Origin of the sequence: Escherichia sp. WS1118 (genome assembly GCF_046487695.1) — a bacterium.
Taxonomy (GTDB): domain Bacteria; phylum Pseudomonadota; class Gammaproteobacteria; order Enterobacterales; family Enterobacteriaceae; genus Escherichia; species Escherichia coli.
In genome coordinates, this window is record NZ_JBJQIZ010000018.1 from 1 (window position 1) to 57474 (window position 57474).

The 57474-nt window shown below is 50.2% G+C and carries 56 protein-coding genes and 2 pseudogenes (1 of these 58 only partly in view); 21 read left to right on the top strand and 37 right to left on the bottom strand.

Translation table 11 applies throughout. The features are described from left to right. The 3 genes from ACJHYO_RS21480 to gadW all read left to right on the top strand — a co-directional run. Positions 1–107: hypothetical protein (locus ACJHYO_RS21480; RefSeq protein WP_000385218.1), on the top strand; the 107-nt coding region annotated here is incomplete at its 5' end. 367 nt (positions 108–474) lie between these two features. Next, on the top strand, positions 475–1299 hold the full coding sequence (gene gadX, locus ACJHYO_RS21485; protein ID WP_001357957.1) for an acid resistance transcriptional activator GadX: 825 nt from the start codon (positions 475–477) through the stop codon (positions 1297–1299). 368 nt (positions 1300–1667) lie between these two features. Continuing rightward, positions 1668–2396: an acid resistance transcriptional activator GadW gene (gadW, locus tag ACJHYO_RS21490; protein ID WP_000951553.1), complete on the top strand. Its 729-nt coding sequence runs from the start codon at positions 1668–1670 to the stop codon at positions 2394–2396. A gap of 362 nt (positions 2397–2758) precedes the next feature. Here the strand turns inward: gadW and mdtF are convergent, their stop codons facing one another. Both mdtF and mdtE read right to left on the bottom strand, forming a co-directional pair. Further along, on the bottom strand, positions 2759–5872 hold the full coding sequence (gene mdtF / locus ACJHYO_RS21495) for a multidrug efflux pump RND permease MdtF (RefSeq protein ID WP_000024904.1): 3114 nt from the start codon (positions 5870–5872) through the stop codon (positions 2759–2761). 24 nt (positions 5873–5896) lie between these two features. Then, complete coding sequence (gene mdtE, locus ACJHYO_RS21500; RefSeq protein ID WP_001304950.1) at positions 5897–7006, bottom strand: multidrug transporter subunit MdtE; 1110 nt, start codon at positions 7004–7006, stop codon at positions 5897–5899. 107 nt (positions 7007–7113) lie between these two features. On the opposite strand from mdtE, the gene ACJHYO_RS21505 reads away from it, so the two are divergent. Further along, positions 7114–7443: a hypothetical protein gene (locus tag ACJHYO_RS21505; RefSeq protein ID WP_001205317.1), complete on the top strand. Its 330-nt coding sequence runs from the start codon at positions 7114–7116 to the stop codon at positions 7441–7443. On the opposite strand, the gene gadE is transcribed toward ACJHYO_RS21505, so the two are convergent. Together gadE and hdeD are read right to left on the bottom strand one after the other, a co-directional pair. Then, entirely contained in the window at positions 7393–7920 is a 528-nt protein-coding gene (gadE, locus tag ACJHYO_RS21510; RefSeq protein ID WP_000576690.1) for an acid resistance transcriptional activator GadE, read from the bottom strand. The genes ACJHYO_RS21505 and gadE overlap by 51 nt on opposite strands. A 798-nt stretch (positions 7921–8718) precedes the next feature. Beyond that, on the bottom strand, positions 8719–9291 hold the full coding sequence (gene hdeD / locus ACJHYO_RS21515; RefSeq protein ID WP_000965671.1) for an acid-resistance protein HdeD: 573 nt from the start codon (positions 9289–9291) through the stop codon (positions 8719–8721). A 254-nt stretch (positions 9292–9545) separates the two neighbouring features. Between hdeD and hdeA the strand changes: the two genes are divergently transcribed. The 3 genes from hdeA (at position 9546) to ACJHYO_RS21530 (ending at position 11031) form a co-directional block, all read left to right on the top strand. Continuing rightward, entirely contained in the window at positions 9546–9878 is a 333-nt protein-coding gene (hdeA, locus tag ACJHYO_RS21520) for an acid-activated periplasmic chaperone HdeA (protein WP_000756548.1), read from the top strand. A 115-nt stretch (positions 9879–9993) separates the two neighbouring features. Further along, positions 9994–10320, top strand: coding sequence for an acid-activated periplasmic chaperone HdeB (gene hdeB, locus ACJHYO_RS21525; protein ID WP_001298717.1), 327 nt, complete (start codon positions 9994–9996; stop codon positions 10318–10320). A 63-nt stretch (positions 10321–10383) separates the two neighbouring features. Then, on the top strand, positions 10384–11031 hold the full coding sequence (locus ACJHYO_RS21530) for an MgtC/SapB family protein (RefSeq protein ID WP_000123131.1): 648 nt from the start codon (positions 10384–10386) through the stop codon (positions 11029–11031). A gap of 51 nt (positions 11032–11082) precedes the next feature. On the opposite strand, the gene ACJHYO_RS21535 is transcribed toward ACJHYO_RS21530, so the two are convergent. The 6 genes from ACJHYO_RS21535 to chuT are packed head-to-tail and all read right to left on the bottom strand — an operon-like array spanning position 11083 to position 16292. Further along, entirely contained in the window at positions 11083–11853 is a 771-nt protein-coding gene (locus ACJHYO_RS21535; RefSeq protein ID WP_001332154.1) for a heme ABC transporter ATP-binding protein, read from the bottom strand. Continuing rightward, positions 11850–12842 carry a heme ABC transporter permease ShuU/ChuU gene (gene shuU, locus ACJHYO_RS21540; RefSeq protein ID WP_000910402.1) on the bottom strand — a complete coding sequence of 331 codons (993 nt, stop codon included), beginning with the start codon at positions 12840–12842 and terminating at the stop codon, positions 11850–11852. The genes ACJHYO_RS21535 and shuU overlap by 4 nt, the downstream gene beginning before the upstream one ends. A gap of 48 nt (positions 12843–12890) precedes the next feature. Continuing rightward, positions 12891–13514, bottom strand: a complete 624-nt coding sequence (gene chuY, locus ACJHYO_RS21545) for an anaerobilin reductase (protein ID WP_000189347.1) — start codon at positions 13512–13514, stop codon at positions 12891–12893. After that, the gene (hutX, locus tag ACJHYO_RS21550) at positions 13514–14008 is read right to left on the bottom strand and encodes a heme utilization cystosolic carrier protein HutX (RefSeq protein WP_000020035.1); all 495 of its coding nucleotides are present in this window, start codon (positions 14006–14008) and stop codon (positions 13514–13516) included. Before hutX ends, chuY begins: the two co-directional genes overlap by 1 nt. A 12-nt stretch (positions 14009–14020) precedes the next feature. After that, complete coding sequence (gene hutW, locus ACJHYO_RS21555; protein ID WP_001095620.1) at positions 14021–15358, bottom strand: heme anaerobic degradation radical SAM methyltransferase ChuW/HutW; 1338 nt, start codon at positions 15356–15358, stop codon at positions 14021–14023. 19 nt (positions 15359–15377) lie between these two features. Then, positions 15378–16292, bottom strand: coding sequence for a heme ABC transporter substrate-binding protein ChuT (chuT, locus tag ACJHYO_RS21560; RefSeq protein WP_001312167.1), 915 nt, complete (start codon positions 16290–16292; stop codon positions 15378–15380). A 683-nt stretch (positions 16293–16975) separates the two neighbouring features. On the opposite strand from chuT, the gene chuA reads away from it, so the two are divergent. Together chuA and chuS are read left to right on the top strand one after the other, a co-directional pair. After that, positions 16976–18958 (top strand): TonB-dependent heme/hemoglobin receptor ChuA/ShuA, encoded by a 1983-nt coding sequence (gene chuA, locus ACJHYO_RS21565; protein WP_000089583.1) that lies wholly within the window; start codon positions 16976–16978, stop codon positions 18956–18958. A 48-nt stretch (positions 18959–19006) separates the two neighbouring features. Continuing rightward, positions 19007–20035 carry a hematinate-forming heme oxygenase ChuS gene (chuS, locus tag ACJHYO_RS21570; RefSeq protein WP_001017200.1) on the top strand — a complete coding sequence of 343 codons (1029 nt, stop codon included), beginning with the start codon at positions 19007–19009 and terminating at the stop codon, positions 20033–20035. A 56-nt stretch (positions 20036–20091) separates the two neighbouring features. Here the strand turns inward: chuS and ACJHYO_RS21575 are convergent, their stop codons facing one another. From ACJHYO_RS21575 to arsC, 4 genes and pseudogenes are all read right to left on the bottom strand, one after another. Further along, a complete protein-coding gene (locus ACJHYO_RS21575; RefSeq protein WP_000478618.1) occupies positions 20092–20622 on the bottom strand; it encodes a helix-turn-helix transcriptional regulator in 531 nt (176 codons plus the stop codon). Positions 20623–20774: 152 nt separating this feature from the next. Further along, positions 20775–21341 carry an outer membrane lipoprotein Slp gene (gene slp, locus ACJHYO_RS21580; RefSeq protein ID WP_001533679.1) on the bottom strand — a complete coding sequence of 189 codons (567 nt, stop codon included), beginning with the start codon at positions 21339–21341 and terminating at the stop codon, positions 20775–20777. A gap of 189 nt (positions 21342–21530) precedes the next feature. Further along, positions 21531–21908, bottom strand: a pseudogene (locus ACJHYO_RS21585) (hypothetical protein); the annotation flags it as partial. 616 nt (positions 21909–22524) lie between these two features. After that, complete coding sequence (gene arsC / locus ACJHYO_RS21590; protein ID WP_000065791.1) at positions 22525–22950, bottom strand: glutaredoxin-dependent arsenate reductase; 426 nt, start codon at positions 22948–22950, stop codon at positions 22525–22527. Between the two features lie 334 nt (positions 22951–23284). Here arsC and dinQ point away from each other — a divergent pair, with 334 nt between their 5' ends. After that, positions 23285–23368 carry a damage-inducible type I toxin DinQ gene (dinQ, locus tag ACJHYO_RS21595; protein ID WP_001295215.1) on the top strand — a complete coding sequence of 28 codons (84 nt, stop codon included), beginning with the start codon at positions 23285–23287 and terminating at the stop codon, positions 23366–23368. A 53-nt stretch (positions 23369–23421) separates the two neighbouring features. On the opposite strand, the gene gorA is transcribed toward dinQ, so the two are convergent. Both gorA and rlmJ read right to left on the bottom strand, forming a co-directional pair. Further along, positions 23422–24774 (bottom strand): glutathione-disulfide reductase, encoded by a 1353-nt coding sequence (gene gorA / locus ACJHYO_RS21600; RefSeq protein ID WP_000160795.1) that lies wholly within the window; start codon positions 24772–24774, stop codon positions 23422–23424. A gap of 71 nt (positions 24775–24845) precedes the next feature. After that, a complete protein-coding gene (rlmJ, locus tag ACJHYO_RS21605; protein WP_000954225.1) occupies positions 24846–25688 on the bottom strand; it encodes a 23S rRNA (adenine(2030)-N(6))-methyltransferase in 843 nt (280 codons plus the stop codon). A 202-nt stretch (positions 25689–25890) separates the two neighbouring features. On the opposite strand from rlmJ, the gene prlC reads away from it, so the two are divergent. Then, entirely contained in the window at positions 25891–27933 is a 2043-nt protein-coding gene (gene prlC / locus ACJHYO_RS21610) for an oligopeptidase A (RefSeq protein ID WP_001312164.1), read from the top strand. A 7-nt stretch (positions 27934–27940) separates the two neighbouring features. Next, on the top strand, positions 27941–28693 hold the full coding sequence (rsmJ, locus tag ACJHYO_RS21615; RefSeq protein ID WP_000686607.1) for a 16S rRNA (guanine(1516)-N(2))-methyltransferase RsmJ: 753 nt from the start codon (positions 27941–27943) through the stop codon (positions 28691–28693). A 48-nt stretch (positions 28694–28741) separates the two neighbouring features. On the opposite strand, the gene dtpB is transcribed toward rsmJ, so the two are convergent. Continuing rightward, positions 28742–30211, bottom strand: coding sequence for a dipeptide/tripeptide permease DtpB (gene dtpB, locus ACJHYO_RS21620; protein ID WP_001098639.1), 1470 nt, complete (start codon positions 30209–30211; stop codon positions 28742–28744). A gap of 175 nt (positions 30212–30386) precedes the next feature. Here dtpB and ACJHYO_RS21625 point away from each other — a divergent pair. After that, positions 30387–30451: pseudogene (locus ACJHYO_RS21625) on the top strand (hypothetical protein); the annotation flags it as partial. A 76-nt stretch (positions 30452–30527) separates the two neighbouring features. Here ACJHYO_RS21625 and uspA read toward each other — a convergent pair. Then, a complete protein-coding gene (uspA, locus tag ACJHYO_RS21630; RefSeq protein WP_000323571.1) occupies positions 30528–30962 on the bottom strand; it encodes a universal stress protein UspA in 435 nt (144 codons plus the stop codon). A 390-nt stretch (positions 30963–31352) separates the two neighbouring features. Between uspA and uspB the strand changes: the two genes are divergently transcribed. Next, complete coding sequence (gene uspB / locus ACJHYO_RS21635; protein ID WP_000626187.1) at positions 31353–31688, top strand: universal stress protein UspB; 336 nt, start codon at positions 31353–31355, stop codon at positions 31686–31688. Positions 31689–31758: 70 nt separating this feature from the next. Here the strand turns inward: uspB and pitA are convergent, their stop codons facing one another. Next, positions 31759–33258, bottom strand: coding sequence for an inorganic phosphate transporter PitA (gene pitA, locus ACJHYO_RS21640; protein ID WP_085455589.1), 1500 nt, complete (start codon positions 33256–33258; stop codon positions 31759–31761). 231 nt (positions 33259–33489) lie between these two features. Between pitA and ACJHYO_RS21645 the strand changes: the two genes are divergently transcribed. Continuing rightward, positions 33490–34683 carry an NAD(P)/FAD-dependent oxidoreductase gene (locus ACJHYO_RS21645; protein ID WP_000439157.1) on the top strand — a complete coding sequence of 398 codons (1194 nt, stop codon included), beginning with the start codon at positions 33490–33492 and terminating at the stop codon, positions 34681–34683. A gap of 86 nt (positions 34684–34769) precedes the next feature. Here the strand turns inward: ACJHYO_RS21645 and ACJHYO_RS21650 are convergent, their stop codons facing one another. Continuing rightward, positions 34770–35822, bottom strand: coding sequence for a DUF2776 family protein (locus ACJHYO_RS21650; protein WP_001318089.1), 1053 nt, complete (start codon positions 35820–35822; stop codon positions 34770–34772). Between the two features lie 556 nt (positions 35823–36378). Between ACJHYO_RS21650 and yhiY the strand changes: the two genes are divergently transcribed. The 4 genes from yhiY to ACJHYO_RS21670 all read left to right on the top strand — a co-directional run bounded on the left by yhiY (position 36379) and on the right by ACJHYO_RS21670 (position 41478). Beyond that, complete coding sequence (yhiY, locus tag ACJHYO_RS21655; protein WP_001304942.1) at positions 36379–36492, top strand: protein YhiY; 114 nt, start codon at positions 36379–36381, stop codon at positions 36490–36492. Between the two features lie 62 nt (positions 36493–36554). Next, positions 36555–37622 (top strand): HlyD family secretion protein, encoded by a 1068-nt coding sequence (locus tag ACJHYO_RS21660; RefSeq protein WP_038339113.1) that lies wholly within the window; start codon positions 36555–36557, stop codon positions 37620–37622. Then, on the top strand, positions 37619–40354 hold the full coding sequence (gene rbbA, locus ACJHYO_RS21665) for a ribosome-associated ATPase/putative transporter RbbA (RefSeq protein ID WP_000149127.1): 2736 nt from the start codon (positions 37619–37621) through the stop codon (positions 40352–40354). Before ACJHYO_RS21660 ends, rbbA begins: the two co-directional genes overlap by 4 nt. Further along, complete coding sequence (locus ACJHYO_RS21670) at positions 40354–41478, top strand: ABC transporter permease (protein WP_001314210.1); 1125 nt, start codon at positions 40354–40356, stop codon at positions 41476–41478. The genes rbbA and ACJHYO_RS21670 overlap by 1 nt, the downstream gene beginning before the upstream one ends. A 109-nt stretch (positions 41479–41587) precedes the next feature. Here the strand turns inward: ACJHYO_RS21670 and ACJHYO_RS21675 are convergent, their stop codons facing one another. The 15 genes from ACJHYO_RS21675 to ACJHYO_RS21745 all read right to left on the bottom strand — a co-directional run bounded on the left by ACJHYO_RS21675 (position 41588) and on the right by ACJHYO_RS21745 (position 54511). After that, the gene (locus tag ACJHYO_RS21675; protein ID WP_001131791.1) at positions 41588–42439 is read right to left on the bottom strand and encodes a class II aldolase; all 852 of its coding nucleotides are present in this window, start codon (positions 42437–42439) and stop codon (positions 41588–41590) included. Between the two features lie 31 nt (positions 42440–42470). Continuing rightward, on the bottom strand, positions 42471–42740 hold the full coding sequence (locus ACJHYO_RS21680; protein WP_000949581.1) for an HPr family phosphocarrier protein: 270 nt from the start codon (positions 42738–42740) through the stop codon (positions 42471–42473). Beyond that, positions 42730–44238 (bottom strand): FGGY-family carbohydrate kinase, encoded by a 1509-nt coding sequence (locus ACJHYO_RS21685; RefSeq protein ID WP_024705089.1) that lies wholly within the window; start codon positions 44236–44238, stop codon positions 42730–42732. Before ACJHYO_RS21685 ends, ACJHYO_RS21680 begins: the two co-directional genes overlap by 11 nt. Then, a complete protein-coding gene (locus tag ACJHYO_RS21690) occupies positions 44231–45589 on the bottom strand; it encodes a PTS galactitol transporter subunit IIC (protein ID WP_001306345.1) in 1359 nt (452 codons plus the stop codon). Before ACJHYO_RS21690 ends, ACJHYO_RS21685 begins: the two co-directional genes overlap by 8 nt. Before the next feature lie 76 nt (positions 45590–45665). After that, on the bottom strand, positions 45666–45947 hold the full coding sequence (locus ACJHYO_RS21695; RefSeq protein WP_000084021.1) for a PTS sugar transporter subunit IIB: 282 nt from the start codon (positions 45945–45947) through the stop codon (positions 45666–45668). Beyond that, the gene (locus tag ACJHYO_RS21700) at positions 45944–46417 is read right to left on the bottom strand and encodes a PTS sugar transporter subunit IIA (protein WP_001161647.1); all 474 of its coding nucleotides are present in this window, start codon (positions 46415–46417) and stop codon (positions 45944–45946) included. Before ACJHYO_RS21700 ends, ACJHYO_RS21695 begins: the two co-directional genes overlap by 4 nt. Positions 46418–46441: 24 nt before the next feature. Then, the gene (locus tag ACJHYO_RS21705; protein ID WP_001296489.1) at positions 46442–47188 is read right to left on the bottom strand and encodes a GntR family transcriptional regulator; all 747 of its coding nucleotides are present in this window, start codon (positions 47186–47188) and stop codon (positions 46442–46444) included. A gap of 198 nt (positions 47189–47386) precedes the next feature. Further along, positions 47387–47788, bottom strand: a complete 402-nt coding sequence (nikR, locus tag ACJHYO_RS21710; protein WP_001190062.1) for a nickel-responsive transcriptional regulator NikR — start codon at positions 47786–47788, stop codon at positions 47387–47389. A gap of 5 nt (positions 47789–47793) precedes the next feature. After that, on the bottom strand, positions 47794–48600 hold the full coding sequence (nikE, locus tag ACJHYO_RS21715) for a nickel import ATP-binding protein NikE (protein WP_000173679.1): 807 nt from the start codon (positions 48598–48600) through the stop codon (positions 47794–47796). After that, a complete protein-coding gene (nikD, locus tag ACJHYO_RS21720) occupies positions 48597–49361 on the bottom strand; it encodes a nickel import ATP-binding protein NikD (RefSeq protein WP_001136232.1) in 765 nt (254 codons plus the stop codon). Before nikD ends, nikE begins: the two co-directional genes overlap by 4 nt. After that, positions 49361–50194, bottom strand: a complete 834-nt coding sequence (gene nikC, locus ACJHYO_RS21725) for a nickel ABC transporter permease subunit NikC (RefSeq protein WP_001008954.1) — start codon at positions 50192–50194, stop codon at positions 49361–49363. Before nikC ends, nikD begins: the two co-directional genes overlap by 1 nt. Next, a complete protein-coding gene (gene nikB, locus ACJHYO_RS21730) occupies positions 50191–51135 on the bottom strand; it encodes a nickel ABC transporter permease subunit NikB (RefSeq protein WP_000947070.1) in 945 nt (314 codons plus the stop codon). Before nikB ends, nikC begins: the two co-directional genes overlap by 4 nt. Then, a complete protein-coding gene (gene nikA, locus ACJHYO_RS21735; protein ID WP_000493122.1) occupies positions 51135–52709 on the bottom strand; it encodes a nickel ABC transporter substrate-binding protein in 1575 nt (524 codons plus the stop codon). The genes nikB and nikA overlap by 1 nt, the downstream gene beginning before the upstream one ends. A 110-nt stretch (positions 52710–52819) precedes the next feature. After that, positions 52820–53407 carry a 4'-phosphopantetheinyl transferase AcpT gene (gene acpT, locus ACJHYO_RS21740; protein ID WP_000285789.1) on the bottom strand — a complete coding sequence of 196 codons (588 nt, stop codon included), beginning with the start codon at positions 53405–53407 and terminating at the stop codon, positions 52820–52822. Positions 53408–53461: 54 nt separating this feature from the next. Next, positions 53462–54511: an AI-2E family transporter gene (locus ACJHYO_RS21745; RefSeq protein WP_085455588.1), complete on the bottom strand. Its 1050-nt coding sequence runs from the start codon at positions 54509–54511 to the stop codon at positions 53462–53464. A gap of 98 nt (positions 54512–54609) precedes the next feature. On the opposite strand from ACJHYO_RS21745, the gene ACJHYO_RS21750 reads away from it, so the two are divergent. Continuing rightward, positions 54610–55860, top strand: a complete 1251-nt coding sequence (locus ACJHYO_RS21750; RefSeq protein ID WP_139815380.1) for an MFS transporter — start codon at positions 54610–54612, stop codon at positions 55858–55860. A 3-nt stretch (positions 55861–55863) separates the two neighbouring features. On the opposite strand, the gene dcrB is transcribed toward ACJHYO_RS21750, so the two are convergent. Then, positions 55864–56421, bottom strand: coding sequence for a phage sensitivity protein DcrB (gene dcrB, locus ACJHYO_RS21755; RefSeq protein ID WP_001245296.1), 558 nt, complete (start codon positions 56419–56421; stop codon positions 55864–55866). Between the two features lie 72 nt (positions 56422–56493). Further along, a complete protein-coding gene (locus ACJHYO_RS21760) occupies positions 56494–57159 on the bottom strand; it encodes a 7-cyano-7-deazaguanine/7-aminomethyl-7-deazaguanine transporter (protein WP_001100463.1) in 666 nt (221 codons plus the stop codon). A gap of 220 nt (positions 57160–57379) precedes the next feature. On the opposite strand from ACJHYO_RS21760, the gene tusA reads away from it, so the two are divergent. Continuing rightward, positions 57380–57474, top strand: partial view of a sulfurtransferase TusA gene (gene tusA, locus ACJHYO_RS21765; RefSeq protein ID WP_000130621.1) — the start only. It continues 151 nt past the right edge of the window; only the first 95 of its 246 coding nucleotides appear in the window; the start codon lies at positions 57380–57382; the stop codon falls past the right edge of the window.

The window sequence follows — 57474 nt, forward strand, 5'->3', positions numbered from 1 at the left end:
ACTTTGCTGAACTGTTGCTGGAAGACTACAAAGCCTCCCTGAAATATCTCAGCGACCACCCGAAACTGCAGGGTATTGCCCAGCAGAACAGCTTTAAACACACCTGATAACATCACGTTGTAAAAACCGAATGCCCAACCTTTAAAAACAGGTGGGTATTCGGCTACTTATTAATTGCAATAATATATTACCTGTCTATTCATCGTGTTGATAAGATATATGTTATATGAATGTTATGGAGCATAGCGATACTGCTTAATATTACGATGATGAATTATTTGCTTACTATTAATTCCTCTTCGTTCTTAAGTCCCCTTTTTATATAATAAATCCAGTCATCCAGCCCGAGTATCATCGCTCATTATCATCCTGTTTTCCCGCTTCGTTTAAATTTATTTATCAATCAATTTGACTTAAGAGGGCGGCGTGCTACATTAATAAACAGTAATATGTTTATGTAATATTAAGTCAACTATGCAACCACTACATGGTAATTGTCTAATTGCGTACGCAAGACATAAATATATTCTCACCATGGTTAATGGTGAATATCGCTATTTTAATGGCGGTGATCTGGTTTTTGCGGATGCAAGCCAAATTCAAGTGGATAAGTGTGTTGAGAATTTCGTATTAGTTTCAAGAGACACGCTTTCATTATTTCTCCCGATGCTCAAGGAGGAGGCATTAAAACTTCATGCACATAAAAAAGTTCCTTCATTACTCGTTCATCACTGTACCAGAGATATTCCTGTTTTTCAGGAAGTTGCGCAACTATCGCAGAATAAGAATCTTCGCTATGCAGAAATGCTACGTAAAAGGGCATTAATCTTTGCGTTGTTATCTGTTTTTCTTGAGGATACGCAATTTATACCGTTACTTCTGAACGTGTTGCAACCGAATATGCGAACACGAGTTTGTACGGTCATCAATAATAATATCGCCCATGAGTGGACATTAGCCCGAATCGCTAGCGAATTGTTGATGAGTCCAAGCCTGTTAAAGAAAAAATTGCGCGAAGAAGGTACGTCATATTCACAGTTGCTTACTGAGTGTAGGATGCAGCGTGCTTTACAACTTATTGTTATATATGGGGTTTCAATTAAGCGAGTTGCAGTATCCTGTGGATATCACAGCGTGTCGTATTTCATTTACGTTTTTCGAAATTATTATGGGATGACGCCCACAGAGTATCAGGAGCGATCGGCGCAGGAATTACCGAACTGTGGCTCGGCGGCAAGTATGGCTGCGCAAGGGATTTTTTACGGCACTGACCGTTCTGCGGAAGGAATAAGATTATAGAGTTTTACTCAGACATAAAAAAAACCCGGCATAGGGGACCGGGAAGAGGATAGTCTGCCGTCTCCAGACTAATAAACCGTTATAACACTCCCTGTTGGCACGGGAAACTTTGTGCTCTCAGTAAGTTAAATATAACTTTTACTGGAAATAAGATCAGCCATTTTTTTATAAACATAAGCTATACGCTGTGTGAAAATATAATCGTGTTGCATTTACTTATTATCAATTAACTGTTATGCAAAACTACTTTGTGGATAAAATTTGGTCCTACCAAATATGGCAGTTTTTGCACACAGAAACAGTCTGGCGTCATTTCATTAGTATACTGACATTGAAATAATCGCAGTAATGAAATATAAGGGATAGTCATGGCTCATGTCTGCTCGGTGATCCTCGTTCGTCGTTCATTCGATATTCATCATGAACAGCAAAAAATATCGTTGCATAACGAGAGTATCCTGCTGCTGGATAAAAATTTGGCAGACGATTTTGCGTTTTGTTCACTGGATACGCGACGGCTGGATATCGAAGAGCTGACAGTTTGCCATTACTTACAAAATATTCGTCAGTTGCCACGCAATTTAGGATTGCATAGCAAAGACCGTTTGTTAATTAACCAGTCACCCCCCATACAGCTGGTGACGGCGATTTTTGATAGTTTCAATGACCCCCGGGTCAATTCGCCGATACTGAGCAAAATGCTCTATCTTTCCTGTTTATCAATGTTTTCTCATAAGAAAGAACTGATCCCCTTACTTTTCAATAGTATCAGTACTGTTTCAGGAAAAGTTGAACGCCTTATTAGCTTTGATATCGCTAAACGTTGGTATCTACGCGATATCGCAGAAAGAATGTACACCAGCGAGAGTCTCATCAAAAAAAAGTTGCAGGATGAAAATACCTGTTTCAGTAAAATATTACTCGCCTCCAGGATGTCGATGGCCAGACGATTACTCGAGTTACGTCAAATACCTCTGCATACTATTGCGGAAAAATGTGGCTATAGCAGTACGTCATACTTTATAAATACATTTAGACAATATTATGGTGTAACGCCACATCAGTTTTCGCAACATTCGCCGGGTACCTTTTCCTGACATATTTCGCATTTGAATATTGGTCAGGATCTCACGTCTGCTTCATGTGAAACTCTTTCCTGATGATTTCTGCCGGGCTACCGGCTAGTTCTCTTTCGCAGTTTGCCAGGCGGTATAGGTATTTTCAGGAGGAAAAGACTCGGCATGTTTGGGATTATTAAGCTAACAATTCATACGATTACGGGAATGTGGGTCAGTATTGTGCTTTTCAAATTGATGACGAATGGCTGGAGTGGTTTCTACTTTCAGTGCTGTGTACTAAGCCTGGTATTCCTGACGGTTAGCTGGTTGTTGAGTGGTGAATGGTTAGCAGGAAAGAGTAAGGCTGAACCCTCACGTTCAACCTTACTCTCATTTACACGTTACGCTTTTTTAAAGCGGGCAAAGAGATGTTCCACTACAACGAAAAAGACCGGAACGAAGTAAATTGCCAGCACTGTTGCGGCAAACATCCCGCCCATTACGCCGGTACCTACCGCGTTTTGCGCGCCAGAGCCGGCACCATGACTGATAACCAGCGGCAGCACGCCGAGAATAAAGGCCAGAGAAGTCATCAGGATTGGGCGTAAACGCATACGCGCTGCTTCGATGATTGCCTCTACCGGCGTTTTCCCTTCTTTCTGCATCATCTCAACGGCAAATTCGACAATCAGGATGGCGTTCTTGGCGGAAAGCCCGATGGTGGTCAGCAAACCAACCTGGAAGTAAACGTCATTACTTAAGCCGCGCAGATCGGTGGCCAGTAATGCGCCAACGACGCCTAACGGAACAACCAACATCACCGAGAACGGAATTGACCAGCTTTCATAAAGTGCGGCGAGGGCGAGGAACACCACGACCAGTGAAATGGCATATAGCGCGGGAGCCTGGTTTGAGGATAACGCTTCCTGATACGACAGTCCGGTCCATGAGTAGCCGACGCCTGCCGGAAGTTTTGCGACCAGGTCTGCCATAAATTTCATGGCGTCACCGGTACTTTTCCCGGCAGCCGCTTCACCTAAAATCTCCATTGACGGGATGCCGTTGTAGCGTTCCAGTCGCGGTGAACCATAGGTCCATTCGGTAGACGAATAGGCAGAAAGCGGTGCCATCGTGCCAGAGGCGTTGCGTACATACCATTGGTTGATGTTATCCGGCAACATACGGAACGGCGTGCCTGCCTGGACATACACTTTTTTCACCCGCCCCTGGTTGAGGAAGTCGTTCACGTAGCTGCTGCCGAAGGCGGTGGAAATTGTCTGGTTGATATCAGACAGCGCCACACCCATAGCCTCGGCTTTCGCAGCGTTGACGTTCACTTTGAACATCGGCGTATCTTCCAGGCCGTTCGGGCGTACCCCGATGACCTGATTCGGTGATTGCGCTGCCAGTGATAACAGCTCGTTTCGCGCCTGGGTCAGCTTTTCGTGCCCCAGATTGCCGTTGTCCAGCAGTTCCATATCAAAACCTGACGCGGTACCCAGTTCAGCCACCGCGGGTAAGTTGAACGGGAAGACGACGGCTTTATTGATACTGCTTAGCGCAATCATTGCCCGCTGAATAATCGCGGTAACCGAGTTTTCCTCGCCGACACGTTCAGACCACGGCTTGAGGCTGATAAACGCCAGACCGTTGTTTTGCCCCTGACCACTGAAGCCAAAGCCACCAACGGTAAACACCGACTGAACATTATTTTTCTCTTTTGTCAGATAATAATCCGTCACCTGTTGTAGCACTTTCGTGGTGTTAACCATGGTTGCACCGGAAGGTAACTGCGCGGTGGTCATAAATACCCCCTGATCCTCTTCTGGTAAGAAAGAGGTCGGCGTACGCAGGAACAGCACCGCCATCCCGGCGCAAATCAGCAGGTAGACCACCATGTAGCGACCGGTACAACGCAACAGCGAGCGGGTGCTGTCGGTATAGTGCTGAGTTGATTTTTCAAACAGCGTGTTGAAGCGTGCGAACAGGGCGTTAGGTTTGTGACCGCCCTCCGGCGCGGCTTTCAGAATGGTGGCGCACAGGGCAGGGGTCAGGCTCATTGCTACAAATACTGAAAGCAGCATGGAGGAGATCAGCGTGATGGAGAACTGGCGGTAGATCTCCCCGGTCGCACCGCTCATAAAGGCCATCGGCATAAACACTGCGGAAAGAACAACGGCAATCCCGACCAGCGCACGTTGGATCTGCCCCATCGATTTATGCGTCGCTTCCTTCGGCGGTAGCTTATCTTCCGCAATGACACGCTCGACGTTCTCCACCACCACGATGGCGTCATCCACCAGTAACCCTATCGCCAGCACCATCCCGAACATAGTTAACGTGTTGATGGTGAAACCGACCGCCGACAAGATCGCAAACGTCCCGAGAATAACCACCGGTACGGCAATCGTCGGGATGATTGTGGCGCGGAAATTCTGCAAAAACAGATACATGACCAGGAAGACGAGGATGATAGCCTCAACCAGCGTTTTGAAAACTTCCTGAATAGAAATTTTGATAAACGGTGTGGTGTCGTAAGGATAAACCGTCTTCAGGCTTGCAGGGAAATAAGCCGATAAACGGTTCAGCTCCTCTTTCACCGCTCGCGAGGTATCCAGGGCGTTTGCTCCGGTAGCCAGTTTGATGGCGATCCCAGCAGCAGGTTTGCCGTTATAGCGCGCCACGGTGGAATAATCTTCCGCCCCAAGTTCGACGCGGGCGACATCACGCAGCAGTACTTGCGAACCATCTTGCTGAACTTTCAACAGGATTTTGCCAAATTCTTCCGGCGTTTGCAGACGCGTCTGCACAATGATCGAGGCGTTCAGTTGCTGGTCTGCCGCCTGTGGCATGCCACCCAGTTGACCACCGGAAATCTGGTTGTTTTGCACCTTAATCTGGGAAATAACATCGGAAGGTACCAGGTTATATTTATTGAGTTTTTGCGGGTCCAGCCAGATACGCATGGCGTACTCGGAACCAAAGAGCTGTACGCTACCAACGCCCGCGGTACGGCTTAGCGGGTCTTTGATATTAGACGCTACATAGTCCGCGATATCGTACTGGTTGAGGCTGCCGTTATCAGAAATAAATGCCGCTACCATCAGGATATTACTGCTCGACTTATCGACGCTAATTCCCTGCTGCTGCACCGCTTCAGGTAATGAAGGCATAGCGAGTTGCAGTTTATTTTGCACCTGAACCTGTGCGATATCAGGTGATGTCCCCGTCTCGAAGGTCAGAGTGATGGAGGCATTACCTGCCGCATCGCTGGTTGAAGACATGTACATCAGGCCATCAAGCCCATTCATATTTTGCTCAATCACCTGAGTGACCGAGTCTTCTACCGTTTGCGCATCGGCACCCGGATAGGTTGCGCTGACGGTAATGGTCGGTGGCGCAATCTGCGGATACTGCGCAACCGGTAAGTTCATGATCGCCAGACCGCCTGCAAGCATCATAATAATGGCAAGTACCCAGGCAAAAACCGGGCGATCAATAAAATAGTTAGCCATGAAAGTCCCCTTAAGCCTGCAACGTTATTGTTTCGATTCGGTGCTGGCGTTTTCCTGGCTGGAGGAAATTGCACGTGCTTTGATACCCGGACGAATGCGTTGCAAACCGGAAACGATCACCCGATCGCCAGCCTGCAAGCCAGAGGTGACAACCCACTGGTCGCCGATGGCTTTGCTGGCTTCGATTTCGCGTAGCTGCACGACATCGTCTTTATCCAGAATGAGTGCCGTTGCTTTACCCTGGGCGTTGTGGGTGACGCCTTCCTGCGGCACCAGTAATACATTCTGGCGGCTACCTTCATCCACTAATGCCGTGACATACATGCCAGGCAGCAAGTCACCATTTGGGTTGGGGAAAATCGCCCGTAACGTCACGGAGCCCGTGGTTTCATCCACCGTCGGGTCGGAGAATTTCAGCGTGCCGGTCTGGCCGTAACGTTTACCATTTTCCAGATTGAGCTGTACTGGCGTACTGCCCTGAACCTGTTTGATTTGCCCACTGGCGACCTCTTCTTTCATGCGCAAGAAATCCTGCACCGACTGCGTGAGATCGACATAAATCGGGTCCAGACGTTGTACGGTAACCAGCGAATCTGCCTGATTAGCGGTAACGAGTGCGCCGACGGTCACCGACGATTTCCCGCTGACGCCCGTAATCGGCGAGGTGACATTCGCGTATTGCAGATTGATCGTCGCCTGTTCAACAGCCGCTTTGGCGACGGTGACATTGGCTTCTGCTTCATTCAACTGGGTGCGCGCGGTGTCGTAATCCTGACGGCTAACATAGTTGGTCTTCAGCAACGATGCCTGGCGGTTAAAGGTGATGCGGGCATTGCTGGCGGTAGAGAGCGCTTTCGCCAGCGAGCCTTTGGCGGAGTTCAGCTCAGCCTGTAAAGGCGCAGGATCAATCTGATACAGCGAATCGCCCTGGTTCACTTTATCGCCTTCGATAAAGTTGCGTTTAATGATAATACCGCCCACCTGGGGACGTATCTCGGCAACTTCATAAGGAACGGTTCTACCGGGCAATTCGCTCAACACATTGACCGAACCGGGGGAGAGTGTGACGACACCGACCTCAGGCGTCATGGCGGCGGCGTTTTCCGCCGATTTGTCATCGCAGGCGGTGAGCATCGCGCCGCAGAATAACAACGGTATTAACAGTTTTCTTCTTCTGTTCATTTTAGTCCCTGAAAATTCTTGAGAAATAACGGTTCTTTAAATTGCGCGCGAGGAGAGATATGAGGGATTTACAGACCAGCGGCATAGTGGGGTTGTCAGCCAGTAAGATGGGATGCAAGCACAGTGATCGACATGGTGAGGTCAACGACAAAAAAAATGTTGCCGTTCTGCCAACAGTTTCTGCCAGCATTCGGGCAACGAAGGGTTCTACTGGTGGATACACATACCAGGGGAATAAAGTCGTTTTCGTCTCTCCTTCAATAATCACCGGGGGTATTGAAATCAGCATCTGCATCCCTCGTCATGCCAGCCATCAATTTCAGTTGCTTATGTCCTTACTAAAAATAAGATGTGATACCCAGGGTGACGATGTCGCTCATACGTCTTAATTTCAGCTTGTACATAATGTTGAATTTCTGAATCTTTAATGTTTGTTGCGAAATGTTGAGCGTTGACGTGATATTGCTTTCATTTTTGTTTTTCAGAATCAGTTGCATAATTTTGAACTGATTATGTGAAAAACATAGTTGTGAATTCTTATGGGGCAAGTGTTTACCATAAGTAATCTCAAGAAGATTTTTGATACTTTCTTTACGGCTGACAAAATAAATAGGCGCTTTAGCTTTTAGTTTACTGATGTGATAAGGTGCCAAAACAATAATTCTCTCGGCATCTAATTTCTCCAGGAATTTAATCGCTTCTTCATCAAGGATATGGTTGTGATAGGTGTCAATGATCACCTTGAAGGGTTTATTGCCTACTTTTTTGATCTCTGACAGGGAATTGATTTTTATCATTTCGTGATTATCTTTCAACTGCCAAAAGCCCTGTAAAAGAAAAGAATCTTTCGTCATGAGAAAAATCATAACTTGCTCCTTAGCCGTTATCGTTTCGAACATGTCATCCTTTTCATTATTTACATCCTTGTCCGAATCGTTGTTCAATATAGTAAACGCCTATAAGAACTTTGCCCTTCGTGAACTAATACGTCTATTAACACTAATCAATACTTCAGATTTATCCATCACACACTCCATATATTGGTCCTAAGTAAGATTCCTGGTTGTTATCAGTTTGTAACTAGTAAACAAAAGGTTAACTTTTGCGGATTACTGCCCAAGAATAAGTTATCAATAACCAGTTTGTGATCTCTGAAGAATATTACTAAAGTTAAAATGTAATCCGATTTAAATATCGAGTCTCCTTGTTTCGACTTAGGCTGGCAATTGGATTGCCAGCTTTCTTTTAACGCATTGAAATTACCTGATTAAATAACTCATTCATGTCTTCAGGTTTTTATATAGCGTCTGGAGACACGGATATTTATGCAATGTAATCAACGCCAGTTGCAAAAAAATGAACCCGGATTACTTATTTAACCGCCCATAGCATCAACGCTTACGGAACTCTTTGTTCACTTTCCCACAGCACTTTTAAAACATTAAACCTGACCACGGAAAATATCAGCCATGATAATGTTTGAAATGGCTAATTTGCCATGGAACGAAAAAAATCAGATTAAATTCAGTAGGTTGAAATAATCAACAGCAGGCAATTGTTTCAATGATAGTGCGTAATTGAACTGAAACACTGTATAGCTAAGAGAGTATTAACTGGATCATAGTCACTTAATGTGACTATGATCCAGGTGGAAATAGGGATAATTATTGCTTTTTAACGAACAAACTGGCGAAGCTGAACAGACTGGCGGCGCTAAATATCAGTTCAATTCCCACCAGTGTGGAAACCAGCGTTACCGACACCATCGGCGTAGCACCAAGGAATATCCAGGCAATGACGATATCCAGCACACCAATAACGAGCTGTAGCCAACTGCCTTTCATTGAACGCTGACGATACCAACTCATCAGGCGAATAACCCCTGCCACACAGAACAAACCGGCAATAAATGCCGCAATGGCAAAAATGCCCAGCTCTGGTGCGCGGATGAAGAAATAGCCGATCAATAAATAGGCGACTGCGACGAGGAAACCGGATAATACCGGCCAGAAATTATGACTGCGGTTGCTGAATAGCCCGACAATAAGCGCAATGCCCGAGCAGATTAATAATGCACCCACTACTGTGCTTAAAATGTCGCCAGAGACGAACGGAAAACTGATACACAGCAACCCGACGATAAACAGCAGCACGGCAATAAACTGGATTGCTCTGCGATGTTTTTTAAGCATCTCCAGATCAAACTTCAAAATTGTTGCCTTATCTATATATAACATAGAACCACCCTATAAAATTAAGAAGAAAATCCCCTGCTATCAATCTATGCCAAAAACGCGTCTAAGAATGCAGTCGATTTAATAAAAATTTCCTAATTACAGTATCTGATGCATCTGTAACTCATTGTATTGAAATAAAAATATCTGATTTTGATATTTTCCATCAACATGACATATACAGAAAACCAGGTTATAACCTCAGTGTCGAAATTGATTCGTGACGGCTCTTTCACTTTATAGTTGAGGATATTACGATGAAAAAAGTATTAGGCGTTATTCTTGGTGGTCTGCTTCTTCTGCCAGTAGTGAGCAATGCAGCGGATGCACAAAAAGCAGCTGATAACAAAAAACCGGTCAACTCCTGGACCTGTGAAGATTTCCTGGCTGTGGACGAATCCTTCCAGCCAACTGCAGTCGGTTTTGCTGAAGCACTGAACAACAAAGATAAACCAGAAGATGCGGTTTTAGATGTTCAGGGTATTGCAACCGTAACCCCAGCTATCGTTCAGGCTTGTACTCAGGATAAAAAAGCCAGCTTTAAAGATAAAGTTAAAGGCGAATGGGACAAAATTAAGAAAGATATGTAATTCCGGGAATGCGTTACATCGTATTTCCTTGCATATTGAACAGGCCGGAATATCTTCTTTAAAAGCAGCTATTCCTCCTGTTTGTATATAATCTCTATATTGAATGGGTTACAAAATGAACATTTCATCTCTCCGTAAAGCGTTTATTTTTATGGGCGCTGTAGCGGCTTTGTCACTGGTGAACGCACAATCTGCGCTGGCAGCCAATGAATCCGCTAAAGATATGACCTGCCAGGAATTTATTGATCTGAATCCAAAAGCAATGACACCAGTTGCGTGGTGGATGCTGCATGAAGAAACAGTATATAAAGGTGGCGATACCGTTACTTTAAATGAAACCGATCTCACTCAAATTCCTAAAGTGATCGAATACTGCAAGAAAAACCCGCAGAAAAATTTGTATACCTTCAAAAATCAAGCATCTAATGACTTGCCGAATTAATAAGGTACAAGTAAAAAGGAGTAGCAAGTTGAGCCATCTTGCTGCTCCTTTTTGCATTTTTATATGACAGCAGAATTTATTATACGACTTATACTTGCGGTAATTGCCTGTGGCGCTATTGGCATGGAAAGGCAAATGCGCGGCAAAGGAGCAGGGTTACGCACACATGTATTAATTGGCATGGGAAGCGCCCTGTTTATGATTGTTTCGAAATATGGTTTTGCTGACGTGCTGTCTTTAGGTCACGTCGGACTGGATCCCAGCCGTATTGCTGCTCAGGTTGTGACGGGCGTCGGGTTTATCGGTGCAGGTAACATTCTCGTTCGTAACCAAAATATTGTAGGTCTGACGACGGCAGCGGATATCTGGGTGACCGCCGCCATTGGTATGGTTATTGGCAGCGGTATGTACGAACTGGGTATTTATGGTTCAGTGATGACCTTGCTGGTGCTGGAAGTCTTCCATCAATTAACCTTCCGCCTGATGAACAAAAATTACCATTTACAGCTGACATTAGTGAACGGTAATACGGTATCAATGCTCGACTGGTTTAAGCAGCAAAAAATAAAAACGGATTTAGTTTCGTTGCAGGAAAATGAAGATCATGAAGTGGTCGCCATTGATATCCAGCTTCATGCCACGACGTCGATAGAAGATCTGTTGCGATTATTAAAAGGTATGGCAGGGGTGAAAGGCGTTTCAATTAGCTAATCTGTATAGTTATTTATTCGCAGGAGTACCAGTGCGGTACTCCTGTTGGTTTTAATGATCGAGGACGATCAGTGGTGAATGGTTGGCAGGATCTTTAAGTACGGTAATATCCGCGCCGTAGAGCATTGTCAGCGCCTGCTGTGTCAATACGTCCTGCGGCTTACCATTTGCGATAACCTTTCCTTTTTGCATTAATACAACACGGTCTGCATAACGCGCGGCAAGATTTAGATCGTGCAATACGCAGCAAACATTGAACTGCCGTTCGTGAACTAACTGGCGTAATAAACGAAACAAGTGCTGCTGATGGTGAATATCCAGCGCCGAAGTTGGTTCATCAAGAAATAACCATTTCGGTGAGGGAGTAGGTTCCCAGAGTTGCACCAGCAGGCGCGCTAATTGCACGCGCTGTTGTTCACCACCGGATAATTGCCGATAGTTGCGGTTTGCTAACGCCTGACAGTCACATAACGCCATTATTTGTGCTGTTTCATTATCCTGATTACCAGTACGATGCGGATGCCGCCCCATCTGGATAACTTCTTGTACGCTGAATGGAAACGCCATGTGGCTATTTTGACGCATCACGGCCCGGTGTTTCGCCAGTTCAGTAATCGACCATTCATTTAATGGCTTATTAAACAACCGACATTCGCCGCTATCAGGTTGAAGATAGCCGGTTAGCTGGCGAAGCAGCGTAGATTTTCCCGCACCATTAGGCCCGAGGATGGCAACAATTTCCCCACCGGGAAAAGTCAGCGAGACATTATCAGTCAGACGCCGCCCCTGAAGGCTATAAACCAGATTCTGGGCGCTGATCATGTGATCCTCCGGTTGCGCAGAATTAACCACATAAAATAAGGGCCACCAAGCAGGCTGGTTAATAATCCCACGGGCATTTCTGCTGGCTGTACCAGCGTGCGGGCAAGCGTGTCTGCCATCAGCAATAAACAGGCTCCGGCGAGGGCGGAACAAGGGATTAGCCAGCGGTGATTTGCCCCGGTAGTCATGCGAATCAGATGCGGGATCACCAGGCCAATAAAGCCGATAATGCCGCTTACCGATACGGCAGCACCAACGAGCAGTGAGCTCACTAACAGTAATTGCTGGCGTTTACGCTTCACGTTCACGCCGAGGTAGTGGGCTTCTTCATCACCGAGCTGCAGTAAATTCAGCGTTCCGGCGAGACAAGTTGTTGCGATAATGGCCGGTAGGATGAATGAACTGGCAACCAATAACGTCGGCCATTGCGCCTGTCCAAGATTGCCCATCATCCACAATGTGAGTTGTCGTAGCTGCTGCTCATCGCCGATATAGCTCAGGATGCCGATCGCTGCGCCGCACAGGGCATTGATGGCGATACCGGCGAGTAATAATTGCATCATGCTGCCATCGCGATGGCGCTGCGTGATGAGAAAAATGATGGTGCAGACCACTAAACTTCCGGCAATGGCAAACACCATTTGCTCATAGAGCACCAGCACCACTGGGAAGGAGAAGGGCAGCACAATAGCAACGCCAACCATTAATGCAGAACCGCTACTGACGCCGAGTAATCCAGGGTCAGCCATTGGGTTGCGAAAAAGCCCCTGCATAATTACCCCGGCGGTTGCCAACGCTGCACCTACCAGCACCGCCAGCAAAACCCGTGGTAGACGAATATTGAGCCAGATATCGCGGTATTCCTCATCAAAAAGGGCATCAAAACTGATCTTTAACGCTCCCTGACTGGCACCAAACAGCACCAGAGCTAGCAATAATAGTGATAGCCCCATAAAGACCCTGGCGGAAGAGAGTGAATCCTTGAGCACGCAAAACTCCGTTACGACATTACGGCGCGGACATGCCGCGCCGGGGGATCACGCCGGTTTCAGGTCCGGTTCAATCAGACTGTAGACCTGCTGGTTAAGTGCTGGCGCATTTGCCAGTTCATGGATATGTGCGGCGACATCAGCACGGTTAATAAAACCATGACACTCCTGATTTTGTATCCGTTGTGCTTTGCCCGTTGCCGCACCATCAAGCAGACCGCCAGGGCGGAGAATGGCATAATCAAGCTGGCTGGTTTGCAACCAGCTTTCCGCCAGCGTTTTTTCCCGTACCGCCTGACCAAACGCAGCCTTTGCCCGCTCTGATAAAAACGGCCAGCTATCGCCGCATCCCAAAGAGGTCACCAGAATCATGCGACTGATGCCAGCCTTCTCGGCCTCATCAATCACTGTTCTGTGCGCCAGATAATCCTGAGCTCCGCCCATTGTTGAGATGATAAGCGCATCCGGGCCAGCTGCGCGGCAAGCAGCCGCGACTACGCTGGCATCACAGGCGTCGCCTGTAAAAACCTGTACGCCTTGTTGCGCCAGTTTCGTGGCGGCATCGGCATGACGAATGACAGCAACGACCGGACGTTGTTCCGCCAGCGCCAGTTCAAGCGTTCTGGCACCCACACCTTTTCCGCCTGCGCCAAAGAGTAGCCACGGTGTCATCAGGCGTGTTCCTTTAACGATACTGCCAGAGCATGGAAGGCGCTGACTTGTTCGCTCAGGAGCTGACGATGATCATCCCTACCGAGGAAGATTTTCAGCATTGCGCTGCCTTCCTTATTGAAAAAGAGAATAGAGGCGGTGTCCATGCCCATAAATTTACGTTCGATCAAGGCAATATGCGTGCAGTTTTCTGCTTTGATATGCCCGGACATGCCGTGCTTTCCGCGTAGGTTGAAATAGCCGTGGCGATGGAAACCCGAAGGCAGTTCGCCGCTAAATTCGAGTATTACATCGGTAGTATGTACTAACGTGGTGACGTTGCCCCATTCGCAGACGGTATCCCAGACAGTATCGAATTTATCACCTGACACAACAGTCGGAGAGGGCAGATTTTTCACTACCTCCAGCAGCGTGGTGTTGTATTGTTCGGCGATCGCCTCCAGCGTACCGTCTGGCTCCGTTTTCAAAAATTCCTGTAACGAGACATGGCTCATAAATCACTCCTGTTATGGTTTTTCAAGCGCAATTGCTGGCGCATTAAGTACCTGAATCAGTTCATTAAGAGACTGCAAAATGTTGCTTGCCCAGAAACGACCTTCATTGGTCAACCGCAGACACGTTGACGCATCGCGGCTTAAGCCTTTTTGGTGCCACTGGGCCAGTAACGGCGCGAGTTTTTCGGCATGTGGCGTAAGTTCGTCCAGCGGTACACGCGCCGTTTCAATGCCCGACTGCAAGGTATGACGCCACTGCGCGTTACGTTCGGCGTTACGCATGATCATCATCAGCGGTTTTTTGCCTGCCGCGACGGATTCATGCCAGGTCTGAAGATTGCGTTCGTTCATCCAGGAGTACCCATTAATCGAACCGCCGGCTCCGGAACCAAAGGCCAGACAATCGGCACCTTGTTTAATCAGCAGGTTATAGAGATTGCGTTCGCGTGTGGTACGGCCCCAGTGGCTGTTACTGATGCAGCGCCAACCGGCATCGTCCATAAAATCACATCCTTGCAGGTAAAGATCGCGACGTTCTGCCGGAGAGGGCACGGTAGTACGCCCATTTTCCACGGCTTTGCCCAGCGGTGTATTGGGCAGGACATTGAGCGCATAGAGATCGACGCCGTCGAGACCGATATCGCGGGCAATAGCCAGATCTTCTCCCCAGGTTTGCGCATCCTGACCCGGCAGACCAAACAGCAGGTCACAGACCACCGCGGCACGGTCGCGTTTGACCAGGCTTTCCATAAACGCAATAGCGGTTGGGCCATCCGAGGTGCGGGCCATTTTCTTGCGGATTTTGCTGTTAAACGACTGAATACCAATTGAGAAGCGGTTTGCTCCAGCATCAAGGCAAGCATCGATTCGCTCAGCGTCAAAATTCAGTACCCGGCCTTCAATAGTGATTTCACAATCAGGGGCCAGTGGCAGCTTTTCTCGTAATGTGGTGATGATTCTGGCCAAATCGTGTGCTGAAAGCGCGGAAGGCGTACCGCCACCGAAATAGACCGCGTGGATGGGGGCAGACTGATGCAATACGCTGTCTGCTTCCATTTCTATTTCACGAATCAGGGCGTCGGTATAATGAGCACACGCATCGTCATTAAAACGGTTCTGATAAAAACCACAAAACGTGCAGTGTGTCGCACAAAAAGGAATGTGTAGGTAAACCAGTCGCTTACGTGGTGATACCGTTTGATTGATCATCTCTTGCCAGGTCTGTGCCAGTTGCTCTTTGGCAACCGGAATGGCCCCACGAAACGGCATCATGGCGCGCCTGTCTTTAAAGGGCTGATCACCGTCTAAAGCAAAATGTGGCGTGAGATCCAGGGTGTTATTTGTGTTCATTCGTCTGATTTAAATCCATTTATTGCGGCCAAAGCTGCTGGTGTAAAGACTCAACGACATCAGCAATACGCGGACCCATTCCCAGAATCAGGTTTTGATCAACGGTGATAATGCGCTGGTTTTTCCATGCGGCAGTGTGGGTAATTCCGGCAATAGAACGTAGCCGATTAATATCGCCATCGACCATTTGTGAGGTGACGACAATCACTTCAGGGTTAGCCGCAATCAGCGATTCCGCGCTGTAGCTTTTGTACTGCTGGTGGGTAGCGACGTTTTCTGCTCCGGCAAGCGAAAGAATGGCGTCCGCGACGCTGCCTTTACCGGCAACCTGTGGCGCACTTCCGCCTGCGGAGAGAATAAACATGGCTTTAACCGGGGCTTTTTTGGCCGCCACGTTTTGCTGTACTCGCTCCAGGCGTTGGTTGATCTGTGTCACCAGCGCCTCGCCTTGTTCAGGAACCTGTAACGTTTTTGCCAGTTGGCGAATGTTGGCGTACATCTGCTCAAGGGTGGCTGGTACACGCGGCAGAGTGACGACGTTGACTTTTTGCGCCCGCAGTTGGTCGAGCACAATTTGCGGTCCTGCATCCTGCCAGGTAATTACGCTATCCGGGCGAAGTGACAAAATGCCTTCGCTGCTGAGTTGTTTCCAGTAACCAATATGCGGCAGTTTGGCGGTTTCTGGTGGATAGGATGTCGTTTCATCGACACCAACCACGCGTTTGCCAGCGCCCATCGCGTAGATTAGCTCCGTCAGCGATCCTCCTGCGACCACGATACGTTCGGCAGCCGTTACGCTAAAAGTCCAGCTAAGAGCCAGTAATGCCGTAAACAATTTTTTTCGTTTTACCATGGTCTTCGCGGCAGAGACCACGGCTGAAATACATAACGTTAGTGGGGAAAAAAGAAACGGCCTGGTGATGATCCTTGGCATAATGTGAGAACTCTTATCAAATTGAGAATGATCATGATTATCATTTGAGTTATATATGAAATACAACCGTCGATTCAATACGCACGGCGTTACAAGCGTATTTATTTTTGATTTTTATCAAGATGCTTCGTCAGCTAATGTTCTTGTTACCGATTAAATTTCAGCGCGGGAAAAAGCTGAGAACCCGGAGATATCGCGGCTTGCAGAGCAAAGAGAAGAGAAAATTATCACTGTTAACGACAACGTTTTGTGATGAGGTTGTGGGGGGATAGCCATAAACACAGGATGGTTTTCTGGATGCTGGATAGATTTCATAACCCCCTGTTTATTGTGTTAATGGCGGTTAAAAAAAGCTTGATCATAAAAAATTGATCGATAATAATTCTCATTATCACGTTTGAGTTTAACAAAATATGACATCATGGATAACAAAATCATATCTTTTGTAAGGGAAAACGCACAGCACTCTTCACTTCAGACGTGGCGTACTACTTTGCCTGACAAAGAGGGCGTGCTTTTGCTGAATTATCAGAAATATTCGGCAATTTTACGGGATATATACGCTAATAGCTTCCCGTGGTGATATCTAATCATTTGAATTGTAAATAAATTTATTTTTCGCCAGCCACCCCGGTATTAACCCAGGCAGCCAGCATTTTTTATTTTCCTCATGGAGAATCGCTATGTCACGTCCGCAATTTACCTCGTTGCGTTTGAGTTTGTTGGCTTTGGCTGTTTCTGCCACCTTGCCAACGTTTGCTTTTGCTACTGAAACCATGACCGTTACGGCAACGGGGAATGCACGTAGTTCCTTCGAAGCGCCTATGATGGTCAGCGTTATCGACACTTCCGCTCCTGAAAATCAAACTGCTACTTCAGCCACTGATTTGCTGCGTCATGTTCCTGGAATTACTCTTGATGGTACCGGACGAACCAACGGTCAGGATGTAAATATGCGTGGCTATGATCATCGCGGCGTGCTGGTTCTTGTCGATGGTGTTCGCCAGGGAACGGATACCGGACACCTGAATGGCACTTTTCTCGATCCGGCGCTGATCAAGCGTGTTGAGATTGTTCGCGGACCTTCAGCATTACTGTATGGCAGTGGCGCGCTGGGTGGAGTGATCTCCTACGATACGGTCGATGCAAAAGATTTATTGCAGGAAGGACAAAGCAGTGGTTTTCGTGTCTTTGGTACTGGCGGCACGGGGGACCATAGCCTGGGATTAGGCGCGAGCGCGTTTGGGCGAACTGAAAATCTGGATGGTATTGTGGCCTGGTCCAGTCGCGATCGGGGTGATTTACGCCAGAGCAATGGTGAAACCGCGCCGAATGACGAATCCATTAATAACATGCTGGCGAAAGGGACCTGGCAAATTGATTCAGCCCAGTCTCTGAGCGGTTTAGTGCGTTACTACAACAACGACGCGCGTGAACCAAAAAATCCGCAGACCGTTGAAGCTTCTGATAGCAGTAACCCGATGGTCGATCGTTCAACAATTCAACGCGATGCGCAGCTTTCTTATAAACTCGCCCCGCAGGGTAACGACTGGTTAAATGCAGATGCAAAAATTTACTGGTCGGAAGTCCGTATTAATGCGCAAAACACGGGGAGTTCCGGCGAGTATCGTGAACAGATAACAAAAGGAGCAAGGCTGGAGAACCGTTCCACTCTATTTGCCGACAGTTTCGCTTCTCACTTACTGACATATGGCGGTGAGTATTATCGTCAGGAACAACATCCGGGTGGCGCGACGACGGGCTTCCCGCAAGCAAAAATCGATTTTAGCTCTGGCTGGCTACAAGATGAGATCACCTTACGCGATCTGCCGATTACCCTGCTTGGCGGAACCCGCTATGACAGTTATCGCGGTAGCAGCGACGGCTACAAAGATGTTGATGCCGACAAATGGTCATCTCGTGCGGGGATGACTATCAACCCGACCAACTGGCTGATGTTATTTGGCTCATATGCTCAGGCATTCCGCGCCCCGACGATGGGCGAAATGTATAACGATTCTAAACACTTCTCGATTGGTCGCTTCTATACCAACTATTGGGTGCCAAACCCGAACTTACGTCCGGAAACTAACGAAACTCAGGAGTACGGTTTTGGGCTGCGTTTTGATGACCTGATGTTGTCCAATGATGCTCTGGAATTTAAAGCCAGCTACTTTGATACCAAAGCGAAAGATTATATCTCCACGACCGTCGATTTCGCGGCGGCGACAACTATGTCGTATAACGTCCCGAACGCCAAAATCTGGGGCTGGGATGTGATGACGAAATATACCACTGATCTGTTTAGCCTTGATGTGGCCTATAACCGTACCCGCGGCAAAGACACCGATACCGGGGAATATATCTCCAGCATTAACCCGGATACCGTTACCAGTACCCTGAATATTCCGATCGCTCACAGTGGCTTCTCTGTTGGTTGGGTCGGTACGTTTGCCGATCGCTCAACACATATCAGCAGCAGCTACAGCAAACAACCTGGCTATGGTGTGAATGATTTCTACGTCAGTTATCAAGGGCAGCAGGCGCTCAAAGGCATGACCACTACTCTGGTATTGGGCAACGCCTTCGATAAAGAGTACTGGTCGCCGCAAGGCATCCCACAGGATGGTCGTAACGGAAAAATTTTCGTGAGTTATCAATGGTAATCATCTGCCCCGATATTTCGGGGCATTTATCTGGAAGGAAGAGAGACAATGAACCACTACACACGCTGGCTTGAGTTAAAAGAACAAAATCCCGGAAAGTACGCGCGTGACATCGCAGGTTTAATGAATATCAGCGAAGCAGAACTGGCATTTGCACGCGTCACGCACGACGCGTGGCGGATGCGCGGCGATATTCGTGAAATTCTGGCGGCGCTGGAAAGCGTTGGTGAAACCAAATGTATTTGTCGTAATGAATATGCAGTCCATGAGCAAGTTGGCTCGTTCACAAACCAGCATTTGAACGGACATGCCGGATTGATCCTCAATCCGCGCGCGCTGGATTTACGTCTGTTTCTCAATCAATGGGCCAGTGTTTTCCACATCAAAGAAAACACGGCTCGTGGCGAACGCCAGAGTATTCAGTTCTTTGATCATCAGGGCGATGCATTACTAAAAGTTTATGCCACCGACAATACCGATATGGCGGCATGGAGTGAGCTTCTGGCACGGTTTATCACCGATGAGAATACGCCGCTTGAGTTAAAAGCCGTTGATGCGCCAGTTGTTCAAACGCGAGCCGATGCCAGTGTGGTCGAGCAAGAGTGGCGGGCGATGACCGACGTTCATCAGTTTTTTACGTTGCTCAAGCGCCACAACCTGACGCGCCAACAGGCGTTCAATCTGGTGGCAGACGATTTGGCCTGCAAAGTATCCAACAGTGCGTTGGCGCAAATTCTTGAATCTGCACAGCAGGATGGCAATGAAATCATGGTGTTTGTTGGCAACCGTGGCTGCGTACAGATTTTCACCGGTGTGGTAGAAAAAGTGGTGCCAATGAAAGGTTGGCTGAATATTTTCAACCCGACGTTTACCCTTCATCTATTAGAAGAGAGCATTGCTGAAGCCTGGGTTACCCGTAAACCGACCAGCGATGGTCACGTAACCAGTCTGGAATTGTTTGCCCATGATGGTACGCAGATAGCGCAACTTTATGGTCAACGTACAGAAGGTGAACAGGAGCAAGCGCAATGGCGTAAGCAAATTGCTTCGTTGATACCGGAAGGCGTTACTGCATAACGTATAATTAACGGGAGGTCTGGCTGTTGCTGGGCCTCTTTATATTGTTCAATCGTTCACACCAGATAATTAATATGCTGATGGCGTACCAGCTCATTGATCCGCTTAAGATTGAGGATCATCATGATATTGTGTTTATGGCAGTAGAACGTTTTTAGCGATATTTTCAGTTTCTCCAGAATATCTTCCGTTGTCATTTGATTCGCAATGCAGCTCAGAACCTGATGCTGCTTGCGCGAGAGGGACACATCCGCTTCAGGCACAGAGCAGTAACTGCCATTGATGAGTGCGACAAAGTCGATGATGGCGATAGTTCGCGGAACAAAGGTCACCGGTACTTTCCCCAGGCAGCGTTTAATATTAAAGGGGGAGAAAATAATTACATGGACAGGTTTTAATCGTTCAATTTGAGTGAGAAAATTAGAATGAAATACATTATTCATTAATGTATCAATAATGACGAAGGCATTCTGATGCAACATTACGTCGATCTCTTCTTCGTTCTGTATATGAACGACATTACCTTTACTCAGAATGTTTTTCATCGCGGTGAAAAACATCGTATCCCTGGTAATTATAAGAAACATAACCGACTCCTGGTACGGACATTAACTTTATAATCAGTTTGCCAAAGGTAATTAACAGGACAGGGCTTATAATAATAGTTAGCTTACTGTGTATTAATTTGATGTAATGCATGATGCAGATGCTGAGAAAGCATCTGCATCTTTCGGTGGTGTTATTTGACCAGCTCAGGTGTTACCTGACTCACCGCATTGGTGTAGTAAGGAGCCCCCCAGCCCGGTTCCGGCCAGAATGCACCATAGCCGTAATCCCACAAGTTATAGGTGGTATTAACCACTTCTCTCAAATGCCACACCTGGATGCCCTGCATATTCACTTCCAGGAAGTTATACGGGACTTTATTGATAAAGCCAGGTTGTTCACCCTGAATGGTACCGAGGATGGTAACAAAGTGATTACGATAGTTCACTGGATCAAGGAAGCCGCTTTGTCTGGCGAGCAGTCGGCCCTGATAGTTGGCTTCAATATCAGGCTTCGCATAGCTATTCAACGGTAATACAGCGATTTCTAACAACGTATCCGTTTTGCCATTGATAACGTTGATAACCTTCCCACCAAAGCGCGCTTGTTGACCAACATATAACCCCGGCTGGTTATGAACAGCAACAAAACTTTTTTGAATATCAGGTTGGTTATTGCCTTTGATATTTTGCGGAATTGAACTACATGCGGCAAGCAAAAATGAAAGGCTGAGGATGAGTGCACCTTTTGTCATGTTCATGTTACTATCCTTATCAACAAATATTAAAACCATAATAGATATTTCTTTATAGTTTTCATCTGATTCTGAGGCGATATGCCTGATAGTAACGTAAACCTGTCTGATGTTTATATCTCTTCTGTTTAGTTGAGCTCAGTTAATTTTTGGGCGTGGCATGAGTATCCATTGTTCCATAATCTATATTCAGAGGTTTTTAATCTTTTCGTGTCTAATATTATTTATCTGATTAAGTATTGATTGTGTCTTTTGCGGAAGTGGTGTCGAGCTTATCGTTTCAATGTTATTAATAAGACTTACAAGTTGAGCCTCAACTTTGAGTAGTCTGCATTTGTATATGTGGTGTTCGTATGGCACGCATTAATTTGTTGGCGTTGTTGCGCTAAATCAAATTGTTCAGAGGTGTATCCATTCTCCAGAGAATGGGGCATTAATGGGGTGTTGTTCTTCCCGGTTATCACAAGGCCACTTCGGTGTGTCTGGCGTTTTAACATTATCGGTATTTGTTGTGCAGTTATAAATATCACCGTTATATGTATTTATTACACCTGGGGTAAAGTCAATTGACATAACATTCCTTATTCATCATTTGTTTTATGCTAAGATTTTTAAATTGGATAATTAGAACAGGAATGGATTTTCTTCTACATACAGTAAATATAATGCATCATATCTTCCTGATATAATTACCTTTGACTTCCATTTTATTTCCATCTGGTAATATTTGAGTGCAAAAAAAGGCAATAATCATATCGCAAAAGAAAACGTTAACAACTATCGAAAATGCTCGTTTTAAAAAGGTATGATGTTCTCTGATAGTGTGTGAAGTGATATTTTTGTGATGTTTTAGATATGTAATAATAAAATAGGTTAACGTATGTTGAAATTATTTATTGTGTAAACCACTGATAAATCATAATCCAGTACATCTTTAAACTGCTGCACTGTATCGCTGATAACTAAGCAGCTCACTGATACACCATGCTGGACGCGATAATTGGAATCTCACGCAGGGAGTACTGTGTAAATAGCAAAATCGCCTGATACGCTACGACTGTCAGGCCTACAAATAACATACAATTCATCGAATTATCATAAATTTGTAGGTCGGATAAAACGCGCCAGCGTCGCATCCGACATAAATAAAGCGCATTTTTCTAACAACCTGTGGGGGAATATAGCCGCTTTATTTCAGGCGATTACCCGCCTCATCAACCACTTTCTCGCCATCTTCCTTGGTGAACGCGCCTTTTTGCGCATCTGGCAGAATTTCCAGCACGACTTCTGAAGGGCGGCACAGGCGAGTTCCCAGCGGCGTCACCACAATCGGGCGATTAATCAGAATCGGGTGCTGAAGCATAAAGTCGATTAACTGATCGTGAGTAAATTTATCTTCTGCAAGGCCCAGTTCCTCATACGGCTCGACGTTTTTACGTAGCAGCGCGCGTACGGTAATCCCCATATCGGCAATGAGTTTTACCAGCTCATCGCGCGTCGGTGGTGTTTCCAGATAATAGATAATGGTCGGTTCTGTACCGCTGTTGCGGATCATCTCCAGCGTATTACGTGACGTACCGCAGGCCGGGTTGTGATAAATGGTAATGTTGCTCATATCAGTATCTCATTACGATGTGAAAGAGAGGTGTAGCGCCAGCGCCACCAGAGTTACAAACCAAAGCGGACAAGTCAAAAACACATATGGTTTAACGAATATGTAAGTGTAGAGAAAGGTGTAGGTGTGAATTAAGCGTTGGGCATTCATTTGAAAGGAGGTCTGAATCAGGACGTAAAAAAACCGACTTCGCGTCGGTTTTTTTACTGTTCAGCCCTGAGTTGGTGGCTCTGGCTGGAGTGAGATAGCCCACATCTAACAATGAGACATGCGCCGTGACAGGCAATGGATGAGTAAGCGGATGCATTCTCACTCCATCGCATGGAGAAAACGGGTGATTGATAAAGCAATCATCGTTCTTGGGGCGTTAATTGCGCTGCTGGAACTGATCCGCTTTCTGCTTCAGCTTCTGAACTGATAGCGGAAACGTAGCTAAGGGCTAAGAGCACACTACTCTTAGCCCTTTAACATTTAACGCATTGTCACGAACTCTTCTGCCGCTGTCGGGTGAATGGCAACCGTGTTGTCGAAGTCTTTTTTGGTTGCACCCATCTTCAGCGCCACCGCGAAGCCCTGCAACATTTCGTCCATACCAAAACCAATGCCGTGAATACCGACAATCTTCTCTTCCGGTCCAACGCATACCAGTTTCATGCGACACGGCTGGCGGTGAGTGGTGACGGCGGTATACATCGCGGTGAAAGAGGATTTATACACTTTCACCTGATCGTCGCCGTACTGCTCGCGCGCCTGCGGCTCCGTTAAACCAACAGTACCAATCGGCGGATGGCTGAAGACCACGGTCGGAATGTTGCTGTAATCCAGATGCTCATCCGGCTTGTTATTAAACAGGCGTTCAGAGAGACGGCGACCTGCTGCAACAGCCACCGGTGTCAGTTCCACTGCACCCGTGTTATCGCCCACCGCGTAAATACCTTCAACGTTGGTGTTTTGATATTTATCGACGACGATATAGCCTTTTTCGTTGGTTTTAACGCCAGCGGCTTCCAGGTTGATGTTGTCATTGGCAGGCTCGCGACCAATCGCCCAAATCAGGCAATCCACCGTTTCACTGCGACCATCTTCCAGCTCCAGCGTCAGGCTACCATCGGCATTTTTCACTACCGCTTTCGGGATGGCGTTGGTGTGCAACTGCGGGCCTTCGGCGTTCATCACTTCAACCAGCGTTTCAGAGATCATCGGGTCGAAGCTGCGCAGCGGCGCATGTTTACGCACAAACAGATGCGTCTTCGCACCGAGGCCGTTAATCACGCCCGCCAGTTCAACGGCGATGTAACCCGCGCCAACAACCGCTACGCGCTCTGGCAAAGCCGGAAGGGCGAAGAAGCCATCAGAATCAATACCGTATTCCACGCCCGGAATATCCGGGTGGCTCGGACGACCACCGGTGGCGATCAGAATATGATCGGCCGTGATGGTTTCGCCGTTGACTTCAATGGTTTTGGCATCAACGAAGCGGGCAAAGCCTTTGATTACATCAACGTTATTTTTACCGAGCACGTTCTCATAGGAAGTATGAATACGGTCGATATAGGCGGTACGGCTGGCGATCAACGTTTCCCAGTTGAATTTATTGATAGTGGTATCAAAACCATAATCCGGGCCGTACATATGGATCGCTTCACGGATTTGCGCCGCGTGCCACATCACTTTTTTCGGCACACAGCCAACATTTACGCAGGTGCCGCCCAGCTCTTTGGCTTCAATCAGTGCGCATTTCTGGCCGTACATAGCCGCGCGGTTGATGGAGGCGATACCGCCGCTGCCGCCGCCGATGGCGATGTAATCATAGTGTTTAGTCATGACATATTGTCCTTATCGTTGATTACCGCGATTGTAGCGCGAGACGTAATAGGTGCCAGCAATGGCTGCAATTACTCTGGCACGATCCAGCTTACGGTGGCGTGCCCGGTGCCTGCCGGAACCAGTTTGCTGTGCAGCCACGGCAGCACGTTATTCATCTGCTGTTCCAGCTTCCACGGCGGGTTAATCACAATCATGCCGGAAGCGGTCATGCCACGGCGATCGCTGTCTGGCAGCACCGCCAGTTCAATTTGCAGAATTTTGCGAATGCCGGTCGCTTCCAGGTCGTGGATCATGCGCTTAATTTGCTGGCGCAGCACCACTGGATACCACAATGCGTAAGTGCCAGTGGCGAAACGTTTGTAACCTTCTGCTATCCCGCTGACCACCGCCTGATAGTCGGTTTTCATTTCATACGGCGGGTCGATAAGGATTAAACCACGGCGGGAAACCGGCGGCAGCTTGGCCTTAAGCTGCTGGAAACCGTCGGCTTTTTCGACGCGCGCACGGCTGTCTTTCTGAAATTCAGAACGCAGCAACGGGTAATCGCTCGGGTGCAGTTCGGTCAGTTGCAGGCTGTCCTGTTCACGCAGTAGCTGGCGAGCAATCAACGGCGAACCGGGGTAATAACGCAACTGCCCGCTACGGTTGAAGTGTTTTACCACATTGATGTACGCCTCCAGCTCCGCAGGCAAATCGTCCTGCTGCCAGATACGGGCGATGCCTTCGAGATATTCGCCGGTACGCTCGGCATGTTCGCTGCCTAACTGATAACGCCCGGCCCCTGCGTGGGTGTCGAGATAGAGAAACGGTTTATCTTTCTCTTTCAGCGACTCAATGATCAGGCTCTGAACGGTATGTTTAAGGACGTCGGCGTGGTTGCCAGCGTGAAAGCTGTGGCGATAACTGAGCATGGGTAAAGGTGTTCCGGTAAGTAAAAATCGGCCCGTATTCGGGGCGCACAAAAGCCTATCAGGACAGTATACCGAAAAGAGGCCGCCGCCGCGAAAGCGTAACGTTTCTCATTGAAATTCACTACACTTAACCCCATGCTACAAACATTATGTAAAGCGCCTGTTGAGCGCTTCCTTAACCTCTTTAACCAGGACTGCGCTAATGACGAATCCGTTACTGACTCCCTTTGAATTGCCTCCGTTTTCTAAAATTCTCCCGGAACATGTCGTTCCAGCCGTGACTAAGGCGCTGAACGACTGCCGCGAAAATGTGGAGCGCGTAGTAGCGCAAGGGGCACCGTACACCTGGGAAAATCTCTGCCAGCCGTTGGCGGAAGTGGACGATGTGCTGGGGCGTATCTTCTCCCCGGTCAGCCATCTGAACTCGGTGAAAAATAGCCCGGAACTGCGTGAAGCGTACGAACAAACCCTGCCGCTGCTGTCAGAATACAGCACCTGGGTAGGGCAACATGAAGGGCTGTATAAGGCATATCGCGACCTGCGTGATGGCGATCATTACGCCACGCTGAACACGGCGCAGAAAAAAGCGGTTGATAACGCACTGCGCGACTTCGAACTCTCTGGCATCGGTCTGCCGAAAGAGAAACAGCAGCGTTACGGCGAAATTGCTACCCGTCTTTCTGAACTGGGCAATCAGTACAGCAACAACGTCCTCGATGCGACGATGGGCTGGACCAAACTCGTTACCGACGAAGCGGAGCTGGCGGGGATGCCAGAAAGCGCGCTGGCTGCGGCAAAAGCCCAGGCCGAAGCGAAAGAGCTGGAAGGTTATTTGCTGACGCTGGATATCCCAAGCTACCTGCCGGTAATGACCTACTGCGACAACCAGGCCCTGCGCGAAGAGATGTATCGCGCTTATAGCACTCGTGCTTCCGATCAAGGTCCGAACGCCGGTAAGTGGGACAACAGCAAGGTGATGGAAGAGATCCTCGCGCTGCGTCACGAACTGGCGCAACTGCTGGGCTTTGAAAACTACGCCTTCAAATCACTTGCCACTAAAATGGCAGAAAACCCGCAGCAGGTGCTGGATTTCTTAACCGATCTGGCAAAACGCGCGCGCCCGCAAGGCGAAAAAGAGCTGGCGCAACTGCGCGCCTTCGCCAAAGCCGAATTTGGCGTCGATGAGTTACAACCGTGGGATATCGCTTACTACAGCGAAAAACAGAAACAGCACCTCTACAGCATCAGCGATGAACAACTGCGTCCGTACTTCCCGGAAAACAAAGCGGTTAACGGCCTGTTTGAAGTGGTGAAACGTATTTACGGCATCACTGCTAAAGAGCGTAAAGATGTTGATGTCTGGCATCCGGATGTACGTTTCTTCGAGCTGTATGACGAGAACGACGAACTGCGCGGCAGCTTCTACCTCGACCTGTATGCCCGTGAAAACAAACGCGGCGGGGCGTGGATGGATGACTGCGTAGGCCAGATGCGTAAAGCCGACGGTTCGCTGCAAAAACCGGTCGCGTATCTGACCTGCAACTTCAACCGCCCGGTAAATGGTAAACCGGCGCTGTTTACCCATGACGAAGTGATCACCCTGTTCCACGAGTTCGGTCACGGCCTGCACCATATGCTGACCCGCATTGAAACCGCTGGTGTTTCCGGGATCAGTGGGGTGCCGTGGGATGCGGTCGAACTGCCGAGCCAGTTTATGGAAAACTGGTGCTGGGAGCCGGAGGCGCTGGCGTTTATCTCCGGTCACTATGAAACCGGCGAGCCGCTGCCGAAGGAGCTGCTGGATAAAATGCTGGCAGCGAAAAATTACCAGGCGGCGCTGTTTATTCTGCGCCAGCTGGAGTTCGGCCTGTTCGATTTCCGCCTCCATGCAGAGTTCCGTCCGGATCAGGGGGCGAAAATCCTCGAAACTCTGGCAGAAATCAAGAAACTGGTTGCCGTAGTACCGTCTCCGTCATGGGGCCGTTTCCCGCATGCTTTCAGCCACATTTTTGCCGGTGGTTATGCGGCAGGTTACTACAGCTACCTGTGGGCCGATGTGCTGGCGGCAGATGCCTTCTCGCGTTTTGAGGAAGAGGGCATTTTCAACCGTGAAACTGGGCAATCGTTCCTCGACAACATTCTGAGCCGTGGCGGTTCAGAAGAGCCGATGGAGCTGTTCAAACGCTTCCGTGGTCGTGAACCACAGCTGGATGCGATGCTGGAGCATTACGGCATTAAGGGCTGAACATTCAGTGAAAATCTGCTTAATTGATGAAACAGGCGCCGGAGACGGCGCCTTATCTGTTCTGGCGGCCCGCTGGGGGCTGGAACACGATGAAGACAACCTGATGGCGCTGGTGTTAACGCCGGAGCATCTGGAACTGCGCAAGCGTGATGAGCCGAAACTTGGCGGCATCTTTGTTGATTTTGTTGGCGGAGCGATGGCGCACCGACGCAAATTCGGCGGTGGTCGCGGAGAGGCGGTGGCGAAAGCGGTGGGCATTAAAGGCGATTATTTGCCGGATGTGGTGGACGCCACCGCAGGATTAGGGCGCGATGCCTTTGTGCTGGCTTCGGTCGGCTGCCGCGTGCGGATGCTGGAGCGTAATCCGGTGGTTGCCGCGTTGCTCGACGATGGTCTGGCGCGTGGTTATGCGGATGCGGAAATCGGCGGCTGGTTACAGGAACGTTTGCAGTTGATTCACGCCTCCAGTCTGACGGCGCTGAGCGATATTACCCCGCGTCCGCAGGTAGTTTATCTTGACCCAATGTTCCCGCATAAGCAGAAAAGCGCGCTGGTGAAAAAAGAGATGCGCGTGTTTCAGTCGCTGGTGGGGCCGGATCTTGATGCCGATGGATTGTTGGAGCCTGCGCGGTTGCTGGCAACCAAACGCGTGGTGGTGAAGCGTCCGGACTATGCGCCGCCGCTGGCGAATGTCGCCACGCCAAACGCGGTAGTCACTAAAGGGCATCGCTTTGATATTTATGCCGGAACGCCGGTGTAAAAGTAAAGCAGGGTAGCGATAACGCTACCCTGCTTTCTGCAAGAATAATTAATGGCTTTCCGGCGTCGCAATCATGCGTTTCAGCCACGGCACCATCAGTAGCATCACTACGGCAACGCCCAGCGTAACCAGGCCAATCTTACCAAACACGTTGGTATAGACGGGCAACGTCTCAAGTGGATCGGTAATGTTGTCTGGTACTGCGGTAAATGTTGCCACATAGCCGCCCAGCAAGAACGCGGCAGCCTGCGTCAGGAACCACATCCCGAGAATAAAGCCCATCAAATGCTGCGGCACCAGGGCAGCAATCATCGCCAGGCCAAGGGCGCTAATAAACAGTTCACCTAAGCTCTGGAATAAGTACACCAGCACGATAAACCATGGCGATGTCAGCCCCTGGGCATCCGCAAACCACATTCCAGCCGCTGCAGCCGTCAAAAAGCCCATTGAGCACATAAACATGCCGAGAGTAAACTTCATCGGCATCGAGAGATCTTTGCCTTTGTTACCCAGATGCGTGTAAATGCCTGCCAGTATTGGGCTGGCGAGTACCACCCAGAACGGGTTAAGCGCCTGGAAGCTGACCGGGTTGATGGAAAAGCCGAGAATTTCATGATGCACGTTGTTGATGGCAAAGAAGTTCAGCGACGTTGGCATCTGGGCGTAGAGAATGTAAAACACCACCGCTTCGAGCATCAGGACAAAGGCGACAAACATTTTATTGCGCCCGGTTTTATCCAGCTTGAATGCCTGACGAAAGAAGATGATGGTGACGACGATGGAGAGAACAATCAGAACCAGATTGGCGACTTCTACGTTGTGCATCAGCCAGGCGCAGACGAAGATCATCACCACGCTGCCAAGTAATACGTACAACAGTTTACTGAAGCTCATCGGCCGGAAGTCGGGTTCAGAACCAATGTCTTTCACCATTCCACGACAGGCGATGTAAACCAGTAATGCGATAATTAACCCTGCACCGCACAGGTTGTAGGTGACTGAATAGCCGAATTTATCAGCGATCACAGGGGCCAGCGATAACGCTATCAACGAGCCGATATTGATCGACATATAGAACAGGGTGAATGCGCCATCAAGCCGCGGATCTTTCGGCGGGTAGCACTTCGAAAGCAAGCTGGCTGGGTTAGCTTTAAACAGGCCGTTACCGACAGCGATAGTCCCCAGGGCGATGAAAATCAGGTCAGGCTTAAGTAGCGACATGCCGGTCATGAAGTAGCCAATCGCCAGCACAAGTGCTCCGAGAACAATGGTGCGTTTGGTTCCCAGCAGGTGGTCGCCAACATAGCCACCAATGGAAATGAGGCCATAGACCAGCGCAGCAAAAGCACCAAAAGTGACAAAAGCCTGCTCTTGCGAGAACCCAAGCTGTTTAACGAAGAAAACCGCCAGTACGCCCTGCACGCCGTAGTAGCCGAATCGCTCCCATAACTCGACAAAAAAGATCATGAAAAATGGGCGAGGTTGCTGCAGCATCCCCATGGGTGTTGTTGTATTCATATTTATTAACCTTCCAATACCATCCTGAAAAGTATGAACGCGTAAGGGATAACGCGCGAAAAAGTTTACATCTGTCAGAGATTCTTAATATTGATGCGGTGAATAGATTAATACACTATTACAACAGAAAATAACCAGCTGATCACACTAATGATAGAAAATATAATGGTGTTAAATGTTGTATTGGCAGGGGTTTTGATTGCGTACGCAGACCGCAGGCCAGATAAGGCGTTTACGCTGCATCAGGTAACAAGGCGCGCCAAAAAGCAAAACGCCCGCATATGCGGGCGTTCAGGAACACGTCGTGGAGGGAAGATTATTCTTCTTCGTCGCGCAGCGGAACAATCAGCATATCAACGTGAACGGTGTTGATCAGCTGACGTGCGGAAGACATCAGTTTGCTCCAGAAGTCCTGGTGGTGACCACAAACCACCAGATCCATATCGTATTTCTTGATTGCATCGACCAGTACCTGGCCCAGATCGCCGCTGCCGCTCAGGGTTTCAGTGATTGGGTAGCCTGCATTGGTTGAAAGCTCGGTCAGCGCATGATGTGTCTCTTCAGAGATGCGTTTCTGCATATCACCCAGATTCACATCGATAAGCCCGGTGTATAGGTCAGAGTAGTTTACATCTACGTGGATCAGAGAAACTTTCGCATTGTAGGGGCGAGCCATAGAGACTGCTTTCTCTACCAGAACTTTGCTTTCCGGGGAGAGGTCGACCGCGATGAGAATGTGTTTATAAGCCATAGTGTTACTCCTTCCATAAAGTTGTCGATGACTGGCCAGCTAGCGTTTCTTGTGCCGTTACGTCACCCGCGTCCTGCGAACTACGTGCGCGGGGCTAACCCAGCCGTAAAGATTCAGTGTTAAGACCATCCTTACCTTATAGCGACCCGGATGATCCGTCAATCCGCCTTGCTTACTCGTTAGATAAACAAATTTTCGACATGAATATATTGATAGTGGTTAACCTTCTGGAAAAAAAACAACCTGATCTCCTACACTATCTATAGAGCCGCTCGGATGTTGGTCACCACAAAAGCGGTTTCTCCAGGACCTGGTGTTAACTGATTGGCAGCGTATCGGGAGCGGTAGCCCCGGGGTGGAACTCCGCGGGCAGGTCGCCGGGGAGGAGGTATGATAAGCACCGTCGCATTATTTTGGGCTTTATGTGTCGTTTGCATTGTTAACATGGCGCGCTATTTCTCATCACTACGCGCGTTGTTAGTGGTACTGCGTAACTGCGATCCATTGCTCTATCAATATGTTGATGGAGGGGGCTTTTTTACCTCACATGGCCAACCCAACAAACAGGTGCGTCTCGTTTGGTATATCTATGCCCAACGTTATCGCGATCATCACGATGATGAGTTTATTCGCCGCTGTGAGCGGGTGCGTCGGCAGTTTATTCTGACCAGCGCATTGTGTGGTCTGGTGGTGGTCAGCCTGATTGCATTGATGATTTGGCATTAAGCACTTCAGCAATAATGACGCATAAAAAAAGCGGGCCAGTAAACTGACCCGCTCGTTTTGGTGCGTACGATTACAGGAACTGCAAGGAGAGCCAGTACAGCCCGCCGGAAAGCAGTACCGCAGCCGGAAGGGTAAACACCCAGGCCATCAGAATACTGGTTACGGTTTTACGCTGTAAGCCGCCGCCATCTACCACCATCGTCCCCGCGACAGAAGAGGAGAGTACGTGAGTAGTGGAAACCGGCATCCCGGTATAACTTGCCAGGCCGATAGACACTGCCGCCGTCATCTGGGCAGACATCCCCTGAGCGTAGGTCATGCCTTTCTTACCGATTTTCTCACCGATAGTCGTTGCCACACGACGCCAGCCAATCATCGTACCGATACCTAACGCCAGCGCGACCGCCATGATGATCCACACCGGCGCATACTCGATGGTGCTAAGCATGTCGGACTTCAGTTTCTTCAACAGGCGCTGATCGTCAGCACTCACGCCAGGCATCTTCACCACTTTGTCGATAGTGTCAGAAACGCACAGCATAATGCGGCGCATCTGGCTACGTTGATCAAGCGACAGCTTGTCGTAGCTTTCCACATCGGTAGTCAACATGCCTTTCAGGCGGTTGAGCGCGTTAATGGTATTCGACGGATGGCAATGGAACTCCGCGGGTTGCGTTGCGCCAGCTTCCGGAGCCGGTACTAACTGATCAGCACCGGTCGCTTGTTTCAGCAGCGCAGGATGCTGCTCAAAGTAAGCTTCGACGTTGTTGATGGCATCACGGGTACGGGTGATTTCGTAGCCAGTGGCATTCATGTTCACCACGAAGCCTGTTGGTGCGACACCAATCAATACCAACATAACCAGACCAATGCCTTTCTGACCATCGTTCGCGCCGTGCGAAAACGCCACGCCGATAGCGGAAAGGATCAGCGCAATACGCGTCCAGAACGGCGGCTTTTTCTTGCCGTCTTTCTTTTCACGCTCCGCTGGGGTCAGGTGGATACGGGCGCGTTTCTTGGTGCCGCTCCAGTAGCGACGCAGCAAGAAAATCAGACCGCCAGCAAACACCAGGCCGACAATAGGGGAAACGATCAGAGAACCGAAAATACTTAATACTTTCGGGATATTGAGTGCATCCACCACTGACGTCCCGGTCATCAACGCATTGGTTAAACCAATCCCGATGATCGCGCCAATCAGCGTATGAGAGCTGGATGCAGGTAAACCAAAGTACCAGGTACCCAGGTTCCAGATAATCGCCGCCAGCAACATAGAGAACACCATGGCAAGGCCATGAGACGATCCCATATTAAGCAGCAGATCCGTCGGCAGCATATGCACAATGGCATAGGCAACACTCAGACCACCCAGCAAAACACCCAAAAAGTTGAACACCGCCGCCATAACCACGGCGAGCTGAGAACGCATCGCGCGGGTATAGATAACGGTTGCCACGGCGTTGGCTGTGTCATGGAAACCATTGATGGCTTCGTAGAACAGCACAAAAGCCAGTGCAAGCAATAATAACAGCCCGGTATGCAAATCCAGGCCAGCAAACAAATGTAGCATAGGACGTTACGCCATTTTGAGGACATGAACGCGGCGCATTATCAGTGACTTTCGCGGCGCGGGCAAAGTGAAATATAGACTTTTTTTGATTTGCCTCCTGTATGGATTCCACTCAAAAAATAATTATCTTATATAATTCAGGCAAATACTTCCTTTTAGTAATATTGATGCTGGTGCGACCACTGAGGAATCTTTACAATTCACGCCCGTTTTTTCTTAGAGGAGCGCAACGTGGAAAGGTTTGATGCCATTATTATAGGCGCTGGTGCGGCAGGTATGTTCTGTTCTGCGCTGGCAGGTCAGGCAGGACGCCGGGTTCTGCTGATCGATAATGGTAAAAAACCAGGGCGCAAAATCCTCATGTCTGGCGGTGGGCGCTGCAACTTTACCAACCTTTATGTCGAACCGGGCGCTTATCTGAGCCAGAATCCGCATTTTTGTAAGTCTGCACTCGCGCGTTTTACCCAGTGGGATTTCATTGATCTGGTCAATAAACACGGCATCGCCTGGCACGAGAAAACGTTAGGGCAGCTCTTCTGCGATGACTCCGCGCAGCAGATTGTCGACATGCTGGTGGATGAGTGCGAGAAGGGCAATGTGGCCTTCAGATTGCGTAGCGAAGTGCTGAGCGTGGCGAAGGATGATACAGGCTTCACGCTTGAACTGAACGGCATGACTGTCGGTTGCGAAAAGCTGGTCATTGCGACCGGTGGACTGTCAATGCCGGGGCTGGGCGCATCGCCGTTTGGTTATAAGATTGCCGAACAATTCGGCCTCAACGTGCTGCCGACCCGTGCGGGTCTGGTGCCATTCACTCTGCATAAACCGTTGCTTGAAGAGTTACAGGTGCTGGCGGGCGTGGCGGTGCCTTCCGTGATTACCGCTGAAAACGGTACCGTTTTCCGTGAGAACTTACTCTTCACCCACCGCGGCTTATCTGGACCGGCGGTGTTGCAGATTTCCAGCTACTGGCAACCGGGTGAATTTGTCAGCATCAATCTGCTACCGGATGTGGACCTCGAAACCTTCCTGAATGAGCAGCGTAATGCACATCCGAATCAAAGCCTGAAAAACACGCTGGCGGTTCATCTGCCGAAGCGGTTGGTTGAACGGTTACAACAACTCGGGCAAATCCCGGATCTCTCGCTAAAACAGCTCAACGTGCGTGACCAACAGACACTGATTAGCACATTGACTGACTGGCGCGTACAACCCAACGGCACTGAAGGCTATCGCACTGCCGAAGTGACGCTCGGCGGCGTGGACACCAACGAACTCTCTTCACGGACGATGGAAGCGCGCAAAGTGCCTGGGCTGTACTTCATCGGCGAAGTGATGGACGTCACCGGCTGGCTGGGGGGCTATAACTTCCAGTGGGCGTGGTCGAGTGCATGGGCTTGTGCGCAGGATTTGGTGGCAGAATAAGAAGCAAAATGTGCTCTCGATACCAGAGGGATTAACCTGAATAAAACCAGATAAGGCGTCCAACGCCTTATCTGAAGCCTTTTTTATTATTTTTTCGCTGAACCCGCTTCTAATATAGAAACGATGGAAAACAGTGTAAAACAAACTGCACCTAAGCCAACCAGAACTCGCGAAGGAATAAAGTAAGCCATATCGGTTTGCGCAATTTCAGCCAGGAACGCAGCAAGGAACAGACAAAACAGACAGGTAAATACCGGAATCATGGGTATTCTGTTGGCTAACGAACAGGTGCGTCGCCATACCAGCGCTAACAACCACACTTTGGAGAAAATACTGTAGCAGATCATCCCCAGGCAAATGAGAATAATGCCGGGGGCCAGGCGGGCGCTTGCATCTGAACTGATTAATACGTAGATACCAAAAATAATGGTAAGTGAGCCAAGCAAAATAACCCAATAGCACCACAGCCAATGTTCTTTCACTGAGAACGTATTCCGCGTTTGATGGACAATAGTGGCGACAAGGCCAATAAGACAAGCGCAAATTGCCGTTAACCCCATTAGTACGTGACCTGCAACATAATGTGGTGTGATATCTGCACTACGTAACAGTATGACTGACCAAATGAAACCAAAGAGAGTAAGCAGAACGGGAACGGCAATTAAGCAATTACCGATTGTTGAAGAATAGGCCTGCAATGGCGTACCGTCACTCTTACTGCCCGAGGCGTTTTTGGGGATCAACAGAAAATGTCCGGAAGATGCCGCTACGGTTGATACACAAGCGGCAATCATGCCAACGCCAAAAATAACATGACCGGCGACAAATTCATCTGCCATCACATTATTGCTTGCCAACAGTGACCATCCCCAAATCATAGTTGTAGCAGAACCGGCATAACCAATAACAGGAAATAACCTGTTGTAGAATTTATTCATGCCGTGAGTTAACTGAGATATAATAATAAATGCGGTAGTGAACAATGCCAGACATATCGCAGAAAGAGAAATCAGAACATGCCCTGCAACGAAATATTCACTTTGCCCAGAACCGGTTAATACAAACTCACCTAATGCGATGCATATTATACCCATCAGTAAAGGAATTAATTTAAACAACCATCCGATATATATATTCATTTTAAACCCCATATATATTTTCTGCTACACTTCGAAAAACATATGATTCGTCTTTTCAGTTAGTTAAATATGTCTATAAGATGCCATCAATTAAAAAAGTAACTTCACTATAATCGGATTTAGCGTTATGGGGATCAACTTTTAGCGGTGAGTTAATGCTATTAAATAAATATTTATCCTAAGATAAACTCTGAATTAATATCTTTATCTTATTTTGTTGTTTTAAATGAACCTTTTAGGGAATATTTTATTAAACCCACGAACCTTTATCATCTATCATCTTTTCAGAATAAATTATTTTATATTCGGTATTTATTCGCACATCAGGCGATAATAACGCTATGTGATAGTCATCAGGTTTCCCTGTTACGGAAACCTGTGCAACAGAATCTGTGAACCTGTACAGAATATTTTTGGAAAAAACACCAGCGAACGGAAGAACATCGCGATGTATCACAAGTTGATGGCAATCAAATAGACAACATGAATATAACTGTTAGTATTTAATTGATTTCACTTATGAGTATGCGTGTTTCATTTACGGCCAGGAATGCTGATGATGACAACATTACTACCCGTTTTCACTAAGCCTTCCCCATTGGCGCTCAATGCTCTGTGCGCTGGTCGTATTTGCCATTTCCTTCTTATCCCGGATGGAAGAATCCGCTGAACATCGTTCGGTGGCAGTTGTAACACGCGTCGATTGCTTACAGGGATTATGGCGGATCGATTATGGATAAGAGTAAGCGCCATCTGGCGTGGTGGGTTGTCGGGGCACTGGCGGTGGCTGCCGTCGTGGCGTGGTGGCTGTTGCGCCCGGCGGGTGTGCCGGAAGGCTTTGCTGTCAGCAATGGGCGCATTGAAGCGACGGAAGTGGATATCGCCAGCAAAATTGCCGGGCGTATCGACACCATTCTGGTGAAAGAAGGCCAGTTTGTTCGAGAAGGTGAAGTGCTGGCGAAGATGGATACTCGCGTGTTGCAGGAACAGCGACTGGAAGCCATCGCGCAAATCAAAGAAGCACAAAGTGCCGTTGCCGCCGCGCAGGCTTTGCTGGAGCAACGCCAAAGCGAAACTCGTGCCGCACAGTCGCTGGTTAATCAACGCCAGGCAGAACTGGACTCCGTAGCAAAACGTCATACGCGTTCCCGCTCACTGGCACAACGGGGGGCAATTTCTGCGCAACAGCTGGATGACGACCGCGCCGCCGCTGAGAGCGCCCGAGCTGCGCTGGAATCGGCAAAAGCTCAGGTTTCTGCTTCTAAAGCCGCTATAGAGGCGGCACGCACCAATATCATTCAGGCGCAAACTCGCGTCGAAGCGGCACAAGCCACTGAACGGCGCATTGCCGCAGATATCGATGACAGCGAACTGAAAGCCCCGCGTGACGGACGCGTGCAGTATCGGGTTGCCGAGCCAGGCGAAGTGCTGGCGGCAGGCGGTCGGGTGCTGAATATGGTCGATCTCAGCGACGTCTATATGACCTTCTTTCTGCCAACCGAACAGGCGGGCACGCTGAAACTGGGCGGTGAAGCACGTTTGATTCTTGATGCTGCACCAGATCTGCGTATTCCTGCAACCATCAGTTTTGTCGCCAGCGTCGCCCAGTTCACGCCAAAAACCGTCGAAACCAGCGATGAACGGCTGAAACTGATGTTCCGTGTCAAAGCGCGTATCCCACCGGAATTACTCCAGCAGCATCTGGAATATGTCAAAACCGGTTTGCCGGGCGTAGCGTGGGTGCGGGTGAATGAAGAACTTCCGTGGCCTGAAGACCTGGTGGTGAGGTTGCCGCAATGACGCATCTGGAACTGGTTCCCGTCCCGCCTGTCGCGCAACTGGCGGGCGTGAGCCAGCATTATGGAAAAACCGTTGCGCTGAACAATATCACTCTCGATATTCCGGCCCGCTGCATGGTTGGGCTGATTGGTCCGGATGGCGTCGGGAAGTCGAGTTTATTGTCATTGATTTCCGGTGCTCGTGTCATTGAGCAGGGCAATGTGATGGTGCTGGGCGGCGATATGCGCGATCCGAAGCATCGCCGTGACGTCTGCCCGCGCATCGCCTGGATGCCGCAGGGGCTGGGTAAAAACCTCTACCACACCTTGTCGGTGTATGAAAACGTCGATTTTTTCGCCCGCCTGTTCGGTCACGACAAAGCGGAGCGGGAAGTGCGAATTAATGAGCTGCTGACCAGCACCGGATTAGCACCGTTTCGCGATCGTCCGGCAGGGAAACTCTCCGGCGGGATGAAGCAAAAACTTGGGCTGTGCTGTGCGTTAATCCACGACCCGGAATTGTTGATTCTTGATGAGCCAACAACGGGGGTTGACCCGCTCTCCCGCGCCCAGTTCTGGGATCTGATCGACAGCATTCGCCAGCGGCAGAGCAATATGAGCGTGCTGGTTGCCACCGCCTATATGGAAGAGGCGGAACGCTTCGACTGGCTGGTAGCGATGAATGCCGGAGAAGTGCTGGCAACTGGCAGCGCCGAAGAGTTGCGGCAGCAAACGCAAAGCGCCACGCTGGAAGAAGCATTTATAAATCTGTTACCGCAAGCACAACGGCAGGCGCATCAGGCGGTAGTGATCCCACCGTATCAACCTGAAAACGCAGAGATTGCCATCGAAGCGCGCGATCTGACCATGCGTTTTGGTTCCTTCGTTGCCGTTGATCACGTCAATTTCCGCATTCCACGCGGGGAGATTTTTGGTTTTCTTGGTTCGAACGGCTGTGGTAAATCCACCACCATGAAAATGCTTACCGGATTGCTGCCCGCCAGCGAAGGTGAGGCGTGGCTGTTCGGGCAACCGGTTGATCCAAAAGATATCGATACTCGTCGCCGGGTGGGCTATATGTCGCAGGCGTTTTCGCTCTATAACGAACTCACCGTGCGGCAAAACCTGGAGTTACATGCTCGTCTGTTTCATATCCCGGAAGCGGAAATTCCCGCGCGAGTGGCTGAAATGAGCGAGCGTTTTAAGCTCAACGACGTCGAAGATGTATTGCCGGAGTCATTGCCGCTCGGCATTCGCCAGCGGCTATCGCTGGCGGTGGCGGTGATTCATCGCCCGGAGATGTTAATCCTTGATGAACCGACTTCTGGCGTCGATCCGGTGGCGAGGGATATGTTCTGGCAGTTGATGGTGGATCTCTCGCGCCAGGACAAAGTGACTATCTTCATCTCCACCCACTTTATGAACGAAGCGGAACGTTGTGACCGTATCTCACTGATGCACGCCGGAAAAGTGCTCGCCAGCGGTACACCGCCGGAACTGGTTGAGAAACGCGGAGCCGCCAGTCTGGAAGAGGCATTTATCGCTTATTTGCAGGAAGCGGCAGGGCAGAGCAACGAAGCTGAAGCGCCGCCGGTGGTACACGACACCACCCACGCGCCACGTCAGGGATTCAGCCTGCGCCGTCTGTTTAGCTACAGCCGCCGCGAAGCGCTGGAACTGCGACGCGATCCGGTACGTTCGACGCTGGCGCTGATGGGAACGGTGATCCTGATGCTGATAATGGGTTACGGCATCAGTATGGATGTGGAAAACCTGCGCTTTGCGGTGCTTGACCGCGATCAAACCGTCAGTAGCCAGGCGTGGACGCTCAATCTCTCCGGTTCCCGTTACTTTATCGAACAGCCACCGCTCACCAGTTATGACGAGCTTGATCGTCGGATGCGTGCGGGCGATATCACGGTGGCAATTGAGATCCCTCCCAATTTCGGGCGCGATATCGCGCGTGGTACGCCCGTGGAACTCGGTGTCTGGATCGACGGTGCGATGCCGAGCCGCGCCGAAACGGTAAAAGGTTACGTGCAGGCCATGCACCAGAGCTGGCTACAGGATGTGGCGAGCCGACAGTCCACACCCGCCAGCCAAAGCGGGCTGATGAATATTGAGACGCGCTATCGCTATAACCCGGACGTAAAAAGCCTGCCGGCGATTGTTCCGGCGGTGATCCCGCTTCTGCTGATGATGATCCCGTCAATGCTAAGCGCCCTTAGCGTGGTGCGGGAAAAAGAGCTAGGGTCGATTATCAACCTTTACGTGACCCCCACCACCCGTAGCGAATTTTTACTTGGCAAACAGCTGCCATACATCGCGCTGGGGATGCTGAACTTTTTCCTGCTCTGCGCCCTGTCGGTGTTTGTGTTTGGCGTACCGCATAAAGGCAGTTTCCTGACTCTCACCCTGGCGGCGCTGCTGTATATCATCATCGCCACCGGAATGGGGCTGCTGATCTCCACCTTTATGAAAAGCCAGATTGCCGCCATTTTCGGTACGGCAATTATCACGTTGATCCCGGCGACACAGTTTTCCGGGATGATCGATCCGGTAGCTTCGCTGGAAGGTCCAGGACGTTGGATCGGCGAGGTTTATCCCACCAGTCATTTTCTGACTATCGCCCGCGGAACGTTCTCGAAAGCGCTGGATCTGACTGATTTGTGGCAACTTTTTATCCCGTTGCTGATAGCCATACCGCTGGTGATGGGCTTAAGCATCCTGCTGCTGAAAAAACAGGAGGGATGATGCGCCATTTACGCAATATTTTTAATCTGGGTATCAAAGAGTTGCGCAGTCTGCTCGGTGATAAAGCGATGCTGACGCTGATTGTCTTCTCGTTTACGGTGTCGGTGTATTCGTCAGCGACCGTTACGCCAGGATCGTTGAACCTCGCGCCGATCGCCATAGCCGATATGGATCAATCGCAGTTGTCGAACCGGATCGTTAACAGCTTCTATCGCCCGTGGTTTTTGCCACCGGAGATGATCACCGCCGATGAGATGGATGCCGGACTGGACGCCGGACGTTATACCTTCGCGATAAATATTCCGCCTAATTTTCAGCGTGATGTCCTCGCCGGACGCCAGCCGGATATTCAGGTGAACGTCGATGCCACGCGCATGAGCCAGGCATTCACTGGCAACGGTTATATCCAGAATATTATCAACGGTGAAGTGAACAGCTTTGTCGCGCGCTACCGTGATAACAGCGAACCGTTGGTATCGCTGGAAACCCGGATGCGCTTTAACCCGAACCTCGATCCCGCGTGGTTTGGCGGGGTGATGGCGATCATCAACAACATTACCATGCTGGCGATTGTGTTGACCGGATCGGCACTGATCCGCGAGCGTGAACACGGCACGGTGGAACACTTACTGGTGATGCCGATAACGCCGTTTGAGATCATGATGGCAAAGGTCTGGTCGATGGGGCTGGTGGTGCTGGTGGTGTCGGGATTATCGCTGGTGCTGATGGTGAAAGGCGTGCTGGGCGTACCGATTGAAGGCTCGATCCCGCTGTTTATGCTGGGCGTGGCGCTCAGTTTGTTTGCCACCACGTCAATCGGCATTTTTATGGGGACGATAGCGCGTTCAATGCCGCAACTGGGGCTGCTGGTGATTCTGGTGCTGCTGCCGCTGCAAATGCTTTCCGGTGGTTCCACGCCGCGCGAAAGTATGCCGCAGATGGTGCAGGACATTATGCTGACCATGCCGACGACACACTTTGTTAGCCTCGCGCAGGCCATCCTCTACCGTGGTGCCGGATTCGAAATCGTCTGGCCGCAGTTCCTGACACTGATGGCAATTGGCGGCGCGTTTTTCACCATCGCACTGCTGAGATTCAGGAAGACAATTGGGACAATGGCGTAATTACAGTTGCCCGATGCGTAAGCTTATAGGGTCTACGCATTGGTGCAATTTATTGAATTTTAGTGGTTTTGTAGGCCGGATAAGGCGTCACGCCGCATCCGGCGAAGATTTACTTACCCAACCGATGCCCCTCATTCATCATCAGGATTTTGCTATACACATCTTCCTCGACGGCGTTTTTTGCTGATGCCATCACCCGTGCCAGATTCGCCTCGTTGTGATTATTCACATACGCTTTGCCGACTGCGGTGATAAACGCTTTGCGCAGATCGCTGGCGATATTCACTTTAGCGACGCGATAATTAACGAAACTGCGTAATATCTCCGGGGCGATACCGGAGCCGCCGTGAATAACCAGCGGCACCGGGCTGACTTCGGCAATGCGCTTCAGCAGGGGGATATCGATCCGCGGTATATCGTCCAGGCCATGAACGTTACCAATAGAAACTGCCAGCATGTCGCAACCGGTGCGTTCGACAAAGGTCTTCACCTTTTCCGGTTCCGTTTTGCAATCGGCTTCGCTGACGTGATCGTCTTCTTTGCCGAGAATCGCCCCCAGCTCCGCTTCAACCGGTACGCCATAGGATTTACAGAAATCGACAGCTTCCTGGGTGAAAGCGATATTCTCTTCAAAAGAGAATGCGGCACCGTCAATCATGACCGAGGTAAAGCCCGCGCGCACCGCCTGTTTAACATCCTCCTGAGTTTTCCCGTGATCAAGATGAAGACTGACCGGAACATCCATTTTATCAGCGTGACGTTTCACGATTTCATAAATGTAATCGTATCCCGACAGTTGTGCATTGGTGGGCGCAATCTGAATGAAGTTGGGTAATCCTGAACGCTCAATGGCGTTTAAAATTGAAATCGTTGTCTCCAGATTGGTGGTATTAAATGCGCCCGCTAATACCCGTTTTTCCTGAATGCGGTCGAGCAGTATCCGTCCATTAACTAATGGCATATTGAAAACCTCATCTTTTAATATCAGTTAATTATTCAGCTTCACCGAAGCGGTCGCGAAATAAGGTAGTGAGAGTTTGTATTGCCTCGTTTTCATCATCACCTTCGCAGCGTATTTCCACCGTTTTTCCGCCTTTTATTCCGGCGCGCATAATATTCATCATGCTGGTGGCATTAATATCATTACCTTCATAGTGCAGCGTCACTTTACAGCTATATTTTTTGGCGGCTTTCGCCAGACAGGCCGCCGGACGTGCATGCAGGCCAGTACTGTTTCTGACTTCCACGGTTTTACTCAACATAGTGCTCCTCCCGATGATGTAATGGCATCACGCCTTCTTGCTGTAATTTCAACTGATACCAGCTTTTCCATTTGTGCTGATAACGCTGTAATTGATGGTATCTCGCCCGATTCGGTAACAAACGTTGGGCTATGGTGACTTGCGGCGGTGGAATATCCGGTGCGGCGGTTAATAATGCTCCGACAGAAACCGCCTCGTTAAATGCAATTGCTTCAACCGGACGCTGTAAAATATCCGCCTTTAATTGCAGCCAAAGGGGATTATGGGTTGCCGGACCTATCACTTTTAACGCGCTGGTGCCGGGCACATTAAAACAGGCGAAGCAGTTGGCAAATTCCATGGTTAATCCCAGTGAGACGCTGGCAATTAACATATCGATATTTAACGTATCGCCAAGCCCATAAAATAATCCTCGGGTATGGCGATTTTTATAGGGCGAACCCGAACCGCGAAGATGCGGAATAAAAACGGGAATGTCATCGAGCGACCAGTTCCCCGCCAGGTAATCCGCATACCCACGATTGAGCGACACGGCGATCTCCTCATCGGTTAGCCGGAACGTGTTACGCAGCCACTCCAGCGCGAAACCGCCCACGGGCAGAGAAGCAAACAGGGTGAACTGGTTGGCAAGCGAGTAACAGCCGTTTGCCAGCTTGTCACGTTTGGCCTGTTCATCCAGCGTCGGTTGTGTATCCAGTTGCAGAATGCCTTCCGTGGTGCCCGTCGAGTTAAGGATATCGCCCGGCATCATCTGCAACGCCCGCGCACCCACCATATGGTCATGTCCGGCCAGCGTCACGCTGACCGATTGCGAGAACCCAAGCGTTTTGCAGAGCGACTCACTGACCCATCCGGCGTGCTCACCTGGCTGCACCAATGGCGCAAATGCTGAACAGGGAACGTGTAACAACGCCGCCGCTTTCGCTGACCATTCGCCTTTGCGCACGTCCAGACACAGTGTACGGCTGGCTAAGGTGATATCCGTTCGCTGTTCGCCAGTCAGCCGCCAGAGCAGCACTTCCGGTGCATGTAGCCAGCGCAGGCCGCGACGATTGCGCAGCGGATAATGCTCCAGCAACCAACGCATTTTGAAGGCAGAGTAATTGCTGTGCAGTGGTAACCCGCAAATGTCATAAAGTGCCGCACTGTCTGCCTCGCTAAGCGTTGCCAGATACTCTTCACCGCGACGGTCATACCATGCCAGCATTGGCGTCAGAATCTCGCCATGTTTGTCAAGAAACACCCCTGACTCGCCAAAACTGGCAATGCTGATCCGCCTGACTGGCAGCGGCGAAGCGGCGTTCAGTTGCGCTATCGCCTGGCGGACCTCCTGCCAGAGGGCGTCGATATCGAAATCGACATTGCCCTGTGGGGAGATCTGTTTTGCCGTCACGAATTTATGCGCGCCCAACGTCGTTGCGTCCAGGCAGGAAAAGCAGGTGACTTTGCAATTGGTGGTGCCAATATCGATAACGATAGCTGCGCTGTTATCAGGCATAAACCGTGCTCCGCGTCATTCGGAAAATACCATACAGTACCAGGGCGATAACCGGCACCAGACCAATGGCGATGAGATTGCCGTTGAAGATTTCCAGCAGCCAGAAGCGGAACGGGTTACCGCCATCAAGGAAACTGGAGACCTGGCCGCTGGAGCCTTCGGCAAATTTGAAATTAACGTCTTTCGCCATTCCGGTAATAAACGGCGCGATTTTAGTCGCAATCCACAGATCGGCAATAATCACCGGAATCGCCGCCAGAACGGTGCGGAAAATGTTGCCACGGCTGGCTAAAGCAATCATCGACGCCATTACCGCCAGGTTGGCAAGGTCCCCAAGCGGCAGGACTTCATTACCCGGAAGGACAAACGCGATAAAGACCGAGATTGGCGTCAGCAGCAGGGCGGTGGAGATAATCGCCGGGTTACCTACGGCAACGGCGATATCCAGGCCGATATAGAGATCGTCACGGTCAGGGTATTTGGCATTGAGATACTTTTTAATGGCTTCAGACAGCGGTAATAAACCTTCCATCAGAATGCGAACCATGCGTGGCAGGATGAACATCACACCGCCAATGCTGATGCCAAGCAGCAAGACTTTTTTGAAATCGTATCCGGCAATTACGCCGAGCAGAATGCCCAGAATAGTACCAACCATCATCGGTTCGCCGAATATGCCAAACTTTTTCTGTACGGTTTCCGGATCGATATGAATACGATTGAGGCCGGGGATATGGTCGATGATTTTGTCGACCAACAGACCGACCGGAAAGAACACCACCGAAGAGAGCGTCGGCAAAGAGATCCCTTCCAGGCCAAAGTATTTTTGTACCAGTGGCGCAGACCAGTCGGCGAGTTTAAGTACTACCACCGCAGCAATCGCCGCTGCCAGCAAACCAAAGAACAGGCTGCCGGTGCTGTAATAAACCAGCGTACCGGCAAGGGCAAAATGCCAGTAGTTCCACATATCTACGTCAACGGTGCGGGTTTTATTTAACGCCAGCATCGCCACGTTAATCAGAATAGTCAGGGGAATAACAAACGGGGCAATTGGCGAACCCCATGTAATAGCGGAAAGCGGCGGCCAGCCTAAATCCACCACCGGTAAATTAATTCCGGTGCGTTCAACCATCGCCTGGGCCGCTGGCCCGACATTGCTGGTAAGAATATCGAAAATGGCATAAATACCGACAAAACCAATGCCGACCGTTAATGACGAACGTAAGGCTTTAGCGGGTTTTACTTTAAAAAAGAGAGCAAGAATAAATAACACCAACGGCAACATTACCGTGGGACCAAATCCCAATATATATTGCACAATATTATAGAGGGTATGCGCGATATCGTTCATAATAAACCTCTTTTTCAGGCGAGAGCGCACCTCGCGTTAGCGCCTGATGGAGTGGGTTGAAATTAATTATTATTAATTACTTTTTAAGGATCGAAACAATTTGCGCCAGTACTTTCTCTTCGCCAATACCGGTAATAATCGGCAAGCCGTTAACCACCGGGACGTCGAGTTCATAAGGCACTTTAGTCGTTGAGACTACCAGTGCTACGCCGTCAGTATTTCCAGGTAAAGAGGCAACGTTGGTTTGGGAATAATTGACGTTAAGACCGTGCTCTTTACAATATTCCATGACTTTTTCTGTTACTGCCGTGGATGTGGCAATACCCGTGGCGCAGACAAATAAAATGGTTTGACTCATATTTCACCTCGTTCTTTCATTTTGTTTAAGATTGCTGTGTGTATTTCTGTTGTTTCCATCGTAAGCAGGGCGCGCATAAAGGGCGTATCCTGAATCATCTCCATAATCCAGCCCAGGGCATTTAATTGTTTATTACTTTCGCCTAAGGCGAGCAAAAAAATCACCCTGACAGGTACGGGATCAGAGTCGCCGCCCATATCGGCAAACACTACCGGTTCCGGCAGGATACCGACGGCAATTGCATTGTGCCTGACATGTTTATGGTCCGTGTGCGGAATGGCGACACACGGTGGTTCGGTAGGCAGTCCCGTTGGGTACGTCGCCTCACGTTCCAGTACATGATCGGCAAAATCAGGGACCACCAGTTCGGCGGTAACCAACGGTTGCGCTAACTGATGGATGATCTGTTCAACGCTTAACCCTGCCGGAAGTCGTTGAATAAAATTTTCCTGAAACTGTATGCCTTGCATTTTATTCCTCTTAAAAAAGTGTACTTAACTCACTTCCCGCCGTTGCAGCACGGTGCCAAGATAGTATTTATTTCCTTTTAACCAGACGTTGCCAAACTCAACGGGTAATCCTCGGGAGAAAAAGACTAACTGCTCCAGATGCAAAACGGGTGCATCTTCACTGATATCTAAAAAATGACCGCGTTCATTACCAATTAATCGCGCGGCATAGCGACTTTCCGAGTAACGAATTTTTCTTTGCGACAAACTTTCTATTGTTGGAAATAAATTGTGTTGATTAAAATCGATTTCCACGATGCCGGGGCATAGCTCAATATTGATACGGTTCTCTATCAGCATCGCTTTTTCATCACCAATTGAACGTAAACGCTCAAGGTAAAGAATATCCTGACCGGGCGTTATTCTTAATTTCTCTGCCACATAACGATTAGCCGGTTCAATCCGTGACGTAATAACTTCAGTGGTAAAATGTATTTTCTGGCTTTCCAGCGATTCCGCGAATGACAATAATCCTTCACCTAACGGATATGCCACGTTCTCTTTTTTGACAAATGTTCCCTTCCCCTGGACCTGTATCAACACGCCTTCTTTTACCAGTTGGGCGACCGCTTTTTTAACGGTTCCCCGGCTCACTTCCAGCATATCCATAATCTGGTATTCCGAAGGAATGCGATCGTCTTCCACCAGATCCCCGGTATAAATACTTTCTCTTATCCACTCCACCACTTGTTGATAGAGCGGTATTTGTGACGACTTACTCAATGATTTCATGGCGCGCACCTGAACATTTACAGTTGTCTATGGACAATCATGGACAACTTCAAGCGTATAGTAGGTGAACAGGCGAAAAAGAGGATCGAAGCGTCTCACATTTTAGGGGACCAAATCGTGATCAACAAAATGTGACGTGAGTCGATATTTGGCAGAAGTCTACTGCGCCGTCAGGAAATAACGGCGCGTTGGGAGGTGTTAATCTTCCTTCGGCAGGCACTGCAAATGCCCGTGCCGCACGCCGCGCTGGGCGATGACGTCATCGGCAAAATGCTGCACGTCGCCCATGTCACCTTTCAACACGGCGATTTCCAGACAGTCGTCGTGATTAATGTGCACATGCAGAGTAGCAACCGAGAGATCGTGGTGATGATGCTGGGTGGAGACAATACGGCTGGCTAAGTCGCGTTTTTCGTGTTCATACACATACGACAGCACCGCGAAACCTTGTGTGCCGTGTTGTTGAGTGGCTTCCTGCGCCAGAGCGCTACGCAGAATATCGCGGATCGCCTCGGAACGGTTGTTATAACCACGACGCTGGCTCAGACTGTCCAGCGTCTCCAGTAAATCGTCATCAAGCGTGATGGTGACTCGTTGCATTTGCGTTAAACCTTTTCTGTGGTGCGACGGCGCACGGGGAATGCGGGTAATACCGCGTTTTGTAGCACACGTCCGGCGTCAGAGGAAAAGGTTAATTTATCTCCCACCACCTGGGTTTCGACGATTTGTCCGTTGTCCATCACCATCACTCGCTGGCAAAAGCGTTCCACCAGGCGTAAGTCATGAGTGATGAACAGGCAGGCGGTGCCAAACTGTTGTTGCAGCTTTTTCAGCAGGCGAATGACGCCCGCTTGTAACACGAGATCAAGGTTCGAAACCGCTTCATCCAGAATCAGCAGTTTCGGTTCGACCGCCAGCGCGCGTGCCAGGCAGACACGCTGGAGCTGGCCGCCGCTTAACTGCGGTGGGCGTTTGTCGAGCACGCTGTCGTCGAGATCGACCGCCTTCAGCATTTCACTGGCGCGCGCCAGTTGTTCGGCTTTTTTCAGCGATAGCAGGTGGCGCATCGGTTCACGCAGGATCTCGCGCACGGTTTTGCGCGGATTCACGGCGCTGATGGAGTCCTGAAACACCATTTGAATATCACGGCGGAACGCTTTACGTTGCGCGCGATTGAGCTTCGCCAACGGTTCGCCGCGCCAGCTAATATTTCCCTGTGAGGGCGACTCTAACCCTACCAGCAGCCGCGCGAGGGTACTTTTTCCGCAGCCGCTGCGCCCCAGCAGGGCGACGGTTTCACCGCTTTTCAGGGCCAGGGAAACGTTATTCAGCACCGCCTGGTGTTGATGTTTGCCGCTAAATCCACCGTGCGCGTAGTGATGGGAAAGGTCGGAGACGTTAAGTAAAGTCATGATGCCAGCTCCATACCGTAGAGGGCGAGATGAGCGGAAACCAGGCTGCGCGTTACCGCATGTTTGGGGGCGTTAAACAGCGTTTCTACATCGCCCTGTTCAACAATCTTACCGTGAGACATTACCGCCACATCGTCTGCCAGACGCGCTACCACGCCCATATCATGGGTAACCAGCAGCATTCCCGGTGCTTGTTTTTGCATAATGCTTTCCAGCAGATCGAGGATGCGCGCCTGTGCTACCACGTCGAGATCGGTGGTTGGTTCATCGGCGATGATAAACGGTGATTCGCACAGCACCGCCATCGCAATCATCATGCGCTGCAACATGCCGCCGCTCATCTCGAACGGGTAGAGCTTCAGCACGCGCGCGGCGTTTTCCAGCCCCACCGCTTCTATGGCAGCGGTAAGCGTAGCGTCATCGGCGGGTTTCCCCAGCGCCAGGCAGGTTTCACGCGCGTGGGTGTGCATGGTGTGCAGCGGATTAAAGGCACTGCGCGGGTTCTGCATGATGGTGGCAATTTTGATGCCGCGCAGGGCGCAGGGAGAAACCGGTTTTCCATCGGCCAAAATTTCCCCCGCCGTCTGGCGAACGCCAGCAGGCAGAATGCCCAGCGTCGCGGCGCAGGTCAGCGACTTCCCGCTGCCACTACCGCCGACTAACGCCAGCACACGCCCACGTTGCAGGGTTAACGATACGCCGTGCACCAGCGGCTGCGCGGCCTGTAGCGCGATATTACGGAGTTCAATCTGTTGTGGCATTAGTGTGCGTGCTCCGTCACCAGATGAGGGTCCAGATGATCGCGCAGTGCGTCACCCACCAGGTTAAAGGCCATCACGCTGATAAACAGCGCCAGCCCCGGCCAGAACATTTGCAGCGGCTGGGTCCAGATATACTGACGCGCGTCGTTAATCATCACGCCCCATTCGGCGGTCGGCGCGGTCACGCCGAGACCGAGGAAGGACATCCCCGCGACGTGTAGCATCATATGACCGATATCCAGCGTCGCCAGCACCAGCAGCGAGGGGATCACCGCACCTGCCAGATGATCAATAAACACCCGCACATGGCCCGCGCCAGAAAGCCGTGATGCCAGCACAAACTCGCGCTGGCGCAGTGAAATCACCAGACTGCGCACCATGCGCGCGTACCATGCCCAGTGCGAAAGGGCGATAGCGATAATTACGTTGGTCAACCCGGTGCCAAGCACGCCGACCATAAAGAACGACAGAATCGAGGTTGGGAAGGTCATAAACATATCCGCGACGCGCATGGTGGCCTGATCAACGCGCCCGCCAATCAGCCCGGCGCTGCCGCCAATAATCAGCCCTAATGTCAGCACCAACAGCAGGCAGGCCATTACCGAGCCGAGCGACACGCGGGTCGCTGCCATCAGCCGCGAGAAAATATCGCGCCCTAAATGATCGGTGCCCAGCCAGTGCTGCGCATCCGGCGAGAGCAGGCGCGACGGCAAATCAATAGCCTGAGGGTCATACGGCAGCCACCACTGGCTGGTGAGCGCAATCAGCGCCAGCAGGGCGATAATGATCAGCGCCAGGCGAACCGACCAGCGGGAGGAGAGGAAAAAGTTCACGCGTGCGCTCCTTCATGACGACGAATACGCGGGTCCAGCGCGGCGTTGAGCAAATCGACAATCAAATTACAGACCACAAAAACCACCACCATCATCAGCGTAAAGCATTGGATCACCGGATAGTCACGGTTAAAAATCGCCGACACCGCATAGCGCCCGACGCCCGGCCAGGCAAAGATGTTTTCGATAATCATCGTCCCGCCAATCAGTTCGCCAATGTGCATCCCCACGGCAGTGATCATCGGCAGCGAGGCATTGCGCAGAATATGGCGGCGTTCGGTCTGTTTGTCGCTCAGACCACGCAGTCGTGCCCAGGTGACGTGACGCTGACCGGCGACGTCCAGCATACTGGCGCGCAGCAAACGCGCGTTAATCGCCAGCGACATAAAGGCGATGGATACCGCAGGCAAAATGATGTGCTGCCAGCCGCCGTAACCCATTGCGGGTAGCCATTGCAGATACACCGAAAACGCCATCACCAGTAAAAACGCCAGCCAGAAGTTAGGCATCGACACGCCGAGAAACGCGATGAAACGGACGGCGAAATCCGGCAGACGATCGCGATGGCGCGCCGCCCAGATACCGAGCGGTACGGAGGTGAGCAGAATTAATACCAGCGCCGCACCTGCAAGTTCCAGCGTGGCGGGCAGGAAATTCAGCATATCGTCCAGCACCGGGCGTTGGCTGGCGAATGAGATACCAAAGTCAAGATGCAGCGCCTTCCACAACCAGGTGCCATACTGGACGTACAGCGGCTGATCCAGCCCCAGCATAGTTCGGGTAGAGGCCAGCATCTCCGGTGTCGGCGGCAGGTTAGACAGACGGAGATAATCGAGCGCCGGGTCACCGGTGCCGAGGCGCAGCATCAGAAAAATGATCACCGAGGCGGCGAGCACCATCGGGATCAGCAGCAGAAAGCGGCGTAATACATAACGCAACATTAAGGTTTCACCGGTTTAATCTGTTCGAACGGGATTTCGGTGGCGATCGGCGCGTAGGGGATGTTACCCAGTTCCGGTTTTGAAACCACCATCATTGAGATGTAACTGATAGGCAGATAAACCGCCTCGTCATGCAGACGGGTCAGAATGTCGCGATACAGCGCCTGACGTTGCGTTTCGTCATGGGTCGCCAGCACTTCGCCGATCTCTTTATCAATCAGCGGCTTGTCGGCTAAACCTTGCTGTGCCTGGAAGTCAGCGTGCGACGGTACGCGCATTGAACTCAGGAAGGCGTGTGGATCGTATGGCGCGCCCCAGGTGCGGTGGAAAATCATGCCAAAACGACCGTCGCGCTGACGAGCATAGATACTGCTCTCTTCTTCGCCAATCAGCGAGACATCTGCGCCAATCTGACGCATATCAGCCTGAATGATTTCCGCCATCGATTTGCTTAACGCATCGGTGCCGATGAACGACAGTTCAATGCGCAGCGGCTGACCATTTTTCTCGCGGATGTCTTTGCCTGCAGGCAGCGTCCAACCGGCTTTTTCCAGCAACGCTTTCGCTTTCTGCGGATCGTACTGGCGCGGTTTCAGGCCGAGGTTGGCGTAGGGCACAGAAGGGGCAAACAGGGTGTCGGCGACCTGCTGGGTACCATACAACGCGTTATCAATCAGCGATTTTTTGTTCACCGCGTAATTAAGAGCTTCACGTACTGCCAGCTCGTTGGTGGGGGCTTTGGCGGTATTGAGCGCCAGCATCACGGTTTCGATCGGCTGTGACAGTTGAGTGTGGTAAGCCGGGTTCTGGCTAAAGCGGGCGAAGGTATCGAGCGGTAATAACCCTTCGTTTCCGTACAGCAGGTCGATATCGCCAGTTTCAAACGCCACCGCGCGGGTAGTCGGGTCCGGGATCACGTTAAAGGTGATCTTTTTAATCGCCGGCTTTTCGCCCCAGTAGTTTTCGTTACGGACGAAGACATCGTACTGATTCAGTTTCGATTCCTGTAAAACCCACGGCCCGGTGCCAATCGGCGCTTTAATTCCGTTCATGGTTTCGTGGTTTTTAAACTGCGAGGGTGCGATAAAACGGAAAGGACGGGGCAGGGCCAGTTCTTGCAGGAAAGGATAGTAGGCGCTTTTCAGGGTGATTTGCAGCTCGTTTTTGCTGAGTGCTTTGACATCAACAATCTGGTTTGCCAGCTCCAGCCAGGCGTGACGTTGACGGTTATCGAGCACTGCACGGAAGTTTTCTGCCGCCGCCTCTGCATCAAACGGTTCGCCGTTGGAGAACTTCACGTCATCACGCAGGGTGAAGGTCCAGGTTTTACCATCTTCTGAATGAGTCCAGCTTTTTGCCAGCCACGGGATCACCGAACCGTCTGCCTGATATTTCACCAGCGGTTCATAAACCATGCTTTGGGCGAACATTTGGTTAGGCGTGTAAAGGTGCGGGTTTAGTGGCCCGACATTCACCGGCCAGGCGGTGGTGATTTCATCTGGTGCAGCGGCATGGACGATAAAAGACGCACAAGCCAGCAGCGCAAATAGAGTGCGGCGGAGTGTAGAGAACATGGTAACCCCAATGGATTAAAATAGATGGCGGAAATAAGTATGACGATTTTAAGTATTCGTCATACTGATTACCTGTTCTGGATCAATAGATGGGCAGTCGGGTGGGCGGATCAGTTAACTGAATCGATCCATTGCACACTGTCGGCGGTGAGCGTAAAGGGGGTAGGGGTGCAGATCGCCAGGCTTAAATTTTCTAGCTGACAATGGCTGACTGACAGCGAGGAGTTATAGGTGCTGTCTACGCTGACGATTTGCCAGGCGCTGCCGCCACGCTGTTTAACGATGGCTTCTTTGCGCGTCCAGATGCGCCAGAACATTTCCAGTTGCTGATCAGGATGCACGGCGTCCATCTCGGCATGTTCCCCGAGGCTGAATACGGCGTTCGCCAGCCAGCGCCAGTTGGCGCGCGGGCGAATCACTTCGATATCGCAGCCGACTTCGCCTTCATCGCTCAACAGCAGGGCGATATCGTCACCACTATGGCTTAAGTTGAACCATAGCGGCGTTTCCGGCGCGAATGCAGGTTTGCCTTGTTCGCCATAGATGATCTCCGGTAGCGGGGAAAGCGTGTGCGAAAGCAATGCACGCCCCGCCAGCCAGCGTTCGCGTCGTGGACCTTGCGGTGCTTGCTCGCGTAAACCCGGTGGCAGAGGAGCTGCGCTTAAGGTCGAAACTTTCCCCAGAACTATCCGATACATATCAGGGCCAACGTTTAATGGAAAATGAAAGTGCGTATCGTAACACTTGTCGCCTCATCCCGGTAACCGACTTTTCGGTCTGCCTGGCCCCAGTAAAATCGCCAGTTTGCTGCCGCCTTTGGTGGTTTCCATCCAGATTTTACACACGCTGGTTAATGGCACCGAAAGTAGCATCCCTACCGGGCCGAGCAGCCATCCCCAAATTAACAATGAAAGAAATACCACCATGGTGGACATCCCCAGGCGATGGCCCATCATCCGTGGTTCTAAAATATTGCCGATGACCATATGGACCACTAAAAACAATGCGCCGACCAGAATACATTCGTAAATACCATTAAACAGCAGCACCTGAATCATTGGCGGTACGGCGGAAATTACCGCACCGATATTGGGCACGTAGTTGAGCAAAAACGCCAGTACTGCCCACATCAGCGCAAACTGCGCCCCCATCAGCTCCAGCCCCAGCCAGACGATTATGCCTGTCCATAAACTGAGTAGCGTCTTTAACGCCAGATAATGCGAAACGCCTTTAAGTGCGCGGTGTAGTCCGGCGATGTGAATCTGTGGATTATTCAACGCGAAACGCATTTTGTAAGGGACGTGGCGCACTTCAAACAGCATAAAAACTACGGTCATCACCAGCAAAAGCACGCTCGCCATTGCCCCGGAAAGCCCGGTCATTAGCGCCGTGGTGAAGGTAACCACTTTTTCCGAGTCCATCCGCTGTAGTATTCGCTCCGGCGACATATGCAAATTAAGAAAAGGCAACATCTCCTGCAATTTAAAAAGTTTGCGCGTCAGCTCCTTATTAAACTTCGGCAGCATAGAGATAAATTCGTTAAACGATGCCGCCAGTACGCCGACCAGCGCGGTGAGTGCGATCAGCATCACCACAACCACAATCGTAATGGCAACGGGGCGTTGTACTCCCCGACGAATAAACCAGGTGACGAGCGGGTTGAGAACGATGGCAAAAAACAGCGCCAGTAATAGCTGCACAATGATATCTGCCGCTGCGTGAATGCCCGCGAGGATCACTACCAGCGAGGCCAACTTGAGCAGAATGTGCATGCCCGTTTTATCGGGTTGAGGGGTTTCCATTGGGGCTTCCTTGTGACTTTTTGTATTAAGTGTAGCGGGAGTCACGCCAGCAATATTCTGATTCTTACTGCTGATTTTCACGTCAGCACATGGTAAAAATGAAACACTGTTGTAAAAATGTGGTGATCCTCATGCCCGAACCCGTAGCCGAACCCGCGCTAAACGGATTGCGCCTGAATTTGCGCATTGTCTCCATTGTCATGTTTAACTTCGCCAGCTACCTTACCATCGGGTTGCCGCTCGCTGTATTACCGGGCTATGTCCATGATGTAATGGGATTTAGTGCATTCTGGGCAGGGTTGGTTATCAGCCTGCAATATTTTGCCACCTTGCTGAGCCGTCCTCATGCCGGACGTTACGCCGATTTACTGGGACCCAAAAAGATTGTCGTCTTCGGTTTATGCGGCTGCTTTATGAGCGGCCTGGGATATCTGACGGCAGGATTAACCGCCAGTCTGCCCGTCATCAGCCTGTTATTACTGTGCCTGGGGCGCGTAATCCTTGGGATTGGACAAAGTTTTGCCGGAACGGGATCGACCCTGTGGGGTGTTGGCGTGGTTGGTTCGCTACATATCGGGCGGGTGATTTCGTGGAACGGTATTGTCACTTACGGGGCGATGGCGATGGGTGCGCCGTTAGGTGTCGTGTTTTATCACTGGGGCGGATTGCAGGCGTTAGCGTTAATCATTATGGGCGTGGCGCTGGTGGCCATTTTGTTGGCGATCCCGCGTCCGACGGTAAAAGCCAGTAAAGGCAAACCGCTGCCGTTTCGTGCGGTGCTTGGGCGCGTCTGGCTGTACGGTATGGCGCTGGCACTGGCTTCCGCCGGATTTGGCGTTATCGCCACCTTTATCACGCTGTTTTATGACGCTAAAGGTTGGGACGGTGCGGCTTTCGCGCTGACGCTGTTTAGCTGTGCGTTTGTCGGTACGCGTTTGTTATTCCCTAACGGCATTAACCGTATCGGCGGCTTAAACGTGGCGATGATTTGCTTTAGCGTTGAGATAATCGGCCTGCTACTGGTTGGCGTGGCGACTATGCCGTGGATGGCGAAAATCGGCGTCTTACTGGCGGGGGCGGGGTTTTCGCTGGTGTTCCCTGCATTGGGCGTAGTGGCGGTAAAAGCGGTTCCGCAGCAAAATCAGGGGGCGGCGCTGGCAACTTACACCGTATTTATGGATTTATCGCTTGGCGTGACCGGACCACTGGCTGGGCTGGTGATGAGTTGGGCGGGCGTCCCGGTGATTTATCTGGCGGCGGCGGGACTGGTCGCAATCGCGTTATTACTGACGTGGCGATTAAAAAAACGGCCTCCGGTGGAAGTACCTGAGGCCGCCTCATCATCTTAAAACTTACTGAATAACCAGCGTATTAATGATGTTTTCTGCGGTGGTCTGTGCTTTTTGCTGATTGTCAGCGGGCAGCGTAATTTGCATGGTTAGCAGTTGATTACCCACGTTACCCAGAATAACGGAAGAGTACGCCGTCTGGCCTTTCGCGGAGATAATGCTGTCTAACTGCTGCATTTTGTGACCTTTCAGCTCAATGGCTTTATTGGTTACCACTTGCAGCTGCGGATCGCGGCTACGTTGCTGATCTTCCAGGCGCTTCGCCAGCACCGCCAGATCTTCTTTCGGATCATCGCCCATGATGACGATGACTGCTTTCTGCCCGGTGGCGTCGGACCAGACATGCATGTTATTGGCCTGCGTTCCCAGCTTACCGCTCTGGTCGGTCATATCCGCTGGCAGCGAGAAACTTAACTTGCCATCAAGCAGGTTGACGGGATTCCCGGTCGCGTTACTTTCTGCGACCGAACCCTGCGCCGTAGCGTTAGTGTCTTTATCATCACAGGCCGCAAGCCCCATAACCAGCAGGCCAATTCCGACATATTTAACCAGATTGCGCATTGACTTCTTCCTTTCGATAAACGGCCATAACGGCTCATTCATCCATCTTATCACAACTCTGATAACGAACCTTTAACTCGCCTGCAAAGCGTTGATTTCGGATTTATCTGCCAGTCTTTTCAACAGCATATTGAGTAATACGCCATACATTGGCAGGAAGAAAACGATACTGATTAACACTTTGAAACAGTAATCGACCAGCGCGATTTCCATCCAGTGTTCAGCCATAAAGGCATCCGGGCTACGCCAGAAGGCAATGAAGAAGAAGGCCAGCGTGTCGCTGACGTTACCGAACAGTGTGGACGCTGTCGGTGCCAGCCACCAGTGACGACTCTGACGCAGGCGGTTAAAAACGTGCACGTCGAGGATCTGCCCCAGCGCGTAGGCCATGAAACTGGCGGTGGCGATACGGGCGACAAACAGGTTGAAGTGGGCGAGCGCGCCGAATCCTTGCCATGACCCCATATAAAACAGCGATGAGATGACGTAGGAGATCAGCAATGCGGGGATCATTACCGCAAAGATGATGCGACGAGCCAGCGGCGCGCCAAAAATACGCACGGTCAGGTCAGTAGCGAGAAAGATAAACGGAAAGCTAAACGCGCCCCAGGTGGTATGAAAACCAAAAATGGAGACCGGAAGCTGAACCAGATAGTTACTGGAGGTGATCACCAGCAGATGAAATAACGATAACCAGAACAACGCCTTATAGCGTTGCGTTTGCGAGAAAACGTTCATATTGTACCTTTTTGATTAACCATTGGGGTGAGGGAACCCAATACGTACGACACGTCTGTTACCTTAACATAATAACGTGCTGACCCTTTTTTCGAGCCGCCGCATGATACTGCTTTACGTTGACAATGCAATGGTTAATTTTCACGCAATCGTTAACCTGGTTTGCTTACGGACTCACAGGGCGTAAACTAGCGCCGTTTTTTTATGTGATGAGAAGAAAATGACCGATCTCTTTTCCAGCCCTGACCACACACTCGACGCACTTGGCCTGCGCTGCCCGGAACCAGTAATGATGGTGCGCAAAACCGTGCGCAA

What these genes read in the sequence shown, in the direction of transcription:
- gadX (WP_001357957.1), top strand. Translation starts at nt 475, where the DNA reads ATGCAACCACTACATGGTAATTGTCTAATTGCGTACGCAAGACATAAA.
- gadW (WP_000951553.1), top strand. Translation starts at nt 1,668, where the DNA reads ATGGCTCATGTCTGCTCGGTGATCCTCGTTCGTCGTTCATTCGATATT.
- mdtF (WP_000024904.1), bottom strand. Translation starts at nt 5,872, where the DNA reads ATGGCTAACTATTTTATTGATCGCCCGGTTTTTGCCTGGGTACTTGCC.
- mdtE (WP_001304950.1), bottom strand. Translation starts at nt 7,006, where the DNA reads ATGCTCACCGCCTGCGATGACAAATCGGCGGAAAACGCCGCCGCCATG.
- ACJHYO_RS21505 (WP_001205317.1), top strand. Translation starts at nt 7,114, where the DNA reads ATGAGGGATTTACAGACCAGCGGCATAGTGGGGTTGTCAGCCAGTAAG.
- gadE (WP_000576690.1), bottom strand. Translation starts at nt 7,920, where the DNA reads ATGATTTTTCTCATGACGAAAGATTCTTTTCTTTTACAGGGCTTTTGG.
- hdeD (WP_000965671.1), bottom strand. Translation starts at nt 9,291, where the DNA reads ATGTTATATATAGATAAGGCAACAATTTTGAAGTTTGATCTGGAGATG.
- hdeA (WP_000756548.1), top strand. Translation starts at nt 9,546, where the DNA reads ATGAAAAAAGTATTAGGCGTTATTCTTGGTGGTCTGCTTCTTCTGCCA.
- hdeB (WP_001298717.1), top strand. Translation starts at nt 9,994, where the DNA reads ATGAACATTTCATCTCTCCGTAAAGCGTTTATTTTTATGGGCGCTGTA.
- ACJHYO_RS21530 (WP_000123131.1), top strand. Translation starts at nt 10,384, where the DNA reads ATGACAGCAGAATTTATTATACGACTTATACTTGCGGTAATTGCCTGT.
- ACJHYO_RS21535 (WP_001332154.1), bottom strand. Translation starts at nt 11,853, where the DNA reads ATGATCAGCGCCCAGAATCTGGTTTATAGCCTTCAGGGGCGGCGTCTG.
- chuY (WP_000189347.1), bottom strand. Translation starts at nt 13,514, where the DNA reads ATGACACCGTGGCTACTCTTTGGCGCAGGCGGAAAAGGTGTGGGTGCC.
- hutX (WP_000020035.1), bottom strand. Translation starts at nt 14,008, where the DNA reads ATGAGCCATGTCTCGTTACAGGAATTTTTGAAAACGGAGCCAGACGGT.
- hutW (WP_001095620.1), bottom strand. Translation starts at nt 15,358, where the DNA reads ATGAACACAAATAACACCCTGGATCTCACGCCACATTTTGCTTTAGAC.
- chuT (WP_001312167.1), bottom strand. Translation starts at nt 16,292, where the DNA reads ATGCCAAGGATCATCACCAGGCCGTTTCTTTTTTCCCCACTAACGTTA.
- chuA (WP_000089583.1), top strand. Translation starts at nt 16,976, where the DNA reads ATGTCACGTCCGCAATTTACCTCGTTGCGTTTGAGTTTGTTGGCTTTG.
- chuS (WP_001017200.1), top strand. Translation starts at nt 19,007, where the DNA reads ATGAACCACTACACACGCTGGCTTGAGTTAAAAGAACAAAATCCCGGA.
- ACJHYO_RS21575 (WP_000478618.1), bottom strand. Translation starts at nt 20,622, where the DNA reads ATGTTTCTTATAATTACCAGGGATACGATGTTTTTCACCGCGATGAAA.
- slp (WP_001533679.1), bottom strand. Translation starts at nt 21,341, where the DNA reads ATGAACATGACAAAAGGTGCACTCATCCTCAGCCTTTCATTTTTGCTT.
- arsC (WP_000065791.1), bottom strand. Translation starts at nt 22,950, where the DNA reads ATGAGCAACATTACCATTTATCACAACCCGGCCTGCGGTACGTCACGT.
- gorA (WP_000160795.1), bottom strand. Translation starts at nt 24,774, where the DNA reads ATGACTAAACACTATGATTACATCGCCATCGGCGGCGGCAGCGGCGGT.
- rlmJ (WP_000954225.1), bottom strand. Translation starts at nt 25,688, where the DNA reads ATGCTCAGTTATCGCCACAGCTTTCACGCTGGCAACCACGCCGACGTC.
- prlC (WP_001312164.1), top strand. Translation starts at nt 25,891, where the DNA reads ATGACGAATCCGTTACTGACTCCCTTTGAATTGCCTCCGTTTTCTAAA.
- dtpB (WP_001098639.1), bottom strand. Translation starts at nt 30,211, where the DNA reads ATGAATACAACAACACCCATGGGGATGCTGCAGCAACCTCGCCCATTT.
- uspA (WP_000323571.1), bottom strand. Translation starts at nt 30,962, where the DNA reads ATGGCTTATAAACACATTCTCATCGCGGTCGACCTCTCCCCGGAAAGC.
- uspB (WP_000626187.1), top strand. Translation starts at nt 31,353, where the DNA reads ATGATAAGCACCGTCGCATTATTTTGGGCTTTATGTGTCGTTTGCATT.
- pitA (WP_085455589.1), bottom strand. Translation starts at nt 33,258, where the DNA reads ATGCTACATTTGTTTGCTGGCCTGGATTTGCATACCGGGCTGTTATTA.
- ACJHYO_RS21650 (WP_001318089.1), bottom strand. Translation starts at nt 35,822, where the DNA reads ATGAATATATATATCGGATGGTTGTTTAAATTAATTCCTTTACTGATG.
- yhiY (WP_001304942.1), top strand. Translation starts at nt 36,379, where the DNA reads ATGATGACAACATTACTACCCGTTTTCACTAAGCCTTCCCCATTGGCG.
- ACJHYO_RS21660 (WP_038339113.1), top strand. Translation starts at nt 36,555, where the DNA reads ATGGATAAGAGTAAGCGCCATCTGGCGTGGTGGGTTGTCGGGGCACTG.
- rbbA (WP_000149127.1), top strand. Translation starts at nt 37,619, where the DNA reads ATGACGCATCTGGAACTGGTTCCCGTCCCGCCTGTCGCGCAACTGGCG.
- ACJHYO_RS21670 (WP_001314210.1), top strand. Translation starts at nt 40,354, where the DNA reads ATGCGCCATTTACGCAATATTTTTAATCTGGGTATCAAAGAGTTGCGC.
- ACJHYO_RS21675 (WP_001131791.1), bottom strand. Translation starts at nt 42,439, where the DNA reads ATGCCATTAGTTAATGGACGGATACTGCTCGACCGCATTCAGGAAAAA.
- ACJHYO_RS21680 (WP_000949581.1), bottom strand. Translation starts at nt 42,740, where the DNA reads ATGTTGAGTAAAACCGTGGAAGTCAGAAACAGTACTGGCCTGCATGCA.
- ACJHYO_RS21685 (WP_024705089.1), bottom strand. Translation starts at nt 44,238, where the DNA reads ATGCCTGATAACAGCGCAGCTATCGTTATCGATATTGGCACCACCAAT.
- ACJHYO_RS21690 (WP_001306345.1), bottom strand. Translation starts at nt 45,589, where the DNA reads ATGAACGATATCGCGCATACCCTCTATAATATTGTGCAATATATATTG.
- ACJHYO_RS21695 (WP_000084021.1), bottom strand. Translation starts at nt 45,947, where the DNA reads ATGAGTCAAACCATTTTATTTGTCTGCGCCACGGGTATTGCCACATCC.
- ACJHYO_RS21700 (WP_001161647.1), bottom strand. Translation starts at nt 46,417, where the DNA reads ATGCAAGGCATACAGTTTCAGGAAAATTTTATTCAACGACTTCCGGCA.
- ACJHYO_RS21705 (WP_001296489.1), bottom strand. Translation starts at nt 47,188, where the DNA reads ATGAAATCATTGAGTAAGTCGTCACAAATACCGCTCTATCAACAAGTG.
- nikR (WP_001190062.1), bottom strand. Translation starts at nt 47,788, where the DNA reads ATGCAACGAGTCACCATCACGCTTGATGACGATTTACTGGAGACGCTG.
- nikE (WP_000173679.1), bottom strand. Translation starts at nt 48,600, where the DNA reads ATGACTTTACTTAACGTCTCCGACCTTTCCCATCACTACGCGCACGGT.
- nikD (WP_001136232.1), bottom strand. Translation starts at nt 49,361, where the DNA reads ATGCCACAACAGATTGAACTCCGTAATATCGCGCTACAGGCCGCGCAG.
- nikB (WP_000947070.1), bottom strand. Translation starts at nt 51,135, where the DNA reads ATGTTGCGTTATGTATTACGCCGCTTTCTGCTGCTGATCCCGATGGTG.
- nikA (WP_000493122.1), bottom strand. Translation starts at nt 52,709, where the DNA reads ATGTTCTCTACACTCCGCCGCACTCTATTTGCGCTGCTGGCTTGTGCG.
- acpT (WP_000285789.1), bottom strand. Translation starts at nt 53,407, where the DNA reads ATGTATCGGATAGTTCTGGGGAAAGTTTCGACCTTAAGCGCAGCTCCT.
- ACJHYO_RS21745 (WP_085455588.1), bottom strand. Translation starts at nt 54,511, where the DNA reads ATGGAAACCCCTCAACCCGATAAAACGGGCATGCACATTCTGCTCAAG.
- ACJHYO_RS21750 (WP_139815380.1), top strand. Translation starts at nt 54,610, where the DNA reads ATGAAACACTGTTGTAAAAATGTGGTGATCCTCATGCCCGAACCCGTA.
- dcrB (WP_001245296.1), bottom strand. Translation starts at nt 56,421, where the DNA reads ATGCGCAATCTGGTTAAATATGTCGGAATTGGCCTGCTGGTTATGGGG.
- ACJHYO_RS21760 (WP_001100463.1), bottom strand. Translation starts at nt 57,159, where the DNA reads ATGAACGTTTTCTCGCAAACGCAACGCTATAAGGCGTTGTTCTGGTTA.